This window comes from Mycolicibacterium vulneris, from assembly GCF_002104765.1.
Taxonomy (GTDB): Bacteria; Actinomycetota; Actinomycetes; order Mycobacteriales; family Mycobacteriaceae; genus Mycobacterium; species Mycobacterium vulneris.
Genome location: NZ_NCXM01000001.1, coordinates 171,679 through 227,793, shown reverse-complemented (window position 1 = coordinate 227,793; position 56,115 = coordinate 171,679). Strand labels below are relative to the sequence as shown.

At 67.3% G+C, this 56,115-nt stretch carries 58 protein-coding genes (2 of these 58 cut by a window edge); 38 read left to right on the top strand and 20 right to left on the bottom strand.

Annotated elements, in window-relative coordinates:
* On the bottom strand, positions 1 to 12 hold the beginning of the coding sequence (ramB, locus tag B8W69_RS01065; protein WP_085288109.1) for an acetate metabolism transcriptional regulator RamB. 1,413 nt of this gene lie to the left of the window's left edge; 12 of the gene's 1,425 nt are visible here — the first part of the coding sequence; it begins with the start codon at positions 10 to 12; its stop codon lies off the left edge, out of view.
* Positions 13 to 172: 160 nt separating this feature from the next.
* Between ramB and B8W69_RS01060 the strand changes: the two genes are divergently transcribed.
* The 4 genes from B8W69_RS01060 to B8W69_RS01045 all read left to right on the top strand — a co-directional run bounded on the left by B8W69_RS01060 (position 173) and on the right by B8W69_RS01045 (position 4,456).
* Positions 173 to 970, top strand: coding sequence for an acyl-[acyl-carrier-protein] thioesterase (locus tag B8W69_RS01060; protein WP_085288108.1), 798 nt, complete (start codon positions 173 to 175; stop codon positions 968 to 970).
* Between the two features lie 266 nt (positions 971 to 1,236).
* Positions 1,237 to 2,523, top strand: coding sequence for an isocitrate lyase (aceA, locus tag B8W69_RS01055; RefSeq protein ID WP_085288107.1), 1,287 nt, complete (start codon positions 1,237 to 1,239; stop codon positions 2,521 to 2,523).
* A 114-nt stretch (positions 2,524 to 2,637) separates the two neighbouring features.
* Positions 2,638 to 3,501 carry a 3-hydroxybutyryl-CoA dehydrogenase gene (locus tag B8W69_RS01050; RefSeq protein WP_085288106.1) on the top strand — a complete coding sequence of 288 codons (864 nt, stop codon included), beginning with the start codon at positions 2,638 to 2,640 and terminating at the stop codon, positions 3,499 to 3,501.
* 94 nt (positions 3,502 to 3,595) lie between these two features.
* On the top strand, positions 3,596 to 4,456 hold the full coding sequence (locus B8W69_RS01045) for a cyclopropane mycolic acid synthase family methyltransferase (RefSeq protein WP_085288105.1): 861 nt from the start codon (positions 3,596 to 3,598) through the stop codon (positions 4,454 to 4,456).
* A gap of 61 nt (positions 4,457 to 4,517) precedes the next feature.
* On the opposite strand, the gene pcaA is transcribed toward B8W69_RS01045, so the two are convergent.
* Both pcaA and B8W69_RS01035 read right to left on the bottom strand, forming a co-directional pair.
* Complete coding sequence (gene pcaA, locus B8W69_RS01040) at positions 4,518 to 5,381, bottom strand: cyclopropane mycolic acid synthase PcaA (protein WP_085288104.1); 864 nt, start codon at positions 5,379 to 5,381, stop codon at positions 4,518 to 4,520.
* A gap of 186 nt (positions 5,382 to 5,567) precedes the next feature.
* Positions 5,568 to 6,287, bottom strand: coding sequence for a TetR/AcrR family transcriptional regulator (locus B8W69_RS01035; RefSeq protein ID WP_085288103.1), 720 nt, complete (start codon positions 6,285 to 6,287; stop codon positions 5,568 to 5,570).
* A 135-nt stretch (positions 6,288 to 6,422) separates the two neighbouring features.
* Between B8W69_RS01035 and B8W69_RS01030 the strand changes: the two genes are divergently transcribed.
* The 6 genes from B8W69_RS01030 to deoC all read left to right on the top strand — a co-directional run bounded on the left by B8W69_RS01030 (position 6,423) and on the right by deoC (position 10,678).
* The gene (locus B8W69_RS01030) at positions 6,423 to 7,805 is read left to right on the top strand and encodes a DUF445 domain-containing protein (RefSeq protein ID WP_110881794.1); all 1,383 of its coding nucleotides are present in this window, start codon (positions 6,423 to 6,425) and stop codon (positions 7,803 to 7,805) included.
* Positions 7,806 to 7,898: 93 nt separating this feature from the next.
* The gene (locus B8W69_RS01025; protein WP_085288102.1) at positions 7,899 to 8,315 is read left to right on the top strand and encodes a helix-turn-helix domain-containing protein; all 417 of its coding nucleotides are present in this window, start codon (positions 7,899 to 7,901) and stop codon (positions 8,313 to 8,315) included.
* Between the two features lie 275 nt (positions 8,316 to 8,590).
* A complete protein-coding gene (gene hbhA, locus B8W69_RS01020; RefSeq protein ID WP_085288321.1) occupies positions 8,591 to 9,181 on the top strand; it encodes a heparin-binding hemagglutinin HbhA in 591 nt (196 codons plus the stop codon).
* 87 nt (positions 9,182 to 9,268) lie between these two features.
* Positions 9,269 to 9,556, top strand: a complete 288-nt coding sequence (locus B8W69_RS01015) for a DUF2516 family protein (protein ID WP_040629303.1) — start codon at positions 9,269 to 9,271, stop codon at positions 9,554 to 9,556.
* A gap of 4 nt (positions 9,557 to 9,560) precedes the next feature.
* The gene (locus B8W69_RS01010; RefSeq protein ID WP_085288101.1) at positions 9,561 to 10,001 is read left to right on the top strand and encodes a DUF2599 domain-containing protein; all 441 of its coding nucleotides are present in this window, start codon (positions 9,561 to 9,563) and stop codon (positions 9,999 to 10,001) included.
* Positions 10,001 to 10,678, top strand: a complete 678-nt coding sequence (deoC, locus tag B8W69_RS01005; protein ID WP_085288100.1) for a deoxyribose-phosphate aldolase — start codon at positions 10,001 to 10,003, stop codon at positions 10,676 to 10,678. Before B8W69_RS01010 ends, deoC begins: the two co-directional genes overlap by 1 nt.
* An 18-nt stretch (positions 10,679 to 10,696) precedes the next feature.
* Here the strand turns inward: deoC and B8W69_RS01000 are convergent, their stop codons facing one another.
* The 3 genes from B8W69_RS01000 to B8W69_RS00990 all read right to left on the bottom strand — a co-directional run bounded on the left by B8W69_RS01000 (position 10,697) and on the right by B8W69_RS00990 (position 13,187).
* Complete coding sequence (locus B8W69_RS01000) at positions 10,697 to 11,743, bottom strand: LmeA family phospholipid-binding protein (RefSeq protein ID WP_181447306.1); 1,047 nt, start codon at positions 11,741 to 11,743, stop codon at positions 10,697 to 10,699.
* Entirely contained in the window at positions 11,740 to 12,573 is an 834-nt protein-coding gene (locus B8W69_RS00995) for a carbon-nitrogen hydrolase family protein (protein ID WP_085288098.1), read from the bottom strand. Before B8W69_RS00995 ends, B8W69_RS01000 begins: the two co-directional genes overlap by 4 nt.
* 89 nt (positions 12,574 to 12,662) lie before the next feature.
* Entirely contained in the window at positions 12,663 to 13,187 is a 525-nt protein-coding gene (locus tag B8W69_RS00990) for a DUF2505 domain-containing protein (RefSeq protein WP_085288097.1), read from the bottom strand.
* Positions 13,188 to 13,213: 26 nt separating this feature from the next.
* On the opposite strand from B8W69_RS00990, the gene B8W69_RS00985 reads away from it, so the two are divergent.
* Complete coding sequence (locus tag B8W69_RS00985; protein ID WP_085288096.1) at positions 13,214 to 14,320, top strand: UDP-N-acetylmuramate dehydrogenase; 1,107 nt, start codon at positions 13,214 to 13,216, stop codon at positions 14,318 to 14,320.
* 71 nt (positions 14,321 to 14,391) lie between these two features.
* Positions 14,392 to 15,729 carry a L,D-transpeptidase gene (locus tag B8W69_RS00980; RefSeq protein WP_085288095.1) on the top strand — a complete coding sequence of 446 codons (1,338 nt, stop codon included), beginning with the start codon at positions 14,392 to 14,394 and terminating at the stop codon, positions 15,727 to 15,729.
* Here the strand turns inward: B8W69_RS00980 and B8W69_RS00975 are convergent.
* Entirely contained in the window at positions 15,713 to 16,462 is a 750-nt protein-coding gene (locus B8W69_RS00975; protein WP_085288094.1) for an SDR family NAD(P)-dependent oxidoreductase, read from the bottom strand. The two genes, B8W69_RS00980 and B8W69_RS00975, sit on opposite strands and share 17 nt — an antisense overlap.
* Positions 16,463 to 16,697: 235 nt before the next feature.
* Between B8W69_RS00975 and B8W69_RS00965 the strand changes: the two genes are divergently transcribed.
* The 6 genes from B8W69_RS00965 (at position 16,698) to regX (ending at position 22,764) form a co-directional block, all read left to right on the top strand.
* The gene (locus tag B8W69_RS00965; RefSeq protein WP_220084538.1) at positions 16,698 to 17,975 is read left to right on the top strand and encodes an ROK family protein; all 1,278 of its coding nucleotides are present in this window, start codon (positions 16,698 to 16,700) and stop codon (positions 17,973 to 17,975) included.
* 61 nt (positions 17,976 to 18,036) lie between these two features.
* Positions 18,037 to 19,311, top strand: a complete 1,275-nt coding sequence (mshA, locus tag B8W69_RS00960; RefSeq protein ID WP_085288092.1) for a D-inositol-3-phosphate glycosyltransferase — start codon at positions 18,037 to 18,039, stop codon at positions 19,309 to 19,311.
* Between the two features lie 49 nt (positions 19,312 to 19,360).
* The gene (locus B8W69_RS00955) at positions 19,361 to 19,879 is read left to right on the top strand and encodes a type III secretion system chaperone family protein (RefSeq protein WP_085288091.1); all 519 of its coding nucleotides are present in this window, start codon (positions 19,361 to 19,363) and stop codon (positions 19,877 to 19,879) included.
* Between the two features lie 25 nt (positions 19,880 to 19,904).
* Positions 19,905 to 20,654 carry a phosphoglyceromutase gene (locus tag B8W69_RS00950; protein ID WP_085288090.1) on the top strand — a complete coding sequence of 250 codons (750 nt, stop codon included), beginning with the start codon at positions 19,905 to 19,907 and terminating at the stop codon, positions 20,652 to 20,654.
* A gap of 153 nt (positions 20,655 to 20,807) precedes the next feature.
* Entirely contained in the window at positions 20,808 to 22,031 is a 1,224-nt protein-coding gene (locus tag B8W69_RS00945) for a sensor histidine kinase (protein WP_110881792.1), read from the top strand.
* A 49-nt stretch (positions 22,032 to 22,080) separates the two neighbouring features.
* Positions 22,081 to 22,764 carry a two-component sensory transduction protein RegX gene (gene regX, locus B8W69_RS00940; RefSeq protein ID WP_064952683.1) on the top strand — a complete coding sequence of 228 codons (684 nt, stop codon included), beginning with the start codon at positions 22,081 to 22,083 and terminating at the stop codon, positions 22,762 to 22,764.
* A 212-nt stretch (positions 22,765 to 22,976) separates the two neighbouring features.
* Here regX and B8W69_RS00930 read toward each other — a convergent pair whose 3' ends face one another.
* Positions 22,977 to 23,921, bottom strand: coding sequence for a tocopherol cyclase family protein (locus tag B8W69_RS00930; protein WP_085288088.1), 945 nt, complete (start codon positions 23,919 to 23,921; stop codon positions 22,977 to 22,979).
* Positions 23,922 to 23,974: 53 nt separating this feature from the next.
* Positions 23,975 to 24,769 (bottom strand): DUF3109 family protein, encoded by a 795-nt coding sequence (locus B8W69_RS00925; protein WP_085288087.1) that lies wholly within the window; start codon positions 24,767 to 24,769, stop codon positions 23,975 to 23,977.
* A gap of 119 nt (positions 24,770 to 24,888) precedes the next feature.
* Here B8W69_RS00925 and B8W69_RS00920 point away from each other — a divergent pair, with 119 nt between their 5' ends.
* From B8W69_RS00920 to B8W69_RS00880, 9 genes are all read left to right on the top strand, one after another.
* Positions 24,889 to 25,905 (top strand): Ppx/GppA family phosphatase, encoded by a 1,017-nt coding sequence (locus tag B8W69_RS00920; RefSeq protein ID WP_085288086.1) that lies wholly within the window; start codon positions 24,889 to 24,891, stop codon positions 25,903 to 25,905.
* Positions 25,902 to 26,894 (top strand): Rv0497 family membrane protein, encoded by a 993-nt coding sequence (locus tag B8W69_RS00915; protein ID WP_085288085.1) that lies wholly within the window; start codon positions 25,902 to 25,904, stop codon positions 26,892 to 26,894. Before B8W69_RS00920 ends, B8W69_RS00915 begins: the two co-directional genes overlap by 4 nt.
* A gap of 15 nt (positions 26,895 to 26,909) precedes the next feature.
* Entirely contained in the window at positions 26,910 to 27,752 is an 843-nt protein-coding gene (locus tag B8W69_RS00910; RefSeq protein WP_085288084.1) for a sugar phosphate isomerase/epimerase family protein, read from the top strand.
* Between the two features lie 24 nt (positions 27,753 to 27,776).
* Positions 27,777 to 28,628 carry a thioesterase family protein gene (locus B8W69_RS00905; RefSeq protein WP_085288083.1) on the top strand — a complete coding sequence of 284 codons (852 nt, stop codon included), beginning with the start codon at positions 27,777 to 27,779 and terminating at the stop codon, positions 28,626 to 28,628.
* Between the two features lie 27 nt (positions 28,629 to 28,655).
* Positions 28,656 to 29,531: a pyrroline-5-carboxylate reductase gene (gene proC / locus B8W69_RS00900; RefSeq protein ID WP_181447305.1), complete on the top strand. Its 876-nt coding sequence runs from the start codon at positions 28,656 to 28,658 to the stop codon at positions 29,529 to 29,531.
* Between the two features lie 138 nt (positions 29,532 to 29,669).
* Entirely contained in the window at positions 29,670 to 29,927 is a 258-nt protein-coding gene (locus tag B8W69_RS00895) for a cell division/environmental response transcriptional regulator (protein ID WP_040629292.1), read from the top strand.
* 147 nt (positions 29,928 to 30,074) lie between these two features.
* Entirely contained in the window at positions 30,075 to 30,176 is a 102-nt protein-coding gene (locus B8W69_RS00890; protein ID WP_003402602.1) for a 30S ribosomal protein bS22, read from the top strand.
* Positions 30,177 to 30,227: 51 nt separating this feature from the next.
* Complete coding sequence (locus tag B8W69_RS00885; RefSeq protein WP_085288081.1) at positions 30,228 to 31,355, top strand: SDR family oxidoreductase; 1,128 nt, start codon at positions 30,228 to 30,230, stop codon at positions 31,353 to 31,355.
* Positions 31,337 to 32,425 carry a lysophospholipid acyltransferase family protein gene (locus B8W69_RS00880; RefSeq protein ID WP_181447304.1) on the top strand — a complete coding sequence of 363 codons (1,089 nt, stop codon included), beginning with the start codon at positions 31,337 to 31,339 and terminating at the stop codon, positions 32,423 to 32,425. The genes B8W69_RS00885 and B8W69_RS00880 overlap by 19 nt, the downstream gene beginning before the upstream one ends.
* 71 nt (positions 32,426 to 32,496) lie before the next feature.
* Here the strand turns inward: B8W69_RS00880 and B8W69_RS00875 are convergent, their stop codons facing one another.
* The 7 genes from B8W69_RS00875 to B8W69_RS00845 form a co-directional block, all read right to left on the bottom strand.
* Positions 32,497 to 33,426, bottom strand: a complete 930-nt coding sequence (locus tag B8W69_RS00875; RefSeq protein WP_085288079.1) for a cyclopropane mycolic acid synthase family methyltransferase — start codon at positions 33,424 to 33,426, stop codon at positions 32,497 to 32,499.
* Entirely contained in the window at positions 33,427 to 33,948 is a 522-nt protein-coding gene (locus B8W69_RS00870; protein WP_085288078.1) for an FAS1-like dehydratase domain-containing protein, read from the bottom strand.
* 43 nt (positions 33,949 to 33,991) lie between these two features.
* Positions 33,992 to 34,900 carry an HAD family hydrolase gene (locus tag B8W69_RS00865; protein ID WP_085288077.1) on the bottom strand — a complete coding sequence of 303 codons (909 nt, stop codon included), beginning with the start codon at positions 34,898 to 34,900 and terminating at the stop codon, positions 33,992 to 33,994.
* Between the two features lie 134 nt (positions 34,901 to 35,034).
* Entirely contained in the window at positions 35,035 to 35,823 is a 789-nt protein-coding gene (locus B8W69_RS30235; RefSeq protein ID WP_133057950.1) for a hypothetical protein, read from the bottom strand.
* Positions 35,820 to 38,222: a putative adhesin gene (locus B8W69_RS00855; protein ID WP_085288075.1), complete on the bottom strand. Its 2,403-nt coding sequence runs from the start codon at positions 38,220 to 38,222 to the stop codon at positions 35,820 to 35,822. The genes B8W69_RS30235 and B8W69_RS00855 overlap by 4 nt, the downstream gene beginning before the upstream one ends.
* 4 nt (positions 38,223 to 38,226) lie before the next feature.
* Complete coding sequence (locus B8W69_RS00850; RefSeq protein ID WP_085288074.1) at positions 38,227 to 38,517, bottom strand: WXG100 family type VII secretion target; 291 nt, start codon at positions 38,515 to 38,517, stop codon at positions 38,227 to 38,229.
* Positions 38,510 to 38,818 (bottom strand): WXG100 family type VII secretion target, encoded by a 309-nt coding sequence (locus tag B8W69_RS00845; protein ID WP_085288320.1) that lies wholly within the window; start codon positions 38,816 to 38,818, stop codon positions 38,510 to 38,512. The genes B8W69_RS00850 and B8W69_RS00845 overlap by 8 nt, the downstream gene beginning before the upstream one ends.
* Before the next feature lie 60 nt (positions 38,819 to 38,878).
* On the opposite strand from B8W69_RS00845, the gene B8W69_RS00840 reads away from it, so the two are divergent.
* The 7 genes from B8W69_RS00840 to B8W69_RS00810 all read left to right on the top strand — a co-directional run bounded on the left by B8W69_RS00840 (position 38,879) and on the right by B8W69_RS00810 (position 45,083).
* A complete protein-coding gene (locus tag B8W69_RS00840; protein WP_085288319.1) occupies positions 38,879 to 39,148 on the top strand; it encodes a glutaredoxin family protein in 270 nt (89 codons plus the stop codon).
* A gap of 125 nt (positions 39,149 to 39,273) precedes the next feature.
* Positions 39,274 to 40,644 carry a glutamyl-tRNA reductase gene (locus tag B8W69_RS00835; protein ID WP_085288073.1) on the top strand — a complete coding sequence of 457 codons (1,371 nt, stop codon included), beginning with the start codon at positions 39,274 to 39,276 and terminating at the stop codon, positions 40,642 to 40,644.
* Between the two features lie 13 nt (positions 40,645 to 40,657).
* Positions 40,658 to 41,605 carry a hydroxymethylbilane synthase gene (gene hemC / locus B8W69_RS00830; RefSeq protein ID WP_085288317.1) on the top strand — a complete coding sequence of 316 codons (948 nt, stop codon included), beginning with the start codon at positions 40,658 to 40,660 and terminating at the stop codon, positions 41,603 to 41,605.
* A gap of 23 nt (positions 41,606 to 41,628) precedes the next feature.
* Complete coding sequence (locus B8W69_RS00825; RefSeq protein WP_085288072.1) at positions 41,629 to 43,287, top strand: bifunctional uroporphyrinogen-III C-methyltransferase/uroporphyrinogen-III synthase; 1,659 nt, start codon at positions 41,629 to 41,631, stop codon at positions 43,285 to 43,287.
* Positions 43,287 to 44,267: a porphobilinogen synthase gene (gene hemB, locus B8W69_RS00820; protein WP_085288071.1), complete on the top strand. Its 981-nt coding sequence runs from the start codon at positions 43,287 to 43,289 to the stop codon at positions 44,265 to 44,267. The genes B8W69_RS00825 and hemB overlap by 1 nt, the downstream gene beginning before the upstream one ends.
* A gap of 13 nt (positions 44,268 to 44,280) precedes the next feature.
* Positions 44,281 to 44,826 carry a transport-regulating membrane protein Mce1N gene (gene mce1N, locus B8W69_RS00815; protein WP_085288318.1) on the top strand — a complete coding sequence of 182 codons (546 nt, stop codon included), beginning with the start codon at positions 44,281 to 44,283 and terminating at the stop codon, positions 44,824 to 44,826.
* Positions 44,823 to 45,083 carry a hypothetical protein gene (locus B8W69_RS00810; RefSeq protein ID WP_085288070.1) on the top strand — a complete coding sequence of 87 codons (261 nt, stop codon included), beginning with the start codon at positions 44,823 to 44,825 and terminating at the stop codon, positions 45,081 to 45,083. Before mce1N ends, B8W69_RS00810 begins: the two co-directional genes overlap by 4 nt.
* On the opposite strand, the gene B8W69_RS00805 is transcribed toward B8W69_RS00810, so the two are convergent.
* Positions 45,067 to 45,507, bottom strand: coding sequence for an STAS domain-containing protein (locus tag B8W69_RS00805; protein ID WP_085288069.1), 441 nt, complete (start codon positions 45,505 to 45,507; stop codon positions 45,067 to 45,069). The two genes, B8W69_RS00810 and B8W69_RS00805, sit on opposite strands and share 17 nt — an antisense overlap.
* A 358-nt stretch (positions 45,508 to 45,865) precedes the next feature.
* Between B8W69_RS00805 and B8W69_RS00800 the strand changes: the two genes are divergently transcribed.
* Both B8W69_RS00800 and B8W69_RS00795 read left to right on the top strand, forming a co-directional pair.
* Positions 45,866 to 47,101, top strand: a complete 1,236-nt coding sequence (locus B8W69_RS00800; protein WP_085288068.1) for an acyltransferase family protein — start codon at positions 45,866 to 45,868, stop codon at positions 47,099 to 47,101.
* A gap of 90 nt (positions 47,102 to 47,191) precedes the next feature.
* A complete protein-coding gene (locus B8W69_RS00795) occupies positions 47,192 to 47,878 on the top strand; it encodes an Rv0518 family GDSL lipase (RefSeq protein WP_085288067.1) in 687 nt (228 codons plus the stop codon).
* 1 nt (position 47,879) lies between these two features.
* On the opposite strand, the gene B8W69_RS00790 is transcribed toward B8W69_RS00795, so the two are convergent.
* The 3 genes from B8W69_RS00790 to B8W69_RS00780 form a co-directional block, all read right to left on the bottom strand.
* Positions 47,880 to 51,197: a helix-turn-helix transcriptional regulator gene (locus B8W69_RS00790; protein ID WP_085288066.1), complete on the bottom strand. Its 3,318-nt coding sequence runs from the start codon at positions 51,195 to 51,197 to the stop codon at positions 47,880 to 47,882.
* Between the two features lie 279 nt (positions 51,198 to 51,476).
* Positions 51,477 to 53,600, bottom strand: a complete 2,124-nt coding sequence (locus B8W69_RS00785) for an acyltransferase family protein (protein WP_085288065.1) — start codon at positions 53,598 to 53,600, stop codon at positions 51,477 to 51,479.
* Positions 53,601 to 53,651: 51 nt separating this feature from the next.
* Positions 53,652 to 54,515: an alpha/beta hydrolase gene (locus B8W69_RS00780; RefSeq protein WP_281255191.1), complete on the bottom strand. Its 864-nt coding sequence runs from the start codon at positions 54,513 to 54,515 to the stop codon at positions 53,652 to 53,654.
* Positions 54,516 to 54,961: 446 nt separating this feature from the next.
* Between B8W69_RS00780 and B8W69_RS00775 the strand changes: the two genes are divergently transcribed.
* Together B8W69_RS00775 and B8W69_RS00770 are read left to right on the top strand one after the other, a co-directional pair.
* Positions 54,962 to 56,107: an LLM class flavin-dependent oxidoreductase gene (locus B8W69_RS00775; protein ID WP_085288064.1), complete on the top strand. Its 1,146-nt coding sequence runs from the start codon at positions 54,962 to 54,964 to the stop codon at positions 56,105 to 56,107.
* Positions 56,108 to 56,112: 5 nt separating this feature from the next.
* A protein-coding gene (locus tag B8W69_RS00770) for an MFS transporter (protein ID WP_085288315.1) crosses the window boundary here: on the top strand, positions 56,113 to 56,115 show its beginning. 1,347 nt of this gene lie beyond the right edge of the window; the window shows 3 of its 1,350 coding nt (coding positions 1–3); its start codon is at positions 56,113 to 56,115; the stop codon falls past the right edge of the window.

The following is a 56,115-nucleotide window of genomic DNA, read 5'->3' as shown; positions in this document are numbered from 1 at the left end:
CGTCTTGGACACTTCACCGAGGTTACCGGTTATGTGAAGATATGGTTCGCAGACTTGGCATCGCAGGCGGTCGCGTCGAAATTGGTATTCGGCGCACCTCGTTGGCATGATTCGACCGGGGCCTCAGGCCTTAGCTTGGGGTGACCACAAGGAGGAATCGGGGAGCGACGCCGTGAGCCTGGATAAACAACTGATGCCGGTGCCCGACGGTCACCCTGACGTTTTCGATCGCCAGTGGCCGTTGCGGGTCGGCGACATCGACCGCACGGGCCGGTTGCGGCTGGACGCCTCCGCGCGCCACATCCAGGACATCGGCCAGGACCAGCTGCGCGAGATGGGCTTCGAGGAGACCCACCCGCTGTGGATCGTCCGGCGCACCATGCTCGACCTGATCCGGCCGATCGAGTTCAACGACATGCTGCGCCTGCGCAGATGGTGTTCGGGCACCTCGAACCGCTGGTGTGAGATGCGGGTTCGCATCGATGGGAAGCGCAGCGAGGGGCTGATCGAGTCCGAGGCGTTCTGGATCAACATCAACCGCGAGACCCAGATGCCCTCGCGCATCGCCGACGACTTCCTGGCCGGCCTGCACAAGACGACCTCCGTGGACCGGCTGCGCTGGAAGCCCTATCTGAAGCCGGCGCGCCGCGACGACGCGGTCGAGATCCACGAGTTCCCGGTCCGGGTCACCGACATCGACCTGTTCGACCACATGAACAACTCCGTGTACTGGAGCGTGATCGAGGACTACCTGGCGTCGCACCCGGAAGTGATGCAGCCGCCGCTGCGCATCACGATCGAGCACGAGGCGCCGGTGGCGCTGGGCGACAAGCTGGAGATCATCTCGCACGTTCACCCGGCCGGATCCACCGAACAATTCGGCCCCGAGCTGGCCGATCGCACTGTTACAACGCTCACATACGCCGTCGGCGACGAGGCGAAAGCCGTCGCCGCGATCTTTGCTCGTTAAATCGGACAAGCGTCCCGTTAACCGCCGTTGACCTGCGCGTTCTTGTTACCGGCGGGTAGCTTCTGAAACGGTTAAGTTAGTTAGCAACTTAGCAAGCTTCGCAAATTCCCGCGTTCCCGTTGCTTAAATTGGCAACTGAAACGGGTGGACCGGCCCATATGAGCTGTGTCATCTTCGAGTTAGCACACCAGTGAAGTTGAACCCCTAGCTACCGCCGGTGAGGCGTCCAGCAACTCAGTAGTGAAGATCGTGAAGGAGCATGCCCAATGTCTGTCGTTGGCACCCCCAAGAGCGCCGAACAGATCCAGAAGGACTGGGACACCAACCCGCGTTGGAAGGATGTCACCCGGACCTACACCGCCAAGGACGTCGTCGCCCTGCAGGGCACCGTCGTCGAGGAGGCCACCCTGGCCCGTCGCGGCGCCGAGGTGCTGTGGGAGCAGCTCCACGACCTGGAGTACATCAACGCGCTCGGCGCCCTGACCGGCAACATGGCCGTGCAGCAGGTGCGCGCCGGCCTGAAGGCCATCTACCTGTCCGGTTGGCAGGTCGCCGGTGACGCCAACCTGTCCGGCCACACCTACCCCGACCAGAGCCTGTACCCGGCCAACTCGGTGCCGCAGGTGGTGCGCCGGATCAACAACGCGCTGCTGCGCGCCGACGAGATCGCCGCGGTCGAGGGTGACACCTCGGTGGCGAACTGGCTGGCGCCGATCGTCGCCGACGGTGAGGCCGGCTTCGGTGGTGCGCTCAACGTCTACGAGCTGCAGAAGGCCATGATCGCCGCCGGTGTGGCGGGATCGCACTGGGAGGACCAGCTGGCCTCGGAGAAGAAGTGTGGCCACCTGGGTGGCAAGGTGCTGATCCCGACCCAGCAGCACATCCGCACCCTGACCTCGGCCCGCCTGGCCGCCGACGTGTGCGACGTTCCGACCGTCGTCATCGCCCGGACCGACGCCGAGGCCGCCACGCTGATCACCTCCGACGTCGACGAGCGCGACCAGCCGTTCATCACCGGTGAGCGCACCAAGGAGGGCTTCTACCGGGTCCGCAACGGCCTCGAGCCCTGCATCGCCCGGGCCAAGGCCTACGCGCCCTTCTCCGACCTGATCTGGATGGAGACCGGCACTCCGGACCTCGAGCTCGCCGCCAAGTTCGCCGAGGGCGTCAAGTCCGAGTTCCCGGACCAGATGCTGGCGTACAACTGCTCGCCGTCGTTCAACTGGCGCAAGCACCTGGACGACTCCACCATCGCGAAGTTCCAAAAGGAGCTCGCGGCAATGGGATTCAAGTTCCAGTTCATCACGCTGGCCGGCTTCCACGCCTTGAACTACTCGATGTTCGATCTGGCCTACGGCTACGCCCGCAACCAGATGAGCGCTTACGTCGAGCTGCAGGAGCGCGAGTTCGCCGCCGAGGAGCGTGGCTACACCGCCACCAAGCATCAGCGTGAGGTCGGTGCCGGTTACTTCGACCGCATCGCCACCACGGTGGACCCGACCTCGTCTACCACCGCGCTGACCGGCTCCACCGAAGAGGGCCAGTTTCACTGAGTCCGCGGCGCAAGCCGCGCCTTGAAAATCAGATGAAGTAGCGTAGGCCCCGCCCAGCTAAACCTGGGCGGGGCCTATTGCGGTGCAAGACGATACGACACCGGAGAGAAATCAGTGAGTGACGCAACGATCCAGCGGGTAGGAGTTGTCGGCGCCGGCCAGATGGGGTCCGGCATCGCCGAGGTCTCGGTCCGCGCCGGGGTCGACGTGACCGTGTTCGAGACCACCGAGGCCCTCATCACGGCCGGACGCAACCGCATCGTGAAGTCGCTGGAGCGCGGCGTCAGCGCCGGCAAGGTGACCGAGCGGGAACGCGACCGGGCGCTGAGCAAGCTCACCTTCACCACCGACCTGAAGGACCTCGCCGATCGCCAACTGGTCATCGAGGCGATCATCGAAGACGACGCCGTCAAGGCGCAGGTCTTCGCCGAACTCGACAAGGTCATCACGGACCCCGACGCGGTTCTCGCGTCCAACACCTCCAGCATCCCGATCATGAAGATCGCCGCGGCCACCAAGAACCCGCAACGCGTGCTGGGGCTGCACTTCTTCAACCCCGTGCCGGTGCTGCCGCTGGTCGAGCTGGTCAGCACACTGGTCACCGACGCCGCCGCCGCCGCGCGCACCGAGGAATTCGCGAGCGCGGTGCTGGGCAAGCAGGTCGTCCGCTGCTCCGACCGGTCCGGCTTCGTGGTGAATGCGCTGCTGGTCCCGTACTTGCTATCGGCGATCCGCATGGTGGAAGCCGGTTTCGCCACCGTCGAGGACGTCGACAAGGCCGTGGTAGCCGGGCTGTCGCACCCGATGGGTCCGCTGCGGCTGTCCGACCTGGTCGGTCTGGACACCTTGAAGCTGATCGCGGACAAGATGTTCGAGGAGTTCAAGGAACCGCAGTACGGCCCGCCGCCGCTGCTGCTGCGCATGGTGGAGGCCGGCCGGCTGGGCAAGAAGACGGGCCAGGGCTTTTATACCTACTGAGTAACAACTGATGACGCACCGTGCCGGGATGGCCGCCTATTGACGAATCGGTTAGTATGCTCGCGTTAAATAGGACGAAAGGTTAGTACCGCGCATGACGGGATTGGAACCCTATTACGAGGAGTCGCAGTCCATCTACGACGTCTCGGATGAATTTTTCGCGCTATTTCTAGACGACACGATGGGCTACACGTGCGCTTATTTCGAGCGCGACGACATGACGCTTGAAGAAGCGCAGATCGCGAAGTTCGACCTGGCGCTGGGCAAGCTGAACCTCGAGCCCGGGATGACGCTGCTGGACATCGGCTGCGGCTGGGGCGGTGCGCTGAAGCGGGCTGTCGAGAAGTATGACGTCAACGTCATCGGAATTACCCTGAGCCGCAACCAGTTCGAGTACAGCAAGAAGAAGCTGGCCGGATTGCCGACGAACCGCAACATCGAGGTGCGCCTGCAGGGCTGGGAAGAGTTCGAAGACAAGGTCGACCGGATCGTCTCCATCGGCGCCTTCGAGGCATTCAAGATGGAGCGCTATGCCGCATTTTTCGAACGCGCCTACGACATTCTTCCCGATGACGGCCGCATGCTTTTGCACACGATTTTGGCGTATTCGCAGAAGCAGCAGCATGAGCGTGGCGTTACGATCACGATGAGCGATCTGCGCTTTATGCGATTTATCGGTAAAGAAATCTTCCCGGGCGGGCAGCTGCCGGCACAGGAAGACATCTTCAGGTTCGGTGAGGCGGCCGGGTTCTCGATCGAGCGGGTGCAGCTGCTGCAGAAGCACTACGAGCGGACCCTGAACATTTGGGCGGCCAACCTGGAAGCCAATAAGGAGCAGGCGATCGCGATTCAGTCCCAAGAGGTCTACGACCGTTACATGCACTATCTGACGGGGTGCGAGAACTTCTTCCGCAAGGGCATCAGCAATGTGGGGCAATTCACGATGGTGAAGTAGCCAAAGCAATTCGGCCCCGAACGGAACACCGTTCGGGGCCGAATTGCTTTCAGCGAGCCGGTTACTTCTCCAGCGTGAACTGATTGACGTCGGTATAGCCCTCGCGGAACAGCTTCGCGCAGCCGGTGAGGTACTTCACGTAACGGTCGTAGACCTCTTGGGACTGCATGGCCAGGGCCTGCTCGCGATTCGCCCCGAGGGCCTCGGCCCACAGGTCCAGTGTCCTGGCGTAGTGCAGCTGCAGCGACTGCACGCGGGTCAACTCGAAGCCCACCGTGACTCCGTATTCGCCGACGGTCTGGGGCGTCGGCAGCCAGCCACCGGGGAAAATCTCGGACAGGATGAATTGCGAAAACTGGACGATCTCACGTGTCAGCGTCATGCCCTTGGCCCGGGCCTCCTTGAACGAGGGCCGAACGATGGTGTGCAGCAACATGACTCCGCCGGGCGGCAGCACGTTGTAGGCCATCTTGAAGAAGCGGCCGTAGCGCTGGCGGCCGAAGTGCTCGAACGCGCCGATCGACACGATGCGGTCCACCGGCTCGTGGAATCGCTCCCAGCCTTCAAGCAGCACCCGCCTGGTGCGGGTGGTGTCCATCTGGTCGAAGGACTTCTGCACGTGTTCGGCCTGGTTCTCCGAGAGCGTCAGGCCGACGACGTTGACGTCGTAGTTCTCGATGGCGCGCCGCAGGGTGGCTCCCCAGCCGCAGCCGATGTCCAGCAGCGTCATCCCGGGCTCGAGCTTCAGCTTTCCCAGCGCCAGGTCGATTTTGGCGATCTGCGCCTGCTCGAGGGTCATGTCGTCACGCTCGAAGTAGGCGCAGCTATAGGTCTGGGTGGGATCCAGGAACAGCCGGAAGAAGTCGTCGGACAAGTCGTAATGGGCTTGCACATTTCCGAAATGCGGCGTGAGCTGCACAGACATGTCGACAAGAGCCTTCCTATATGCGGGGGACAGGGGTATACGGCCGAACGGCAACCCCGCAATATCCCCCGATACCCCCTGCATGCTAGTCCCGGTAACGGGCCTAGTCGCCCTCCCGAGGGGCGTCCCCAGCCTCACACGGGGCGCGCGTGATCCTCAGAACCGGTGCAGTGGGACGAGCCCTCTTCAGACTCCGAAGTCGTCCTGACGCGCGGGGGGCGGCACGGTCGGTGCAGGATGAGGCTCCTCGCGGAATTTCTCCAGCGACCCGCCGACCTCGACGATCCCCTTGAGGGCATTCCAGCTCAGCATGGTCAGGTAGTCGATCAGTTCATCGCGACTCATTCGCGGGTACGACATCCAGGAGTGGGTGGCCAGTTGCACGCCGCCGACGATCAAATACGCCCACGGTTCCGCGCCACCGGTGTCCATTCCGGCGTGTTGCATGCGTCGGCGCATCAGCACCGCGAGCATGCGCGCGATGATCCGCTCGGAATCGGCGATGACTTTGCTTTTGCTGGCCGAGTTGTTGGACATCACGAACCGGTATGGCTCGGGCTCGTTCGCGACGGTCTCGACGTACACGCGGATGACCTCGCGGGTCAGGTCGAAGCCGTCGAGGTTAGAGGTAAGCGCCCCAGCCATATTGGGAATCAGGGTGGTCTGAGTGAACCGCATCATCACGGCCGTCGTCAGGTCGTTCTTGTCGACGAAATAGCGGTAGAGCACCGTCTTGGAGACCCCGATCTCGGCGGCGATCTCGTCCATGCTCAGCGTGCCACCCAGCCGGCGAATCGCGTCAATCGTGCCGTCGACCAGCTCGTTACGACGCTCCACTTTGTGTTGATGCCAGCGCCGCTTGCGCCCATCCATTTTGACGCTCACAGCCGTGATTTGCTCTGCCACAGTCGCCGAATTCCCATTCCCTAGACGCCCTTGATCTTACGGCGTGGGGGGGTCGGATTCTTGTCGTGGCCGGGCGTGGGTGAGACGTCGCGAACAGTGTCGTCACACCAATTCGCGGGAAAGATAGATGATGGAGTGGTGGCACATCGAGCCTCGGTGAGAGGCGAAGCGTCGGGCCCGCCGGGGGCGAGGCCGGATTCGGCGACGGCGGCGGCCGCCGCCCGACCTGCTCGCGCGTCTTTTGCCGAATCCTTCGCCGGCGCCGATCCCGAGGCCGATGCGCAGCGCCGGGTGGCGTTGCGCCGGATGAAGATGGTGGCACTGAGCTTTCTGATCGGTGCCACCGGCGTGTTCCTCGCCTGCCGGTGGGCCCAGGCGCATGCCAGCCTGGGCGCCTGGGTGGGATATGTCGGCGCGGCCGCCGAGGCCGGGATGGTTGGCGCTCTGGCGGACTGGTTCGCGGTGACCGCGCTCTTCCGGCACCCGCTGGGCATTCCCATCCCGCACACCGCGATCATCAAGCGGAAGAAAGACCAGCTGGGCGAGGGTCTGGGCACGTTCGTCCGGGAGAACTTCCTATCGCCGGAGGTCGTCGAAACCAAGCTGCGCGACGCCCAGGTGTCCGGCCGGCTCGGCAAGTGGCTGTCGGAGGCCGTCCACGCCGAGCGCGTGGCGAGCGAGACGGCCACGGTGCTGCGGGTGCTGGTCGAACTCCTGCGCGACGAGGACGTCCAGCAGGTGATCGACCGGATGATCGTGCGCCGGATCGCCGAACCGCAGTGGGGGCCGCCGGTCGGGCGGGTGCTGGCCACCCTGCTGGCCGAGCATCGGCAGGAGGCGCTGATCCAATTGCTGGCCGACCGGGCCTTTCAGTGGTCGCTGAAGGCCGGCGAGGTCATTCAGCGGGTGGTCGAGCGTGACTCACCGACCTGGTCGCCGCGCTTCGTCGACCATCTGGTCGGCGACCGCATCCACCGCGAGCTGATGGACTTCACCGACAAGGTGCGCCGCAATCCGGACCACGAACTGCGCCGGTCGGCCACCCGCTTCCTGTTCGACTTCGCCGACGACCTGCAGCACGACCCGGACACCATCGCGCGCGCCGACGCGATCAAGGAGCAGCTGATGGCGCGCGACGAGATCGCCAACGCCGCGGCGACGGCGTGGAAGACGCTGAAACGGCTGGTGCTCGAGGGCGTGGACGATCCGTCCAGCACCCTGCGCACCCGGATCGCCGATACCGTCGTCCGGATCGGGGAATCGCTGCGCGACGACGCCGACCTGCGGGACAAGGTGGACAACTGGCTGGTCCGGGCGGCCCAGCACCTGGTCTCGCAATATGGGGTGGAGATCACAGCGATCATCACCGACACGATCGAGCGCTGGGATGCCGAGGAGGCCAGCCGGCGCATCGAGTTGCACGTGGGCCGTGACCTGCAATTTATCCGGATCAACGGGACCGTGGTCGGTTCGCTGGCGGGTCTGGTGATCTACGCCGTCGCGCAGTTGCTGGTCTAGCGCATTTCGAGCAGTGCTAACAAGTGCTTGCAATAGCAAGCACTTGTAGTAGTCTGGGCGCGTCCCGATCAGCCGCCCGACCAGGAGCACGCCATGACGCCCGAGGAGAAACTCTCCGCCAAGGTGTCCAACGCTGCCTCCGAAGTGGCGTCTGACATCGGCAGTTTCATCCGTAGCCAGCGTGAACTCGCGCAGGTGTCGGTGCGCCAACTCGCCGAAAAGTCCGGGGTCAGCAATCCATATTTGAGCCAGGTGGAGCGTGGATTGCGTAAGCCCTCCGCCGATGTCTTGAACCAGATCGCGAAGGCCCTCCGGGTCTCCGCCGAGGTTCTCTATGTGCGCGCCGGGATCCTCGAACCCAGTGACAAGAGTCAGGTGCGGGACGCCATCGTCACCGACACTGCGATCACCGAGCGCCAAAAGCAAATTCTGCTCGACATCTACTCATCGTTCACCCAGCAAAACGAATCGATCCAAGAGGAGTGTCCGACCGAATCCGACAGCGAGTGATCGGCCCGTTTCGCCCGGCACCGTAACCATCTGTGCTGGGAGTTTGCGCCACAAAGCGGGCTTCCCACATCGCGGTAGCGAGTTGGTGATGTATAGACGACCGGCCGTCGCGGTTACCCAACGGGGAGGACCTACCGGTTCCAGCTGAATTGCTGACCGAACAACCCCGGCACTGGCGGCCCCAGTTGCGAAGGAGACGTTTGAACCTAACTTCTCGACCAGACAGCTAATAACACCGAATAACGCCGATAGCGAAAGCAATGAAAGGAAAGACCATGGCGGAAAACACGAACATCGAAGACTTGCGGGCCCCACTGCTCGCGGCGCTGGGCGCGGCCGACCTGGCCCTGGCCACCGTCAACGACCTGATCGCGGGCCTGCGGGAGCGCGCCGAGGAGACCCGCGCCGAGACCCGCACCCGGGTCGAGGAGCGCCGCGCTCGCCTGACCAAGCTGCAGGAGGACCTGCCCGAGCAGTTCACCGAGCTGCGCGACAAGTTCACCACCGAGGAGTTGCGCAGGGCGGCCGAGGGCTACCTGGAGGCGGCGACCAGCCGGTACAACGAGCTCGTCGAGCGCGGTGAGGCGGCCCTGCAGCGGCTGCGTAACCAGACCGCGTTCGAGGACGCGTCCGCGCGCGCCGAGGGCTACGTCGACCAGGCCGTCGAGCTGACTCAGGAAGCTCTGGGCACCGTCGCGTCGCAGACCCGCGCGGTCGGCGAGCGCGCCGCCAAGCTGGTCGGCATCGAGCTGCCCGGCAAGACCGAAGCGACCACCAAGAAGGCCCAGAAGGCCGTCGCCAAGAAGGCTCCGGCCAAGAAGGCTCCGGCCAAGAAGGCTCCGGCCAAGAAGGTCACCCAGAAGTAAGCACGACCCAGCACGACGTTCGGCTCCGAGTCGCCTTCGGGTGACTCGGAGTCGACGTTTTGGAGGGTGCCCGCATACCCTTGAGGCGTGAACCACCTCGTGGGAACCGTCATGCTGGTCTTGCAGATCGCCGTCTTGGTCACGGCCATCTACGCGTTCGTGCATGCCGCGCTGCAACGACCCGACGCCTACACCGCCGCCGAGAAGCTGACCAAGCCGGTGTGGTTGCTGATCCTGGGAGGCGCCGTCGCGCTGACATCCATCTTGGGTTTCGTTTTCGGCGTGCTCGGTATGGCGATCGCGGCCTGTGCCGCGGGCGTGTATCTGGTCGATGTTCGGCCCAAACTGCTTGAGATTCAAGGTAAGTCGCGCTAGCGGAATGAAGGCCCTGCTGACGGCGCCGGTCGCGGCGCTCGTCGCCTTGTCGTGCCCGGTACCGCACGCCCTTGCCGCCCCCGACCCGGGCAGCGGCGCGGCGAATCCGCCCGCCCCGGCCCCGCCGTACGTCGACCACACCCAGTGGGCGCAGTGGCAGGGCCGAAGCAGCCTGCGGGTCTTCCCGTCGGCCGCCGGCCGGGCCGCCTCGAGAATGCCCGGCGCCACGGCGCTGGCCGACGAGGCCTGGTCCGAGGTAATCGCCTTATCGCCGGACGCCGACACCGCCGGCATGCGCGCGCAGTTCGTCTGCCATTGGCAGTTCGCCGAACTCGCCCAGCCCGGCAAGGTCAGCTGGAACCTGGAGCCCTGGCGACCGGTCGTCGACGACACCGACATGGTGGCCTCCGGCTGCAATCCGGGCGGTCCGGAAGAATCCTTCTGATGGCAACCCAACCCAGCCGAGCGCAATTGGCGGCGTTCGTCGACCACACCCTGCTCAAACCCGAAGCGACCGACGCCGACGTGGCCGCGCTGGTCGCCGAAGCGGCCGACCTTGGCGTCTACGCGGTGTGCGTCTCGCCGTCGATGGTTCCCGTCGCGGTGCGAGCCGGCGCCGGCCTGCGGGTGGCCAGTGTGGCGGGTTTCCCGTCCGGCAAGCACCTATCGGCGGTGAAGGCACATGAAGCGGCCCTGGCCGTCGCGTCCGGTGCCTGCGAGATCGACATGGTCATCGATGTCGGGGCGGCGCTGGCCGGCGACCTCGACGCGGTGCGCGCCGATATCCACGCCGTGCGCAGCGCGATCGGCGGCGCTGTGCTCAAGGTGATCGTCGAGTCGGCCGCGCTGCTCGCGCTGGCCGACGAACCCACGCTGGCGCAGGTATGCCGCGCCGCCGAAGACGCCGGCGCCGACTTCGTGAAGACCTCAACCGGTTTTCATCCGGCCGGCGGCGCGTCCGTGCGCGCGGTGGCGCTGATGGCCGAAACCGTCGGTGGGCGCCTCGGGGTGAAGGCCAGCGGTGGCATCCGCACCGCCGAGGACGCGCTCGCGATGCTGGATGCCGGCGCCACCCGGCTGGGGTTGTCGGGCACCCGGAGAGTGCTCGACGGCCTCGGTTGACGGACTAGATGCTGGCCGTCAGACGTTGGCGAAGCAGGGGTCGTTGTCGTTGCCGTTCGGAATGGTGGCGTTCCGTGTCGAGAAGTGGCTTGTCACACCCTTATCCGTGACCTGCACGCTGTCTGCGTGGATACCCAGCGGGTAGTTCTTGGTCAGGTTCGAGGTGAAGTCGTCCAGCGTCGACTGCACGGACTCCTTGGGCATGGTGAAGCCGAGCGCGTTGAAGCTGACGATCTGCAGCTGCAACCCGGTACCCGACACCACCGGCTTGGCGGTGATGTTGTCCAACATGCCCTTCAACTCGATGGTGCCGTCGGCGGGATGCGTGGTCACTGTGTTGGTGACGAACGGGCCCAGCACCGGGATCGCGTTCTGCACCGACTGCTTGATGCCGTCACTGGTCCAGTCGATCGTGGCGTCCAGCGAGCCGAGGGTGCCCTTCGAGTTGCCCGTGTCCTTGAGCCGGACGTCGTTGATGTTGATCGAGAGCTTCATGCCCTTGGCGTCGCGGATGTTGTTGCCGGCCGTCTGCACGGAGATGTTGGTGTAGTGCTTGGTCGCCTGCTGCCACAGCATCAGGGGCGTCACCCCGAAGGACGCGGTGGCCTGGTCCTTGACCTCACACGCCACCGCCTGGGCGACCTTGCTGTCCGCGACGTGGCGCACGTACAGCTCGGCCCCGATGAGCCCGGCGATGAGCAGCGCGATCACGATGACGAAGATCAGCAGGACGGACACCGGGTCACGGCCGAAGCGGCGTTTCTTCTTCGCCGGCGTCGCGTCGTCGTGCGGGGGAGTGGCCAGGCGCTCCGTCGGACCCGCGGGCGGGGTCGGCGGCGGCGGGTAGCCCGGCTGCTGCATGTTCGGCTGGGGCGTCCCGAATCGCTCGGTCTGCCCCGGTGGGGGACCGTGAGCGGGAGGCGGCGGCGGGGGTACGTGACCCGGGCCGCCGGTGCTCATCCGCTCGGTCGGCCGCTCGGTTGGCGGCTGGCCGAAGGCTCCCTGGTTGGAGGGACGGCCCCACTGCGACGGGTCCGGGTTGGGTGGTCCTTGTGGGTTCGTCACCCGACCGATTCTGCCCTATCAACCTGAGCAAAGTTCGAGTGGTTGCTAAGGACTGCGATGCTCTTGCGGGCCTGTGCCACTCGGTCGACGTCGATATCGGCCACCACGAGCTGCGGTTGCGAGCCGGCCGACGCGACGACCTCGCCCAGCGGCGAGACCACCAGGCTGCCTCCGACCCCGGTCGGCGCCCCCGACGCGGATCCGTGCGCGTCACCGGGATCGGCCTGACCGGCCGCCGCGACGTAGCTCATCGAATCGAGCGCGCGGGCGCGGGCCAGCAGCGTCCACTGATCGAGTTTGCCGGGACCCGAACCCCAGGACGCGCACACCGCGATCACCTCGGCGCCGCGGCGGGCCAGTTCGGTGTAGAGCGCCGGAAAACGAATGTCGTAGCAAACCGTCAGCCCCACCCGGACGCCGTCGACTGTGATCACCACCGGGTCGTGTCCCGGCGCGACCGTGCGCGATTCGGTGAAGCCGAATGCGTCGTAGAGGTGGATCTTGTCGTAGTGGGCGTGCGACTCGGCGGAGTCGGTCGGACCCGCCGCGATCAGCGTGTTCTTCACTCGCCCGTCGCCCGAGGGGGTGAACATACCGGCGACGACGGTGATGTTGGCATCAGCCGCCACGCGGCGCACCCCGTCGGCCCAGGGGCCGTCGACCGGCTCGGCCACCGGACCCAGCGGCACACCGAACCGGCACATCGTCGCCTCGGGGAACACCACCAGCGTCGCGCCCGCATCGGCGGCCCGGCGGCTGTACTCGTCCACCAGCCGCAGGTTTGCTGCCGGGTCGGTGCCGCTGAGGATCTGCGCCAAGGCGATTCGCATGAGCGCCAGCTTAGGCCCGGCGACGATGCGCGCCGCTATGGCGGCGGGCCGAGGAGCTGGGCAAAGCAGCGTGGGTCGGGGTCAAAGCCTCAGGCCGATTTGGCGATCCACTCCGTGGTGAAGCGCTGTTCCGCGGCGATCAGTTCGGCCAGCCGGGCGCCGATGATGTTCTCCAACTTGCCGCCGATGATCGGGACGCGCACCTGGACGGTGGCGCGGAAAGTCAGCCGGCTGCCGCCGGTCGCTTCGATGGGCTCGAGGGCGGCCGCGCCGGTCAGGTTCACCGGCGCATCCACGATCGAACCCGCGACCGACCCCGACGCGGCGCCGCCGGTGACCGGCCCCCACGTCTCCTCGCGCCGGATACACAGGTCACCGCTGTGCAGCTGGGTGACCATCCCGGGGAGCTTGTCACTGCGGATCACCTGCAGCGTGACGACCTCGACGGTGTCGTCGTCTCCCGAGTCGCCGCCGACCCGCATCGACTCCAGCGTGGCGACGTCGACGCCGGACCCGGCCAGCCTGGCCCGCCAGTAATTTGCATCGGTGAAGGCGCGGTGCACCTCGTCAACACTGCCGTCGTAATCGGCCGACAAGTCGAATGAACGCGGCATAGCAGGTCAGGCTACCGTTACGGGCCATGAATTCCAGCGGAGCCGGTTCGGATTTCGCCGGTGCGCGGGTAGCCGACGCGGCGCCACTGGCGCCACTGACCACGCTGCGGGTCGGACCGACCGCCCGCCGCCTGATCACCTGCACGACCAGCGAACAGGTGATCGCCACCCTGCGCCAGCTGGACGCCGAACCGCCCGACGGGCAACGCGACTCTGTGCTGATCTTCGCCGGCGGCTCCAACCTGGTGATTTCCGACGCCCTGACCGGCCTGACCGCGGTGCGGCTGGCCAATGCCGGGATCGCCGTCGACGGCAACCTGATCCGCGCCCAGGCGGGCGCGATATGGGACGACGTCGTGGTGACCGCCATCGAGCACGGTCTCGGCGGACTGGAATGCCTGTCCGGCATCCCCGGTTCGGCCGGGGCCACCCCGGTGCAGAACGTCGGGGCCTACGGCGCCGAAGTCTCCGACACCATCACCCGGGTGCGGGTGCTCGAGCGCGGCAGCGGCGAGGTGCGCTGGGTGCCGGGCAGCGAGCTGGGCTTCGGCTACCGCACCAGCCTGTTCAAGCGCGGCGGCGTCGGTGGGCTCGAAATCCCTTCTGTCGTCTTGGAAGTGGAGTTTGCGCTGGACGCTTCCGGGCGCAGCGCGCCGTTGCGCTACGGCGAGCTGGCGGCCGCGCTGAACGTGGCCGCCGGCGAGCGCGCCGACCCGCGAGCCGTCCGCGACGCCGTGCTGGCCCTGCGGGCGCGCAAGGGCATGGTGCTCGACCCGGCCGACCACGACACCTGGAGCGTGGGCTCGTTCTTCACCAACCCGGTGGTCCCCCCGGACGTCTACGAGCGGCTGGCCGCATCCGTGGACGAGCCGGTCCCGAACTACCCGGCGCCGGACGGGGTCAAGCTGGCCGCAGGCTGGCTGGTGGAGCGGGCCGGCTTCGGCAAGGGTTATCCGGACGACGCGACCGCCCGGTGCCGGTTGTCGACCAAGCACGCACTGGCTTTGACCAACCGCGGCGGCGCCGGCTCCGAAGACGTGATTGCGCTGGCCCGCACAATCCGCGACGGGGTGCGGGCTGTGTTTGGCATCACACTGGTCCCCGAACCCGTCTTGCTCGGCTGCAGGCTGTAGCCGCAAAATTCGCCGACGCGCCCGCGGCGCCGGTTTGTGGTGGCCGGACTGCCCGATTTTCCCCGGTATCTTTGATTTTCGTGACCCCGTCCAGCGCCCCGCGGCCGTTAAACCGGCGTGCGGCTTTGGCGACCCTCGGACTGGGTGTGCTTGCCCCCAACGTGCTGGCCGCCTGCGGCGGCACGACAGCGAAGCAGGCCGAGAAGAAAGAGCAACCCGCACCGCAGCTCAAGTACCAGCCGGCCAATGCGACCGAGAACGTGGTGCCGATCGCCCCGGTCAGCGTCGAGGTGAACAACGGCTGGTTCCAGCACGTCGCGCTGTCGAACTCGTCGGGCAAGCCCGTCGCGGGCGCCTTCAACTCCGACCGCACCGTCTACACGACCTCCGAGCCGCTGGGCTACGACCAGACCTACACGTGGAGCGGCTCGGCCGTTGGGCACGACGGCAAGGCGGTCCCAGTGGCGGGCAAGTTCACCACGGTGTCGCCGACCAAGAAGATCAGCGGGGCGTTCCAGCTCGCCGACGGCCAGACCGTCGGGGTCGCGGCGCCGATCATCATCCAGTTCGACGCGCCGATCAGCGACAAGGCCGCCGTCGAAAAGGCGCTCACCGTCACCACGAATCCGCCCGTCGAGGGCAGCTGGGCCTGGCTGCCCGACGAGGCGGCCGGCGCCCGCGCCCACTGGCGCACCCGCGAGTACTACCCGGCGGGTACCACGGTCAACGTCGAGGCCAAGCTCTACGGCCTGCCGTTCGGCGACAGCTCTTACGGCGCCGAGGACATCTCGCTGAACATCCAGATCGGCCGCCGGCAGGTGGTCAAGGCCGAGGTCTCGTCGCACCGCATCCAGGTGATCCGGGACGAGGGCGTCATCATGGACTTCCCGTGCAGCTACGGCGAGGCCGATAAGGCGCGCAACGTCACCCGCAACGGCATCCACGTGGTCAGCGAGAAGTACGCCGACTTCTACATGTCCAACCCGGCCGCCGGCTACAGCCACGTCCACGAACGCTGGGCGGTGCGGATCTCCAACAACGGTGAGTTCATCCACGCCAACCCGGCGAGCTCCGGTGCCCAGGGCAACACCAACGTCACCAACGGTTGCATCAACCTGTCGACAGGCGACGCCGAGCAGTACTTCCAGTCGGCGATGTACGGCGACCCGGTCGAGGTGACCGGCAGTACGATCCAGCTGTCCTACTCCGACGGCGACATCTGGGACTGGGCGGTGGACTGGGACACCTGGGTGGCCATGTCCGCGCTGCCGCCGCCGACCGCGCGCCCGCCCTCAACGCAGATCCCGGTCACCGCGCCGGTCACGCCGTCCAACGCGCCGACTTTGTCGGGCACTCCGACCACATCGACGACACCGGCCGGCACCGGCCCGGTTACCCCTGGCGGTTAAACCGCGAGGCCGTGGCCTGGTCGCGCGGCTTCATCACGATCAAGTCCAGATCGACGTGCGAGGGCCGCGAGGCGACAAACCCGATCACCTCGGCCACGTCGTCGGCCACCAGCGGCGTGATGCCGGTGTAAACGGCGTCCGCGCGTTGTTGGTCGCCATCGAAGCGGACCAACGAGAATTCCGTTTCGACCGCGCCCGGGGCGATCTCGGTCAGCCGGACCGGCTTGCCCAGTAGCTCGCCGCGCAGCGTGCGGTGCATCGCTCCCTGGGCGTGTTTGGCCGCCGTGTATCCTGCGCCGCCGTCGTAAACCTCAAGTGCCGCAACGGAAGTGACGGTGACGATCAGCCCGTCGCCGGAGTCGATCAGCTTCGGCAGCAACGCGCGGGTGACCCGCAGCGTGCCGATCACGTTGGTCTCCCACATCCACTGCCAGTGCTCGAGCTCGGCCTCGGCTACCGGCGCCAGGCCCCGGGCCCCGCCGGCGTTGTTGACCAGTACATCGACGCGCTGCAATTTGCTCGCCAATGCTTCGACCGACGCACTATCTGTGATATCGGCCACAATGGCGGTACCCCCGATTTCACTGGCCAGGGCCTCAATCCGGTCCGCCCGGCGCGCCACCGCGACGACGTGAAAGCCCTGTGCAGCCAGGTTGCGGGCGGTTGCTGCGCCGATGCCCGAGCTGGCCCCGGTGATTACTGCGACTCGTTTATTCCTGCCAGTTTTAACCATCGAAACAACCTTAATGAACGTGCTAGATTTTGCGTGTGCTCCTTAGCGCCCTGTCCAACACCACCTCCACCGCGTGTCTGTGCGCGGCGGGTGCGTGTTGTTGCTGCGCACTTTGCCGCTCCTGACCCCAGCCAGGTGTGGCCAAGACGGCCAGCAAAAATCGGACAAAAGGACGCTCGTGCGCACCAATACCCTCACCCATACCCATCATTCGCCCAGCCGTGCCGTCGGGCACCTGCCTGGTCAAAAGGGCCACCGCTCGGTGCGCCGGCAGATCGTGCCGCCGGCGCTGAACATCCCCGACTCGGCGGCGGCCTCGGTCTTCCGGGCCGTGCGGCTGCGCGGCCCCGTCGGCCGTGATGTCATCGCCGGCGTCACCTCGCTGAGCATCGCCACGGTCAACCGCCAGGTCATCGCGCTGCTGGAAGCCGGCCTGCTGCGCGAGCGCGCCGACCTGGCCGTCTCCGGCGCGATCGGCCGCCCGCGCGTGCCGGTGGAGGTCAACCACGAGCCCTTCGTGGCGCTGGGCATCCACATCGGCGCGCGAACCACCAGCATCGTGGCCACCGACCTGTTCGGCCGCACCCTCGACACGGTCGAGACCCCGACACCGCGCAGTCCGGCCGGCCCAGCCCTGGCGACGCTGGCCGACAGCGCCCGCCGCTACCTGCGGCGTTGGCATCGTCGGCGGCCGCTGTGGGTGGGTGTCGCCATCGGTGGCACCGTCGACGGCGCCACCGGCCAGGTGGACCACCCGCGGCTGGGCTGGCGGCAAGCGCCGGTCGGACCGGTGCTGGCCGACGCGCTGGGCCTGCCGGTGTCGGTGGCCTCGCACGTCGACGCCATGGCCGGCGCGGAGCTGCTGCTGGGCATGCGGCGCTTCCTGCCCAGCTCGCCGACCAGCTTGTACGTCTACGCCCGCGAGACCGTGGGCTACGCGCTGGTGATCGGCGGGCGGGTGCATGTCCCGGCCAGTGGTCCGGGCACCATCGCGACCCTGCCGGCCCACTCCGAGCTGCTCGGGGGCACCGGTCAGCTGGAGTCGACCGTGAGTGACGAGGCCGTCGTGGCCGTCGCCCGCCAGCAACGCATCCTGCCGTTCGCACCGGCGAACCGCGCCAATGGCTCCGCCACCGGCATCTCCGAGCTGCTGCGGGTGGCGCGGGCCGGCAACCAGCAGGCCAAAGACCTGCTCGCCGAGCGGGGCCGCGTGCTCGGCGAGGCGGTCGCGTTGCTGCGCGACATGCTCAACCCCGACGAGCTGGTGGTCGGCGGCCAGGCTTTCACCGAGTACCCCGAGGCGATGGAGCAGGTGGAGGCGGCCTTCGCCGAACGCTCCGTGCTGGGGCCCCGCGACATCCGCCTCACCGCGTTCGGCAACCGCGTGCAGGAGGCCGGCGCGGGGACCGTCTCGCTGTCCGGGCTGTATGCCGACCCGCTGGGTGCGATGCGGCGCGCCGGGGCGCTGGATGCCCGGCTGCACGACATGGCTCGCGACGAGTCGTCCGCCTGACGCGACTGTAGTGTCCAGCGCGCTTGGGCTGGCCGGCGAACCATCCTGTAAAGATGACAGGGTGCGCCACGATGACGTTTTCCGGCTGAATGAACCGCGCCGGGTCGCCGTGTTGGCGGTCCACACCTCACCACTGGCCCAGCCCGGCACCGGCGACGCGGGCGGCATGAACGTCTACGTGCTGCAAACCGCGCTGCACCTGGCGCGGCGCGGCATCGAGGTGGAGATCTTCACGCGCGCGACCGCCTCGGCCGACCCGCCGGTCGAGCGGGTGGCGCCCGGGGTGCTGGTCCGCAACGTCGTGGCGGGCCCGTTCGAGGGCCTGGACAAATACGACCTACCCACCCAGCTGTGCGCATTCGCGGCCAGCGTGTTGCGTGCCGAGGCGTCGCACGAGCCGGGCTACTACGACATCGTGCACTCGCACTATTGGCTGTCCGGACAGGTCGGCTGGCTGGCGCGGGACCGCTGGGCGGTGCCGTTGGTGCACACCGCGCACACGCTCGCCGCGGTCAAGAACGCCGCGCTGGCCGAAGGGGATTCGCCCGAGCCGCCGCTGCGCACGGTCGGCGAGCAGCAGGTCGTCGACGAGGCGGACCGGCTGATCGTCAACACCGACGACGAAGCCAGGCAACTGATCTCGATTCACCATGCCGACCCGGCGAGGATCGACGTCGTCCACCCCGGAGTGGATCTCGACGTGTTCCGCCCCGGCGACCGCAGCGCCGCGCGGGCCGCACTGGGGCTGCCGCCCGACGAAGACATCGTGGCGTTCGTCGGGCGGATCCAGCCGCTGAAGGCGCCCGACATCGTGCTGCGCGCCGCCGCGCAACTGCCCGGCGTGCGCATCGTGGTGGCCGGCGGGCCGTCGGGCAGCGGACTGGCCTCCCCGGACGGATTGGTGCGGCTGGCCGACGAACTCGGTATCGCCGAGCGCGTGACGTTCCTGCCCCCGCAGTCGCGCCCGAACCTGGCCACGCTGTTCCAGGCCGCCAATCTGGTTGCGGTGCCCAGCTATTCGGAGTCGTTCGGTCTGGTCGCCCTCGAGGCGCAGGCGTGCGGGACGCCGGTGGCCGCGGCCGCGGTCGGCGGGCTGCCGGTGGCCGTGCGGGATGGGGTGACCGGCACGCTGGTGGCCGGCCACGATGTCGGGCAGTGGGCGGACGCGCTGGGCGGGCTGCTGCGGTTGCCCGCGACGCAAGCCGAGGAGATGGGCCGCGCGGCCGCCGCGCATGCCGCCACGTTCTCCTGGGACCACACCACCGACGCGCTGCTGGCGAGCTATCGGCGCGCGATCCGCGAATACACTGCCGAGCGCCGGGGCGTGGGCGCATGACCCGCGCCGGCGACGATTCAGAGCGAAGCGATGAGGAGGAGCGGCGCTCATGAGCCCAGCGGTGGAGCGCTTGATCGAGGATGCCCTGCAGGCCAGCGGGCTGAACTACTCGAAACACGCTGGCGCGCATGGTGGTCTGTCCGGGCTGGTGGTCGAACTGCCCGGCGAACGCAAGCTCAAGACCAACACCATCCTGAGCGTCGGCGAGCATTCGGTGCGGGTCGAGGCCTTCGTCTGCCGCAAGCCCGACGAGAACCATGAAGGGGTCTACCGCTTCCTGCTCAAACGCAACCGCCGCCTCTACGGCGTGGCCTACACCCTGGACAACGTCGGGGACATCTATCTGGTGGGCCGCATGTCGCTCGCCTCGGTGGACGCCGACGAACTCGACCGGGTGCTCGGGCAGGTGCTCGAAGCGGTGGATTCGGACTTCAATACGTTGCTGGAGTTGGGTTTTCGTTCGTCGATCCAGAAAGAGTGGGAGTGGCGGGTGTCTCGCGGTGAGTCGTTGAAAAATTTGGAGGCCTTCGCCCACCTGATCGACGACGATGACGCTGACGACCGCTGAATGAGTGCGTGAGAGACTAACCGGCATGGGTGACACCGCCACGCTGGTACTGCTTCGCCACGGCGAAAGCGAATGGAACTCGCTGAACCTCTTCACCGGTTGGGTCGATGTCGGCCTCACCGAAAAGGGCCGGACCGAGGCCGTGCGCAGCGGTGAGTTGCTGACCGAGAACAACCTGCTGCCCGACATCCTCTACACCTCGCTGCTGCGCCGGGCCATCTCCACCGCGCACCTGGCGCTGGACGCCGCTGACCGGCTGTGGATTCCGGTGCGGCGCACCTGGCGGCTCAACGAGCGGCATTACGGGGCGCTGCAGGGCCTGGACAAGGCCGAGACGAAGGCCCGCTACGGCGAGGACCAGTTCATGGCCTGGCGGCGCAGCTACGACACGCCGCCCCCGCCCATCGAGAAGGGCAGCGCCTACAGCCAGGACACCGATCCCCGGTACGCCGACATCGGCGGCGGCCCGCTGACCGAGTGCCTGGCAGACGTGGTCGTGCGCTTCCTGCCGTATTTCACCGACGTCATCGTCCCGGACCTGCGCAGCGGCAAGACGGTGCTGATCGTGGCGCACGGCAACTCGCTGCGGGCCCTGGTCAAGCACCTCGACCAGGTGTCCGACGACGAGATCGCCGGATTGAACATCCCGACCGGCATCCCGCTGCGCTACGACCTGGACGCTGACCTGCGGCCTGTGGTGCCCGGGGGCACCTATCTGGACCCGGAGGCGGCCGCCGCCGGCGCCGCCGCGGTTGCCAGCCAGGGCCGCGGCTGACGCCGCGCACCCGGCCCGTTTGGCGAGATAAAGGCCATTTGGCCAAACATCGCGTGAACGGGAGCGGAACACCTGTGGCGCAAGGTGTGACTTGTCCGATTTTGGCCTCGTTCCGCTAGGGCAGCGTTCAGGAAGATTTGTAGGATTTGCTATGTGACTGTGTTCTCGGCGCTGTTGCTGGCCGGGGTTTTGTCCGCGCTGGCGCTGGCCGCAGGTGTACTGGTCGGAATCCGGCTGTCACCGCGGGCGGTGCAGCGCCGCCAGCGGGTCGAGTGGACCGGGATCACCGTCGCGCAGATGCTGCAACGCATCGTGGCGCTGATGCCGCTGGGCGTGGCGGTGGTGGACGCTCATCGCGACGTCGTCTACCTCAATGACCGGGCCAAGGAGTTGGGCCTGGTGCGCGACCGTCAGCTCGACGACCAGGCCTGGCAGGCGGCGCAGCAGGCCCTGACGGGCGTCGACGTCGAATTCGACCTGCAGCCGACGAAACGGTCGGGCGGCCGGTCCGGGCTCTCGGTGCACGGGCAGGCCCGGTTGCTCAGCGAAGAAGACCGCCGGTTCGCCGTGGTCTTCGCCCACGATCAGTCCGACTACGCGCGGATGGAAGCGACCCGGCGCGACTTCGTGGCCAACGTCAGCCACGAACTCAAGACCCCGGTCGGCGCCATGACGCTGCTCGCCGAGGCCCTGCTGGCCTCATCCGATGACTCCGAAACCGTGCGGCGGTTCGCCGAGAAGGTGCTCGTCGAAGCCAACCGGCTGGGCGACATGGTCGCCGAGCTGATCGAGCTGTCCCGGCTCCAGGGCGCCGAACGGCTGCCCACCGTCATCGAGGTCGAGGTCGATCAGGTTGTGGGCGAAGCGATTTCGCGCCACAAGGTGGCGGCCGACAACGCCGATATCGAGGTCCGCACTGATGCGCCCAGCGGGCTGCGGGTACTGGGCGACGAGACGCTACTGGTCACCGCCCTGGCCAACCTGGTGTCCAACGCCATCGCTTATTCGCCGCCGGGTTCGCCGGTGTCGATCAGCCGCCGCCGCCGCGGCGAGAACATCGAGATCGCGGTGACCGACCGCGGCATCGGAATCGCCCTGGAAGACCAGGCGCGGGTTTTCGAGCGGTTCTTCCGGGGGGACAAGGCGCGCTCGCGCGCCACCGGCGGCAGTGGGCTGGGCCTGGCCATCGTCAAGCACGTCGCGGCCAACCACAACGGCAGCATCGGCGTGTGGAGCAAACCCGGAACCGGATCGACATTCACCCTTTCCATTCCGGCTGCCATGGCGTCTGATCAAGACCATGGCGAATCCGAGCAGGCACCGGGTCGCGACGTGCGGCCCAACCGCTCACAACGAGAGGAAGAACTGAGTCGATGACCCGCGCGTATGACGATGCAGAGCGCAGCCATGAGGAGGAATCGCGCCGATGACCAGTGTGCTGATCGTGGAGGACGAGGAGTCGCTGGCCGACCCGCTGGCCTTCCTGCTCCGCAAGGAGGGGTTCGAGGCCACCGTGGTGACCGACGGTTCGGCCGCCCTGGCCGAGTTTGATCGGGGCGGCGCCGACATCGTGCTGCTCGACCTGATGCTGCCCGGAATGTCAGGCACCGACGTCTGCAAGCAGCTGCGTGCGCGTTCCAGCGTGCCGGTGATCATGGTCACCGCCCGGGACAGCGAGATCGACAAGGTCGTGGGCCTCGAGCTCGGTGCCGACGACTATGTGACCAAGCCGTATTCGGCGCGCGAGTTGATCGCGCGGATCCGGGCGGTGTTGCGCCGCGGCGGTGACGACGATTCCGAGATCAGCGATGGCGTGCTCGAATCCGGACCCGTGCGGATGGACGTGGAACGCCACGTCGTCTCGGTCAATGGCGACACGATCACCCTGCCGCTCAAGGAATTTGACCTTCTCGAGTATCTCATGCGCAACAGCGGCCGGGTGCTGACCCGCGGACAGTTGATCGACCGGGTGTGGGGTGCCGACTACGTGGGTGACACCAAGACACTCGACGTGCACGTCAAACGGCTGCGGTCCAAAATCGAATCCGACCCGGCCAACCCGGTGCACCTGGTGACGGTGCGGGGGCTGGGCTACAAGCTCGAAGGCTAGCCCGACGGCTCCGCCGGCGACGTGATGTCAAAGGCGGTCCGGTCATCGTCGTTGGCGCTCAACGCGATACGCCGACGCATGTCCGCCGTCATCGGCGGAAGGTCGGCAAGGTCGCGAACCACGCGGCCGCGGTGCTCTCGTCGTCGGCCGCATAGGGCTCCCCGAAACAGCCAGTCCATCCGGAACGCGTGGTCCAGCCCGGATCGAGAAGCTCAGCTCGGGGTTCTTTCGTTGATCTCGGGCGCTTCGGTCCCACGCAGGCCCACCTCGGCGTGGCCGAGCACCGACCAACGCCGGTGATCGATCTCGATGTGGATGTCGGCCTGTTCGGTGTTGGTGCACACCGCGGTGCCGCCGTCGGGATCGGTGTAGCCCAGGCTCACGCATCGGTCCGGCGGCTGGTCGACCCGGATGAGCACCCGGCGACCGCCGATGCGTCCGGCCAGCTGCCAGTGTCGCGGGTCGAGCCGCGTCCGCATCCGCACCGATGGCAAAGTGCTTGCCGGCCAATCCTTTCCGTCAAGCCGGAAGCGCACGAAAGCCAGCGGTGTGAGCCGGCGCAGTCCCGGCTTGTGCGACACGGCGGTGACCACCTCGAGGACGTCACCGCCGCCGAGGTCGGCGTGGACCCATCCCCAGCGTCGGGCGTTGCCGTGTCCGTAGATATGGGCGACGCCGCCGCGCCATCCTGCGATGGGCGTGACGGCGTCTTGGTCGGTCAATGAGCCGGTGAAGCCGGCGGTGGGGGCGAGGGCGACCTGCGCGCCGGGCAGCAGCTCGCGCTCCCACGCCAGGCGGGGGAATGTCCACAGCGGGCGGGCGGTGTCCGTCCACGACAACTCCCAGGCCAGCGATCCGGCCCGCCCGGCCAGCTGCCCATCGGCCACTCGAACCCCCGCGGCGTTGAACCAGTGCGCGCCGGCCGCGGGCCGGACGGGTTCGGGGCCGAACCGTTCCGTGCGGGGTGACCCGTCGGACGGAAACCGGGTGACCCAGCCGTGTGCATAGGGTGCGCCCTGCACGGGAGCCACCGTCTCGCAATGGATCCACAGCCCGGCGCGTGTGCTCGGGTCGGACAGGGTGGCGTACCAGACTTCGAGGCGCCCTGCCGTGCCGCGCCACCGTGGGGCGGCGGCCGAGCGTTTTTCGTCGTCCATCGCTTGCTCCCGTCGGCCCGCGGCTTACCGGGGTATCAGCCTGACGTGTGCGGCTACTCGGCGGCGCGAGTCGCCGGGTGCACCGCGATAAGCCCTAACTTGCTGCGGCGCTTGCACATTGCGGCCAACTCCGAATACGCCTTCGCGCCCAGCAGCTCGGTGAGTTCGTCGGCCAGGCTTTCCCACACCTGCTTGGCGCCGACATGAGCGGCCGGATCGCCGGTGCAGTACCAGTGCAGGTCCGCTCCGCCGGAACCCCAACCGCGGCGGTCGTATTCGGTGACCCAGGTCTTGAGGATCTCGGTGCCGTCGGGCCGCGTCACCCACTCCTGGCTGCGACGGATCGGCAACTGCCAGCAGACATCCGGCTTCATGGTCAGCGGCGGCACACCCAGCTTGAGGGCCTTGCTGTGCAGCGCGCAGCCGACGCCGCCCGCGAAGCCCGGCCGGTTCAGGAAGATGCACGCGTCCTTGTGCTTGCGGGTGCGGTACTGCGGTTCGCCGTCGTGCTCGTCGAGTTCCAGATAACCCTTGCGGCCCAACCCTTTTTCGCGAAATTGCCAGTCGGCGTCCGTCAGCTTTTTCACCGCGTCGTCCAGGCGGGCGCGGTCGTCGTCGTCGGACAGGAACGCACCGTGCGAGCAGCACCCGTCGTCCGGGCGGCCCTCCACGGTGCCCCGGCAAGCCGGGGTGCCGAACACACACGTCCACCGGGAGAGCAGCCAGGTCAGGTCCGCCGCGATCAGGTGCTCGGGGTTGTCGGGGTCGTAGAACTCCACCCATTCGCGGGCGAAGTCCAGCTCGACCTCTTGTCCCGGTTCCGGGTGCGAATTCGCCACGCAGTCCACGTTAGACCACTGTTCGGGCCAGTTGAGCCGCTGACACTCGGGGTCCGTATGGCAGCGCTCACGGCGGGTTAACCGGGTCGCGCAACGCACCGCCCCCGGGGCTTCGTTAGTTTGTTTACGTGCGATTGGGCGTTCTCGACGTGGGCAGCAACACGGTGCATCTGCTGGTGGTGGATGCCCACCGCGGCGGTCATCCGACGCCGATGAGTTCGACGAAGGCCACCCTGCGGCTGGCCGAGGCCACCGACAGTGCCGGCAAGATCACCAAACGCGGTGCCGAGAAGCTGATCTCCACGATCGACGAATTCGCCAAGATCGCCGACAGTTCGGGATGCGCGGAGCTGATGGCCTTCGCCACATCCGCCGTCCGCGACGCCGGCAACTCCGAGGACGTGCTGAGCCGGGTCCGCAAGGAGACCGGCGTCGAACTGCGGGTGCTGACCGGCGTCGACGAGTCGCGGCTGACCTTCCTGGCGGTGCGCCGGTGGTACGGGTGGAGCGCGGGCCGCATCATCAACCTGGACATCGGCGGCGGCTCGCTGGAGATGTCCAGCGGCGTGGACGAGGAGCCCGAGGTCGCGTTGTCACTGCCGCTGGGCGCCGGACGGCTCACCCGCGAGTGGCTGCCCGACGATCCGCCCGGCCGGCGCCGGGTGGCGATGCTGCGGGACTGGCTGGACGCCGAGCTCTCCGAAGCCAGCGTGAACATCCTGGAGGCGGGTAATCCCGACCTGACCGTGGCGACGTCGAAGACATTCCGCTCGCTGGCCCGGCTCACCGGTGCGGCGCCGTCGGGCGCTGGACCGCGGGTCAAGAGGACGCTTACAGCAAACGGCCTCAGACAACTCATATCTTTCATCTCTAGGATGACGACCGCTGACCGGGCAGAACTGGAAGGAGTGAGCGCCGAGCGGGCACCGCAGATCGTTGCGGGTGCTCTGGTGGCGGAGGCAAGTATGCGAGCGCTGTCGATCGAATCGGTGGATATTTGCCCGTGGGCATTACGGGAAGGTCTCATCTTGCGCAAACTCGACAGCGAAGCCGACGGATCGGCCCTCATGGAGCCTTCGGTGCGCAATGCTGGAGGTCAGGTAGTTGATCGGAATCAGAACCGATCGAGAGGCGACAAACCATGACCGGACCGCACTCCGAGACCGAGAGCCCCGGCACCCGGCCCATCTCGGTTGCCGAATTGCTGGCGAGAAACGGAACCATCGGCGCCCCGGCGGTCACCCGGCGGCGTCGCCGCAGGCGCGGCGACAGCGACTCGGTGACCGTCGCCGAACTGACCGGCGACCTCCCGGTGATCCGCGATGACGACGACGAACCCGCGCGCAACGCCAACGAAGCCACCGACACGATGGACGCGGTCGATGCGGCCCCGCCCGCCGAGCCTGCCGCCCGGCAGGCCGCCGCCGAGCCGGTGACCAAGGCCGAGCCCAAAGCGCCCTACTGGTCCGAGCCCGAGCCGCGCTGGCCCAAGTCACCGCCGCTGCCCAAGCGCGCGCCGGGGCCCGAGCGCAGCGAATACCCGCGGCCGTTGCCCGAAGCCGGCCCCCCCGGCTCGTCCGCCAATGGCACCGGCCAGGCCGGCTCGGGAGCCGAGGACATGAGCTTCGACCCGCTGGACCATTACGCCGACGTCCCGGTGGACGTCATGGACTCCGAAGTGCGCGAGGCCGAGCCGGCGCTGGAGGACTCCGCCTACGTGCGTTCCTTCCTGCGATCCGGGGAGGACGAGGACGACGAGGACGGCTCGGGGCCGCTGCCGGCCGGAGTGCTCCGCGACGACGAGCACCTCGATCTCGAGGACCGGCACGCGGACGCCGCCGCGGATGCTCACCTGGAGCACGGCAGGTTCGACGCGGTGTGGCACGGCGGCGTGGTCGTGTTGCAGTCGATGCTGGCCGTCGCGTTCGGCGGCGGGCTGTTCGTGGCCTTCGACCAGCTGTGGCGCTGGAACAGCCTGGTGGCGCTGGTGCTATCGGTGCTGGTCATCCTGGGCCTGGTGGCCGGGGTGCGGGTGGTCCGCAAGACCGAGGACATCGCCAGCACGTTGATCGCGGTCGCGGTGGGTGCGCTGATCACCCTGGGACCCTTGGCGCTGTCGTTGCAATCGGGCTAAGCGGCACCGTAAACAGTGCGCCCCGCCATCAAAGTCGGCCTTTCCACGGCTTCGGTGTACCCGTTGCGGGCCGAGGCGGCCTTCGAGTACGCGGCCCGGCTCGGCTACGACGGCGTCGAGCTGATGGTGTGGGCCGAGTCGGTCAGCCAGGACGTCGCCGCCGTCGAGAAGCTGTCGCGGCACTACAGCGTCCCGGTGTTGTCCGTGCACGCGCCCTGCCTGCTGATCTCGCAGCGGGTGTGGGGTGCCAACCCGGTCCCCAAGCTGGATCGCAGCGTGCGCGCCGCCGAACAGCTGGGCGCGCAGACCGTGGTGGTGCACCCGCCGTTTCGCTGGCAGCGGCGCTACGCCGAGGGTTTCTCCGAACAGGTGGCGAAGCTGGAAGCGTCCAGCGACGTGATGGTCGCGGTGGAGAACATGTTCCCGTTCCGGGCCGACCGGTTCTTCGGAGCGGGCCAGTCGCTGGAACGGATGCGCAAGCGCGGTGGCGGGCCCGGCCCGGCGATCTCCGCGTTCGCGCCCTCCTACGACCCGCTCGACGGCAACCATGCGCACTACACGCTGGACCTGTCCCACACCGCGACCGCGGGCACCGACTCACTCGACATGGCGCAGCGGATGGGGGCGGGGCTGGTGCACCTGCACCTGTGCGACGGCAACGGCCTGCCCGCCGACGAGCACCTGGTGCCTGGTCGCGGCACGCAACCCACCGCCGAGGTGTGCCAGATGCTGGCCGGCAGCCACTTCGCCGGGCACGTCATCCTGGAGGTGTCGACGTCCAGCGCGCGTTCCGCCAACGAGCGCGAGGACATGCTCGCCGAATCGCTGCAGTTTGCCCGCACGCATCTGCTGCGCTGAACAAGCCGGGGGAAATCCAGACACATGAGTGCGTTATTCACCACCGCAATGACGTTGCGGGAGGTCGGTTCAGGCATCTTTGAGGGCGAGCTCGACAAGCGCTGGACCATCGGTCCCAAGGTGCACGGCGGTGCGATGCTGGCGCTGTGCGCCAACGCCGCCCGCACCGCCTGCGGCGGCCAGTCCGGCGGCCTCGAGCCGGCCCAGCAGCCGGTCGCCGTGTCGGCGAGCTTCCTGTGGGCGCCCGACCCCGGTCAGGTGCAGTTGGTGACCTCGATTCGCAAGCGGGGCCGCCGGATCAGCGTCGTCGACGTCGAGCTCAACCAGGGCGACCGCACCGCGGTGCACGCGGTGGTGAACCTCGGCGAGCCCGAGCACTGGCATCGGGACGGCTCGGAAGGGGTAGCAAACCCGCTGCTGTCGGCCAACCCGGTGCTGGACCTGATGGCGCCCGAGCCGCCCGACGACATCGAGCCGATCGGGCCGGGTCATCCGCTGGCCGGCCTCGTGCACCTGGGGGAGGGCTGCGACGTGCGGCCGGTGCTGTCGACGATGGCTCCGCGCAGCGACGGGCGCCCGCCGGTGATCCAGATGTGGGCGCGCCCCCGAGGGGTGGCCCCGGACGCGCTGTTCGCGCTCATGTGCGGCGATCTGTCGGCGCCGGTGACCTTCGCCGTGGACCGTACCGGCTGGGCTCCCACGATCCAGCTCACGGCGTTTCTGCGGGGCCTGCCGGCCGACGGCTGGCTGCGCATCATCGCGACCTGCACCGAGATCGGGCAGGACTGGTTCGACGAGGACCACACCGTCGTCGACAGCCTGGGCCGCCTGGTGGTCCAGGCCCGCCAACTGGCATTGGTCCCTGCCGCTCGCTAGGACGCGGTGTCTGCGATGCTGTCCGGCATGGCAAGAATCGCGATCATCGGTGGCGGCAGCATCGGGGAGGCACTGCTGTCGGGTCTGTTGCGGGCGGGCCGGCAGGTCAAGGACCTGGTGGTGGTCGAGCGGGTTCCCGAGCGCGCCAAGTATCTGGCCGATACGTATTCGGTGCTGATCAGCTCGGTGTCCGATGCGGTGGAGAACGCGTCGTTCGTAGTGGTCGCGGTCAAGCCGGCCGACGTCGAGTCGGTGATGGCGGAGATCACCCGCGCGGCGGCCGCCGCCGAGAGCGACACCGCCGAGCAGGTCTTTGTCACGGTCGCGGCCGGGATCACCATCACCTACTTCGAGTCGAAGCTTCCGGCCGGGACGCCGGTGGTGCGGGCCATGCCGAACGCGGCGGCCCTGGTCGGTGCCGGGGTCACGGCGCTGGCCAAGGGCAGGTTCGTCACCGCGCCGCAGCTCGAAGGCGTCTCGGCGCTGTTCGACTCGGTCGGCGGCGTGCTGAGCGTCCCGGAGGGCCAGATGGACGCCGTAACCGCGCTGTCGGGCTCCGGACCCGCGTATTTCTTCCTGCTGGTCGAGGCCTTGGTCGACGCCGGCGTCGCCGCGGGTCTCAGCCGTGAGGTGGCCGCCGACCTGACCGCGCAGACCATGGCGGGCTCGGCCGCGATGCTGCTCGAGCGCATGGACGCCGATCGGCAGCTGGGCGAGGCCGAGACCCCGGGACTGCGGGTGGACGCCACGGCGACGCAGCTGAGGGCGACGGTGACCTCGCCCGGCGGTACCACCGCGGCGGGCCTGCGTGAGCTGGAACGGGGGGGCCTGCGAGCGGCGGTCGACGCGGCCGTTCAGGCCGCCAAAATGCGCTCTGAGCAGCTAAGAATTACATCAGAGTAATCCAAGTTTTTTGAATTGATTGTCCCCCACCAGTACCAGTAACCCCATTAGTCCCGCTATTCTCCTTGTGTAAGCACGTGTGGGTGCCAGCGGAGGGGAAGCCGCTGGCATGCGCGTGCCTGACATGATTGGGTTGCGATGACGTCTAGTAACGGGCCATCAGCGCGAGATGCTGCAGGTAAGCCACGGGACGCCAGTTCCGTTGACAGCCAGCAGGGCAGGACGCAGTTTCTCACCGTCGCCGAGGTGGCCGCATTGATGCGGGTCTCCAAGATGACGGTGTACCGGCTGGTGCATAACGGCGAGCTGCCTGCGGTCCGGGTGGGCCGGTCCTTCCGGGTGCACGCCAAGGCTGTCCACGACATGCTGGAGACGTCCTACTTCGACGCCGGCTGACCTGAAACGGTGCCGCTCGCCGGCGGCACCCCAGGCTCCGCGGTTGCGCGGCGATCGGCCGACGCCGGTTTGGTGTTCGGTGCGTTCCGCCGGGTAAAGTGTCCGGGTCCAATCTTTGAAGCAGGTCACGGTCAGATAGCGGAGTTCATGGGTTCAGTAATTAAGAAGCGGCGCAAGCGTATGTCGAAGAAGAAGCACCGCAAGCTGCTGCGTCGTACCCGGGTGCAGCGCAGAAAACTCGGTAAGTAACCCCGCCCGCGGCATGGTGCCGCCATCTCGCCTGGCCGATAGGCTGTCCGGGTGGATCCGTCGAATGGGGACAACGCAGGGCCGGGTGACACCGCAGGCAACACGGTGCACTACCCCAAGGTCGTGCTGGTCACTGGTGCCTGCCGGTTTCTGGGTGGCTACCTGACGGCTCGGCTCGCGCAGAACCCGATGATCAATGGGGTCATCGCGGTCGATGCGATAGCACCGAGCAAGGACATGCTGCGCCGGATGGGACGCGCCGAGTTCGTCCGGGCCGACATCCGTAATCCCTTCATAGCCAAGGTGATTCGCAACGGCGACGTCGACACGGTGGTGCATGCTGCGGCGGCGTCGTACGCGCCGCGATCCGGTGGCACCGCGGCGTTGAAAGAGATCAACGTGATGGGCGCGATGCAGCTTTTCGCGGCCTGCCAGAAGGCTCCCTCGGTGCGCCGGGTGGTGCTCAAATCGACGTCCGAGGTCTACGGCTCGAGCGCACACGATCCGGTGATGTTCACCGAGGACAGCACCAGCCGCCGACCGTTCCGCAACGGTTTCGCCAAGGACAGCCTCGACATCGAGGCCTACGCGCGCGGTTTGGGACGGCGCCGGCCGGACATCGCGGTGACGATCCTGCGGCTGGGCAACATGATCGGCCCGGCGATGGACACCACGCTGTCGCGTTATCTGGCAGGACCTTTGGTGCCCACCATGTTCGGCCGCGACGCACGACTGCAACTGCTGCACGAGCAGGATGCGCTGGGTGCGCTGGAGCGCGCGGCGATGGCGGGCAAGGCGGGAACGTTCAACATCGCCGCCGAGGGCATCATCATGCTGTCGCAGGCGATCCGGCGGGCCGGCCGGATTCCTTTGCCGGTACCGGGTTTCGGCGTATGGGCCCTCGATTCGTTACGGCGCGCAAACCGTTACAACGAGATCAGTCGTGATCAGTTTGATTACTTGAGTTATGGCCGTGTCATGGATACCAGTCGGATGCGATCAGAACTTGGCTATCAGCCGAAATGGTCGACGGCGGAGGCCTTTGACGACTACGTTCGCGGCCGCAGCCTGACTCCCATAATCGACCCACATCGGGTACGCTCCTGGGAAGGTCGCGCCATATCTCTAGCTCAGCGCTGGGGTAGCCGAAATCCAATTCCGTGGGGTGGTGTCAGGTAGGTATCGTGGCGGGTGAAACCAGAGCGAATGTCATTCCACTGCACAGTAATCGGGGTCGGGTAGCGGCTCGTCGGAGAGCCGATCAAAGAGCAGAGTCATCTCGCCAGCATCCTTCGTTACTGTCCGATCCGAACGGCCGTGCGTCGGCCGAGCAGATAGCCGCGGTGGTCCGCGAAATCGACGAGCACCGCCGCGCCGCGGGGTCATCGTCCGCCGACGCACCGCTGAACGACCTCGCACAGCGCGTCGCCTCGGTCGCCGGATTCCTCCGTCAGCGACTCACCGGCGACTACAGCGTCGACGAGTTCGGATTCGACCCGCACTTCAACAGCGCGATCGTTCGGCCGTTGCTGCGGCCGTTCTTCCGGTCCTGGTTCCGGGTCGAGGTGAGCGGGATCGAGAACCTGCCGGATGACGGCGCCGCGCTGGTGGTCGCCAACCACGCCGGCGTGCTGCCGTTCGACGGGTTGATGCTGTCGGTGGCCGTCCACGACGAGCACCCCGCGCACCGGGACATGCGGCTGCTGGCCGCCGACATGGTGTTCGATCTGCCCGTCGTGGGTGAGGCGGCCCGCAAGGCCGGCCACACCATGGCCTGCACGACGGACGCGCACCGGTTGCTCGCCGCCGGCGAGCTCACTGCCGTGTTCCCGGAGGGCTACAAGGGGCTGGGCAAGCGGTTCGAGGACCGCTACCGGCTGCAGCGGTTCGGCCGTGGCGGATTCGTCACCGCGGCGCTGCGGACCAAGGCGCCGATCATTCCCTGCTCGATCATCGGGTCCGAGGAGATATACCCGATGCTGACCGACGTGAAGCTGCTGGCGCGGCTGTTCGGACTGCCGTACTTCCCGATCACGCCGCTGTTCCCGCTGGCCGGGCCCGTGGGTCTGGTGCCGCTGCCGTCGAAATGGCACATCGCGTTCGGTGAGCCGATCTACACCGACGACTACGCGGCCTCCGACGCCGACGACCCGATGGTCACCTTCGAGCTGACCGACCAGGTGCGCGAGACCATCCAGCAGACGCTGTACCGGCTGCTCGCCGGCCGCCGCAACATCTTCTTCGGCTGATCCGGCCGAGCCGCGCAAAAGGAAACGCCACCGCGGAAATCCGCGGTGGCGTTGACCTTTGAAGAGGCCGACTACTTGACCATCGTGAACTGGCAGACGTTGGTGTAGCCGTCGCGGAACAGGTCGGAGCAGCCCCGCAAGTACTTCAAGTAGATGTCGTAGGTCTCCTGCCCCTTGAGGGCGATCGCCTCGTCCTTGTGCGCCTCGAGGGCATCCCCCCAAGCGGTCAACGTCGGAACATAGTTCTTGCCGATGAAGTGGTGGCGTTCGATCTTGAAACCCGCGTCGGTTGAGTACTTATCGACCAGGTCGACCTGGGGCAACTTCCCGCCGGGGTAGATCTCCTTCAAGATGAAACTGATGAACCGCAGCAGGGTCATGTTCACCTGCAAGCCCATCGCTCTGCCCTCCTCGGCGGTGGGCACCACGATGGTGTGCAGCAGCATCCGGCCATCGTCGGGCAGCAGGTCGTAGTACTTTTTGAAGAAGGTGGCGTAACGCTCGTATCCGGCGTCACCGGCGCCGTCGGCGAAGTGCTCGAAGGCGCCCAGTGACACGATGCGGTCGATCGGTTCGTCGCCGGGGAATTCCTCCCAGCCCTGGATCCGCACCTCCTTGCGGCGGGGGCTGTCCATCTTTTCGAATTCCGCCACGCAGTGGGCGTGCTGGTTCTCGCTGAGCGTCAGACCGATGACGTTGACGTCGTACTCGGCGACGGCATGCCGCATGGTCGAGCCCCAGCCGCTGCCGATGTCCAGCAGCGTCATGCCGGGCTCGAGGTTCAGCTTGTCCAGCGCGAGCTTGCGCTTCGCGTACTGCGCCTCTTCCAGCGTCTTGGTCAGATTCTGCGGGTCCGGGTTTTCGTCGAAGTAACCGCAGCTGTAAGTCATCGACGGGTCAAGCCAGAGCTTGAAGAACTCGTTCGATTTGTCGTAGTGCGACCGGACCTTCTCGACCGGCGGCTTCAGTTGCGTGCTTCCCGTGTCCCCGTGTGCAGACATTTACTGCGCCCCTAACTTCCCAGCGGATATGGATGCCACTGCCGCGGCGGTAGCTTCGACGTCCTCTTGGTTTGAAGACTCTCCCAGCATCGTGACGACACTCGTGACGATCGGCTTTCCATCGGCGTCGGTCACTTCGCTGCGGATCTCCGCCAGCACGGTGCCGTGGGACTCAATCACCGAGTCGAGATAGGTGTCGAAGTACAGCCTATCGTGGGCCAGGATCGGCCGGTGGAACTTGAATTTCTGATCGCGGTGGATGACCCGAGCGATGTTGATCGGAATGCTGAACTTGGTGAAAATTTCCAGCTGCACTCGGCGCCCGGCGATCGCGAGGAACGTCAGCGGCGCCACCATGTCCGTGTACCCGGCATTTTCGGATTCACTCTCGTCGAAGTGGGCCGGGTGGTCGTCCTTGATCGCCAGCGCGAACTCACGAATCTTCTCGCGACCGACCTCGAAGTAGTCCGGTGCGCGGTAATGGCTGCCGATGAGTCCTTCGGCTTCCTTGGGGACTGTCATGGCGTATGCCCTCCGCTCGATTATGTCTGCGCGGCGCAGCCTATCAGCGTGATTGCCGCCGAGAGGCCAGCGCAGCAAGGGCGCCACCGGCCGCGCCCAGCGCCAACGCCGACGGCACCCCGATCCGGGCCGCTTTGCGAGCGGTGCGGAAATCGCGAATCTCCCAGCCGCGCTCGCGGGCCAGGGCGCGCAGGCGGGCGTCGGGATTGATGGCGACGGCCGTGCCCACCAGCGACAGCATGGGGACGTCGTTGAAGCTGTCCGAGTATGCGGTGCAGCGTTTCAGGTTGAGCCCCTCGCGAATCGCCAGCGATCGCACCGCGTGCGCCTTGCCGGTGCCGTGCAGGATGTCGCCGACCAGCCTGCCGGTGAAGACGCCGTCGACCGATTCCGCGACCGTGCCCAGCGCGCCGGTCAGGCCGAGCCGCCGCGCGATGGTCGCGGCGAGCTCGTAGGGCGTGGCGGTGATCAGCCACACCTGCTGGCCGGCGTCCAGATGCATCTGCGTGAGCTCGCGGGTGCCGGGCCAGATCTTGTCGGCAATGATCTCGTCGTAGATCTCCTCGCCCAGTGCGACCAGTTGTTCGACCGATCGACCCTCGATGAACGCGAGCGCCTTGCGCCGGCCAGCGGCCACGTCGTTGCTGTTTTCCGTCCCGAGAATCTGGAACTTGGCCTGCGCGTAGATGAATCCGACCACATCGCGATAGGTGAAGTAGTTGCGTGTGGCCAGTCCGCGTCCGAAATGCACCGCCGACGAGCCCTGCACGAGCGTGTTGTCCACGTCGAAGAAGGCGGCCGCGGTCAGGTCGATGGGGGGCTGCGGGCGATCTTCCGAGGCGGCGGCTTCCTGCATGCCCTCGATCGCGCGGGCGGCGCTGGCGTTCGCGGCCAGCGCCTCCAAGTCAACCCAACCGGTGTGGTCTGCGTTGACCGGGTCTGAGGAAGTCATCGCCTAACCTCCTGATCGCTGTGCTGCCTGGCGACCCAGTGGGTGCCCGATCTCCAACCCTATCGGGCAGATGGCGTGGGGGCGCTGACGTGTCCCGGGCTGGTGGAGCGGGCTGCCGGCGTCACGCTCGACGCTTATGCTTCGCCCGCTTCGCCAGCGGTCAATGATTCACGATCGAAGATCACCCAGTCGTCCGCGTTGTTGACGATCTGGACACCGTCGAGCTGAGTTGTGGTTCTAATCATATTTTTGAGCGCCTCCCACTGCATGCCCCCGTACCTGATCCCCGGACGCGATCGCGTGGTGTACGCGCGTATCACGCGGGGCATGTGTCGAACGGCGAAAGTCTTCATGACCGGTTGCTCGTCTTCGCTTTGCCCCTTCGCCAATTCGATAAATAATTCACGGCCTCGAAGCGCAGATCCGATCGGCGGCGAAAGTTCTTCAGGGGGCGTGTCGACAGCACGTGTTATTAGGTCCTCAAGAATTTTTTCGTTATCCATTGAAATCTCAGAAGGGTCATTTATGCGAGTGTCTCGGTCCTGTGGATCGTTTATAATTGCAGATATTTGTTGTTTGTTGAGTGCTACCCACTGGGATGTTCTATTGCAGACGATCACCCAGTCGAGCTCGGGCATGGAGAGCGCGGCGGCAAGCGTATCTTCAAAAGCGCCACCTGCAAATGTTTTCGGCAGATCTGGATGGTCTTTCGAGGTGTAGAGCATCATGGCGTTGGTCCCGTCTGGCAGTCGGAGCAACGGGGTTGCATTCACCTGTTTCCCCTCGTGTTCGACGGTTGTTCGAGGGAAGAACAGTTCGACAGCACGAAGCGCCGAGAAAAGCCGCTGATCGGCCTCCGCTGACTTTTGTTCTGCAGCGAAATCGATCAGCTCATCAATTTCAAAATTGTGCGGTGCTGTCAAGGTTCAGACCTCTCGTACGGTGTGAACTTATCGTTAAATTTATCATATATTCCAGTCACGTGGTACACCTTGCCCGTCGGAGAAGTCGGATCGAATGTGCATACAGCGAGATCAACAAGGCCCATGTTTTCATGTATAAGTTTACTAATAAGCGTAGGGCTTGTAACAGTCTGTGGTGAACCTAAAATATCCAATCCATCCGGAGGGTAAATTGTGTAATCCGGGATAAGCTCACCGGTTCGAAAAGTCTCCGAATAAACCCCAGACGTGTCACCGCCGGTCTCGATAAGGTTGCCGAGCGAGTCAGTAATAGTCGAGCCATGTTCGGCGAAGGTCGTGATACTCGAGCCGCTCGGCACGGTAAAGAAGCCGTTCTCGGGGTCATAACTCCCGTGGCCGCTTATCGTGTGCCTCTCGCCTTGCAGGATGTCGTCGTACGGAATCGCTTGATCGAGCGATTCGCCTGGTTGATGGCCGTCCTGTCCCGCTGGTGGGGTATCGCCGGGCGGCGCCTCCCGCGGGGTCTCCTTGGGAACAGGGTCCGACGGCGGAACCCCGTCGCCGTCGCTCGGGGGATGGTGACCATTGCCGTCGCCGGGAGGGTAGGGGCCCCCGCCGTGCGGCGCATCTCCGGGATGGGCGGGCGGTTCACCGCCGTGGGGAACCTCTCCCAGGCTGGGAGGCGCTTCGGAGGGAATCCCGCCACCGGCGTGGGGAGCCGGAGGTTCAACGGGAGACGCCGGCGCGTGGGCGGGGACGGGCTCGGGCGGTTTCGAATGGGGGAGCGGTGTGTCTCCGGGAGGCGCTGGCACCGGCGCCCTACCGCCAGGCTCGGCAGGAGCCGCGGCCGGCTTGGGCGGCTCCGCGGCGGGGGGTTTCTCGACGGGTGGTGGCTTGGATTCCGTTGGGCTGTGCGGCAGCGGACCGTCGGCCGGGCCCGGCGCAGGCTTGCCCGACGGGCCTGGCTTGCCCGCGGGTGCGGGCGCCGGTTGGCCCGATTCCGGCGGCTTGGGGGCGGCCGGCGGTGCTTCCACCGGAGGCTTGACCGACGGAGGCTTGGGGAATTCTGGCGGCTTCTTCAAACCTTTGAGAGCGTCGGCAGCACCGTGCCCGACCTTTCCCAGCTTGGAGAGCGGCCCTCCGGGCAGCGCCAGGGTTGCCACGTCGAAGATGGATTTTCCGAGGGCTTCGGCGGGGTTTTTGCCCCACTCGTCCCAGTGGGTGCCGTCTTTACCCAGCGCTTTCCACGAATCGGCGACTCCGGGCCCTCCGTCGGGCCCCAAGCCGACGAGCGTCCCGGCCCCGGTGACCATGCCGCTCATGGTCTCGCCGTAACCCTTCGGGTCGAGCACGGCGTGGAATTGGCTGATCTCGTACAGACCTTTGAGGAAATCCCACCCTTCGACGCCAACGCCTTTGAACGTCTGGCCCACCTGATTGAGCGCCTTGCCCACAGGGGTGCCGTGCAAGAAGTGGTCCCACTCTTTATCCGCCCAGTGCGCCATATCCTTTGCGGCGGTGGCGGCTTCGGACATGGTGGCCGTGATTTGGCCCCCGAGCGTTTCGGCTTCTTGGGCGAAGTTGTCGACCACCGTTTTAATGTCGTCGGCGATCCTTTTGATCTCGTCTTCGTCTTCGTCGGTCAGCAGGTCCCAGACCTCTTTAATCCCGGTCAGCGGATCGCAGATGCGCGACAACAGATCCAGGATCGCCGCGTGGACCTTGTCGATCTTGGTTGCGTAGGCATTGAGTTGCGCGGCGATCGTCTGGCACTGCCGCGCAACGCCGGTGGTGGCGCCGGTCGCATCAGCCAACGCTTTGTTGATCGCCACGGCCTCGGGAATCTGCTGCGCCGAAATGGCAGCCATCGAGCCGCCGCCCGCCGCGATCTCGGTCGTCATGAAGTTAACGCCTGCGGTCGTCCACGCCGCAGCGGCGGCACGCAGCTTCGCCGAGTCGCCAGTGGGCCAAATCATTCCGATATACGGCGCGACCCATCCCCAGCCCGCCGGGGCGCCGCTGCCTTCACCCACCGCCGACGGCGGGGCGGCTCCCACAGTCAACGGCCCCGTGACCGGCGGTGTCGGCAGACTCTCGGCCCGCCCCGCGAGATCCGACATCGCCTCGGCCAGCGCATAGTTGTGTGCCGACATCCGCACGCCGTCGCCGATGCTGCACAGCCCATTGCGGGTGCTGGTCATCGCCTCGATCAGGTTGGCCGCCGCGCCGTCGTATGCGCGACCCAACGCCGCGCCAATCGGATCGTCACCGGCCATGCCCGCGCTGCCGGCCAGCGCCGTGGTCAAGGCCGAGATCACCGATCCCAACGAAACACCGGTGGCCAGTAGGGTGCCACCGGCGCGGTCTAGGGCTGTCGGGTCACACGCCAGCGGCGCCATGTATTCACGACCACATACCGAGATTCGTGGACATCGCGCCGGTGTAGTTGCCGTGCGCGGTCGTGGCCACCTTCTCCAGTTGCGCCAGCGCTTCGCGCATCATCGCCTCGCCGCGCACCCAGTGTTGATGCGCCTCGGCGTGAGCCGCTGCGGCATCACCCGTCCACGATGTGTGCAAACGCATTACGCGAGAATCGATTTCAGTGATCATGTCTTCGGCATAGCGTTGAAACGCCGCCATCCGCTGCACCGCGTCGGCCAACGCCTGTGGGTCGACCCGAAACGCTTCAGCCACCGCGCACCGCCCGCTCCGCCTCGGCTGACGCGGCCTCGTTGCTTTGATACGCCCCGCCGGCCTGGCCCACCAGATGTGCCAGCATCGACAACCCGAGCTCGACCTCGCGGGCGCCCCGGTGCCACAGCTCCCACGCCGACCCGTACGCCGTGCCCGCCGCACCCTGCCAACCACCCAGCATCTGGCCCACCTGATCGTCGAGCTGGGAAAGCTGGGCCGAAAGCTGCTCGGCCGCACCGCTGAGCGAGACGGCAGCGCCCTGCATCACGATGGGATCGACCCGCAGCGTTTCGTCGGCCATAGTTCGGAACATAACGCCTGGTAGATGGCCCCACAAGTCACCGATGACACACTGGTGCCCATGACTGACGCGACCGGCCGGCGGCAGGTGAAGCTGTTGACCCGCGACGGGTGCACCATCTGCGAGCGCGTCCATGCCCGGTTGGTCGAATTGGCCGGTGAGTTGGGCTTCGAGTTGTCGATGACCGACGTCGACGCGGCGGCCGCGGCGGGCAATACCGCGCTGCGGGCCGAGTTCGGCGACCGGTTGCCGGTGATCCTGCTCGACGGCAGCGAACACAGCTACTGGGAAATCGATGAGCCCCGACTGCGGGCCGATCTCGGCGGCTGACCCGTCGCGCGCCGCCAGGTCGGCCAGCGCGGGGCAATTATTTGGTAGCCCAGCTGATAAACGTTTACCGTGGACAGCAGTTCAGTTACTGGAGGAAGCAAGGGAGCTGGCCAGGTGATGCTGCCGTGAGCGTCTTGCTCTTCGGGGTTTCGCACCGTAGTGCGCCGGTCTCCGTCCTGGAACAACTCAGCATCGACGAGGCCGATCAGGGCAAGATCGTCGACCGGGTGTTGCAGTCGCCGCTGGTGACCGAGGCCATGGTGCTCTCCACATGCAACCGGGTCGAGGTCTACGCCGTGGTGGACGCGTTCCACGGCGGATTAGCGGTGATCGGGCAGGTGCTGTCGGAACAGTCCGGCATGTCGATGGCCGACCTCACCAAGTACGCGTACGTCCGGTACAGCGAGGCCGCGGTCGAGCACCTCTTCGCGGTCGCCAGCGGGCTGGATTCCGCGGTGATCGGCGAGCAGCAGGTGCTCGGGCAGGTGCGTCGCGCCTATGCCAGCGCCGAGACCAACCGCACCGTCGGCCGGATTCTGCACGAACTGGCCCAGCGGGCCCTGTCGGTGGGCAAGCGGGTGCATTCCGAAACCGCCATCGACGCCGCCGGCGCCTCGGTGGTGTCCGTCGCCCTGAACATGGCCGAGCGCCGCCTCGATGAGTTGTCGGGCAAAACCGCCGTCCTGGTCGGCGCCGGCGCGATGGGCGCCCTGGCCGCGGCGCACCTTTCTCGTGCCGGCATCGGGCAGGTCCACGTGGTCAACCGGTCGCTGTCCCGGGGCCAGCGCCTGGTCCGCAAGATCCGCGACACCGGCGTGCGGGCCGATGCCGTGCCCCTGGAACGCCTGGCCGACACCCTGGCGGGCGCCGACGTCGTCGTCAGCTGTACCGGCGCGGTGACCCCGGTGGTCTCGCTGGCCGATGTGCACCACGCGCTGGCCGCCGCGCACCGCGACGAAGAGGCGAATCCACTGGTGATCTGCGACCTGGGCATGCCGCGCGACGTCGACCCGGCGGTGGCCGGTCTGCCCGGCGTCTGGGTCGTCGATGTGGACCGCGTGCAGCACGAGCCCTCGGCTCATGCCGCGGCCGCGGACGTCGACGCCGCGCGCACCATCGTCGCCACCGAAGTTGCTGCCTATCTGGCCGGACAGCGGATGGCCGAAGTCACGCCGACGGTCACCGCGCTGCGCCAGCGCGCCGCCGATGTTGTCGAGGCGGAACTGCTGCGCCTCGACAACCGGCTGCCCGGGCTCGAGAGCGCCCAGCGCGAAGAGGTGGCCCGCACCGTGCGACGGGTGGTGGACAAGCTGCTGCACGCGCCGACCGTGCGGATCAAACAGCTGGCCAGCGCGCCCGGCGGCGACAGCTACGCCGAGGCGTTGCGCGAACTCTTCGAACTCGATCAGACGGCCGTCGATGCCGTGGCCGCGGGCGAATTGCCGGTCATTGCAAACGGATTCGACGCGGGCACCCCGCAGCAGACCGCCGAGTAGGCGATTGGCGAACGTGATCCGGATAGGAACCCGGGGCAGCCTGCTGGCCACCACCCAGGCCGGGGTCGTCAGAGACGCTTTGATCGCGCTGGGACACCCGGCGGAGCTGGTGACCATCAGCACGGAGGGGGACCGCTCGTCGGCGCCAATCGAGTCGCTCGGGGTGGGTGTCTTCACCACCGCACTGCGCGAGGCCATGGAGGAGGGCCGTGTCGACGCCGCGGTGCACTCCCACAAGGACCTGCCCACCGCCGACGACCCGAGGTTTGCTGTGGCAGCCATACCGCTGCGCAACGATCCGCGCGACGCGGTGGTCGCGCGCGATGGACTGGTGCTCGCGGAGTTGCCGGCCGGTTCGCTGGTGGGCACTTCGTCGCCGCGGCGGGCCGCGCAGCTTAGAGCATTGGGTCTCGGTTTGGAAATCCGCCCCCTACGAGGCAACCTAGATACCAGGTTGAACAAGGTAAGCAGTGGTGATCTCGACGCGATCGTGGTAGCCCGGGCGGGACTCGCCCGGATCGGTCGCCTCGACGATGTCACCGAGACGCTAGAGCCGGTGCAAATGTTGCCAGCACCGGCTCAGGGCGCGCTCGCCGTCGAATGCCGTGCCGGTGACAACCGGTTAGCGGCAGTGCTGGCGGAACTGGACGACGCCGATACGCGTGCGTCGGTCACCGCGGAGCGAGCCCTGCTGGCCGAACTGGAGGCCGGTTGCTCCGCACCGGTGGGCGCGATCGCCGAAGTGGTCGAGTCCATCGACGAGGAAGGCCGGATCTTCGAAGAGCTGTCGCTGCGCGGTTGCGTGGCGGCGCTGGACGGGTCCGACGTGATCCGCGCGTCCGGTATCGGCAGTCCCGGTCGGGCACGAGAGCTTGGGCTTTCGGTGGCCGCGGAGCTGTTCGAGCTGGGCGCTCGAGAGCTGATGAGCGAAGCGCGGCAAGACCCCGCGCGAGGAAATTAAATGCGAATTACCTGGGAGCGACAATGACGACGCGAGGGCGTAAGCCGACACCCGGCCGCATCACGTACGTGGGCTCCGGCCCGGGTGACCCGGGACTGCTGACGACCCGGGCCGCGACGGTGCTGGCGAACGCGGCTTTGGTGTTCACCGACCCTGACGTGCCTGAGCCGGTGCTGGCCCTGATCGGCAAAGACCTGCCACCGGTCTCCGGCCCGGCCCCGGCCGAGCCGGCCGCCACCAACGGCGACGGCGGTTCCGACCAGGGCAAGGCGCAGCCGGCGGTGATCTCCGGCGGTCCCGATATCCGCCCGGCGCTGGGTGACCCCGCCGAGGTGGCCAAGACACTGACCACCGAGGCGCGGACGGGCGTCGACGTGGTGCGGCTGGTGGCCGGCGACCCGCTGACGGTCGACGCGGTCATCACCGAGGTCAACGCCGTCGCGCGGAGCCACCTGCACATCGAGATCGTGCCCGGGCTGGCTCCCAGCGATGCCGTCCCGACGTATGCGGGGCTGCCGCTGGGCTCCTCGCACACGGTCGCCGACGTGCGCGGCGACGTCGACTGGGAGGCGCTGGCCGCCGCGCCCGGCCCGCTGATTCTGCAGGCCACGTCGTCGCATCTGGCCGACGCGGCGCGCACCCTGATCGAGCACGAGCTCGCCGAGAACACCCCTTGCGTGGTGACCGCGCAGGGCACCACCTGTCAGCAGCGTTCCGTCGAGACCACACTGCACGGGTTGACCGACTCGGCGGTGCTCGGCGCTACCGACCCCGCCGGCCCGTTGACCGGTCCGCTGGTGGTGACCATCGGCAAGACAGTGGCCAGCCGGGCGAAGCTGAACTGGTGGGAGAACCGCGCGCTGTACGGCTGGACCGTGCTGGTGCCCCGCACCAAGGACCAGGCCGGCGAGATGAGCGAGCGGCTGACCTCCTACGGCGCGCTGCCGATCGAGGTGCCGACCATCGCGGTCGAGCCGCCGCGCAGCCCCGCCCAGATGGAAAGGGCCGTCAAGGGTTTGGTCGACGGCCGCTTCCAGTGGGTGGTGTTCACCTCCACCAACGCGGTGCGCGCGGTGTGGGAGAAGTTCGGCGAGTTCGGTCTGGACGCGCGCGCGTTCTCCGGAGTGAAGATCGCGTGTGTGGGCGAGTCGACCGCCGACCGGGTCCGGGCGTTCGGGATCAGCCCCGAACTGGTGCCGGCCGGCGAGCAGTCCTCGCTGGGTCTGCTCGACGACTTCCCGGACTACGACAGCATTTTCGACCCGGTCAACCGGGTGCTGCTGCCGCGCGCCGACATCGCCACCGAGACGCTGGCCGAGGGCCTGCGCGAACGTGGTTGGGAGATCGAGGATGTCACCGCCTACCGGACGGTGCGGGCCGCCCCGCCGCCGGCCGAGACGCGGGAGATGATCAAGACCGGTGGGTTCGACGCGGTGTGCTTCACCTCCAGCTCCACGGTGCGAAACCTGGTCGGCATCGCCGGCAAGCCGCACGCTCGGACGATCATCGCCTGCATCGGTCCCAAGACCGCGGAGACCGCGGCCGAATTCGGTTTGCGGGTGGATGTCCAGCCCGAGACCGCCGCGGTTGGCCCGCTGGTCGACGCGCTGGCCGAACACGCCGCGCGGTTGCGCGCCGAGGGTGCGCTGCCGCCGCCGCGCAAAAAGAGCCGCAGGCGCTAGTGGTCTACCCGCGGCACCGTCCGCGCCGGCTTCGCACCACCCCGGCTTTACGCCGTTTGGTGGCCCAAACGTCCTTGGAACCAAGGCATTTGGTGTTGCCGATGTTCGTCGCCGACGGCATCGACGAACCGCGGCCGATCACGTCCATGCCGGGCGTGGTGCAGCACACCCGTGATTCGTTGCGCAGCGCGGCCGCCAGTGCCGTCGCCGTGGGCGTGGGCGGACTGATGCTGTTCGGTGTGCCCCGTGATGAGGACAAGGACTCGATCGGGTCGGCCGGGACCGACCCCGATGGCATCCTCAATGTCGCGCTGCGGGACTTGGCCAAGGACCTCGGCGAGGCCACCGTGTTGATGGCCGACACCTGCCTGGACGAGTTCACCGACCACGGACACTGCGGCGTCCTCGATGACCGGGGACGGGTCGACAATGACGCCACCGTGGCCCGGTATGTGGATCTGGCTGTGGCGCAAGCTGAATCGGGCGCCCACGTGGTGGGGCCGAGCGGCATGATGGACGGACAGGTGGGCGCGATCCGCGACGGGTTGGACGCCGCGGGCTTCACCGACGTGGCGATTCTTGCCTACGCCGCCAAGTTCGCCTCGGTCTTCTACGGCCCGTTTCGTGAGGCGGTCGGTTCCAGCCTCTCCGGAGACCGGCGCACCTATCAGCAGGAGGCGGGCAACGCCCGCGAGGCGCTGCGCGAGATCGAGCTCGACCTGGACGAAGGCGCCGACATCGTGATGATCAAGCCGGCGATGAGTTACCTCGACGTGGTCGCGGCCGCGGCGGACGTGTCGCCCGTTCCGGTCGCCGCGTATCAGGTGTCGGGAGAGTACGCGATGATTTGCGCTGCAGCCGCGAACAATTGGATCGACGAGCGCGCCGCGGCGCTGGAGTCGCTGACCAGCATCCGGCGCGCCGGAGCCGATATCGTCCTCACCTATTGGGCCGCGGATGCGGCAGGGTGGCTCTCGTGAGATGGGGCCTGCGATGACTACCGACCGCGACACCGAACCCAAGCGGTTGTTCTACGAACCCGGCGCCAGCTGGTGGTGGCTGGCGTGCGGCCCGGCCGCGGCGGTGGCGATGGTGCTGATCGAGATCTGGAGCGGTGCCCCCGTGTCGCTGGTGGTGCCCGCGATCTTCCTGGTGCTCGTATCGGCGTTCCTCGGGATACAGGTGAAGGCCGCACGCATCCACGTCTCGGTCGAACTCACCGAGGAAGCCCTGCGCCAGGGCGCCGAAACAATCCTGGTCCGCGAAATCCTCAAGGTGTATCCCGAGCCCGAGAATCACGAAGCCTCCGGAAAAGACCTGGCGCGGTGGCAGTCGTCGCGGGCGCTCGGCGAACTGGTCGGCGTGCCGCGTAAGCGCGTCGGCATCGGTCTCAAGCTCACCGGCCGGCGCACGGCCCAGGCGTGGGCGCGTCGCCATCGTCAGCTGCGCGCCGCTCTGACCCCACTGGTCCAGGAGCGGGTGGAGCCCACCGGATCGATCGACGGGGACTGGGACGACGACGCCGGGACGGCACAATGAACACCCGCTTCCGCGCGCTGCTCGAGCTCGGCCTGGCCTGCCTTGCGCTGGTGTGCTCGGGGCTGACCTGGTGGCACTCGCATCACACGGTGATCGTGGCACCGATCGCCGACGGGCAGCCCTCCACCACGTCGCTGTTGTACGACCCGCAGCTGCTGCTGCTGACGCTGGTGCTGCTGACGAGCGCCGGGGTCCTGGCGATCGTCGGAACTGCCAGGCTGCGACGCGCGCGCTCGCGCGCTAAGGCGTCTTCCTGACGAACGGTAACGCCATCCGGCGGCGCAGGACGATGGCGTCGGCCCGATCCTGCAGCGCCTCGTGAACCGAGCGCATGATCGGAAAACTAGCGTCATGACCGGTGTCATCCAGCACCTGGGTCACCGCTGAGCTGGCGACCAGTGTCCAATCCACCCCGGCGGCACGACAATCGTCATCGAACGCGCAGAGCAGCGAGATGCCCGCCTCAGCAAATTCGTTGACATCGGCCACGTCGAGCACCACGGGATTGTCTCCGAGCGTGAAGCGCGCAATGTGGTCGCGGATGCGATCGACATTTTCCTCGTCGATTTCGCCGCGAATGTGCACCACTGTAGCCAGGTGGCGGTGGTGCGCCCGGACCTGTGCGCCGTCGAAGGCAAACACGCAGTTGTCGTGGCCAGCTCGGCCGCCTGCGACCGTCATGAGGAACCCTCACTCTCCGCGGCGTTCGCGCCGCCTTCGGGGGGCGCCGCCACGCTCACCAAAGGATGGTCATGACGTTAGGCCGCAAGCCTAAGGAGACCGGAAGCCGTGTCTAACGCTTTGCTAAGAAGCTATTAAGGGCGTATCGCTAATCGGCGGTCGAGCAAACGCCCAGCGGGCTTTCGGGTCATACGATTACCCCGGAAGTCGGTATGCCACACCACAACCGTCCACGCATGCCGCCGATTGCGCTGCTAGGCTGCCTAGGCTGCCGGTTGGGCTTGTGAAAAGGCGAGATTTGGCGCTCGGCCGAAGTAGCAGCAGGACGAAGCGGCAGGATTCGGACGGGAAGAGCAGCGTGCGGGGCGGAGAGATCAAGGGCGAGATCACCGCCCTGACGGGGCTCCGTATCGTCGCCGCGCTGTGGGTGGTGCTGTTCCACTTCCGGCCGATGCTCGGCGACGTGTCGCCCGACGTCCGCGACGCCCTCGCGCCGGTGCTCAACTGCGGCGCTCAAGGTGTCGACCTCTTCTTCATCCTCAGCGGGTTCGTGCTGACGTACAACTATCTCGACCGCATGGGCCGGTCCTGGTCGACCCGCGCGACCCTGCATTTCCTGTGGCTGCGGCTGGCCCGGGTGTGGCCGGTGTACCTGGTCACCCTGCACCTCGCCGCCCTGTGGGTGATCTTCACCCTGCACGTCGGTCATGTGCCGTCGCCGGACGCCGCTTCGCTCACCGCGATCAGCTACGTGCGCCAGATCCTGTTGGTGCAGTTGTGGTTTGTGCCGTTCTTTGACGACTCGAGTTGGGACGGGCCGGCCTGGTCGATCAGTGCGGAATGGCTGGCCTATGTGCTTTTCGCCGTCCTGGTGCTGGTCCTGTTACGGATGAAACAGGCGACCAGGGCGCGCAGCCTCATGGTCCTGGCCTTCGCGGCATCGCTGCCGCCCGTGGTGATGCTGCTCGCCAGCGGCCACTTCTACACGCCGTGGAGCTGGTTGCCCCGCATTGTCACGCAATTCACAGCGGGCGCGCTGGCCTGTGCCGCGGTGCGCAGGCTCCGGCTGAGCGATCGTGGCCGCCGCGTCGCCGGATACGTCTCCCTGTTGCTCCTGGCCGGTATGGTCGGCGTGCTGTATTGGTTTGGCGCGCACCCGATATCGGGTGTGGTGGAGAACGACAGCGGCGGCGTCGTCGACGTGTTGTTCGTGCCGCTGGTGATATCGCTGGCCATCGGGCTCGGCAGCCTGCCACGGGTGTTGTCGGCGCGGGTGATGGTATACGGCGGCAAGATCTCGTTCTGCCTGTACATGGTGCATGAGCTGGTGCACACCGCCTGGGGCTGGGCCGTGGAGCAATTCGAGCTGCCGACCCTGGACAACCCGTGGAAATGGAACGTCATCGGCCTGCTCGCGGTTGCCCTGGCCTTTTCGGTGCTGCTGTATCACGGTGTCGAAGAGCCGGCCCGCCGTTGGATGCGCAGGATGGTCGACGTCAGGGCCGTCAGCGCGCGAAGCGATCCCGGCGATTCAAACAGTAAGCTGCATCCGATCGACCGTCCGCTGGAAGCGGTTTCGGCCCGCGCGGTGTGATGGCCGCCTCAGCGGCCGGCCGCGACTCACGGGGAATACTTGATGAGGACGCGGCGGCACCCGACGATGCCGTTGACAGTGGAGGTGAGAGTGAGTCGTCTGGCCACCTTTCTCATTGGGTTGAGTTTTCTGGCGGGCGTAGGTATCGCATACCCGGCGCAGGTGCGCACCTACGAGACACTGACGCTCGACTTCCGGTTGAATCATGTCGCAGTGGTGGGGGATTCGTATACCACCGGAACCAATGAGGGTGGCCTGGGATCCAGATCGTGGCCGGTGCGCGCCTGGCAGGTGCTCGGTTCGCGGGGTTCGCGGATTTCGGGCAGCGTGGCGGCCGAAGGCAGAGCCGGTTATGCCACGCCCGGTGACCACGGCAGTATCTTCGAGGACCTGACCGCCAGGGCGGTCCAGCCCGACGATGCGCTGGTGGTGTTCTTCGGCTCCCGCAACGACCAGGGCGTCGATCCCGCGACCCTGACAGTAAAGACCAACGCCGCTTTGGATGTGGCGCGCCAGCTCGCGCCGGCGGCGCGGTTGCTGGTGATCGGACCGCCATGGCCGACCGCCGATGTGCCGCCGTCGATGTTTATGATTCGCGACGTCCTCGCCGGCGCTGCCGGGGCCGCGGGGGCGACGTTCATCGACCCGATCGCCGAACACTGGTTCGTCGGCCGCCCCGACCTGATCGGTGCCGACGGGGTGCATCCGAATGACGCGGGGCATCAATATATGGCTGACAAGATCGCGCCGCTCATCCGCACGCAGCTGTCGACCTGACTCAGCTGTGGCGGGCGGCTTCCCGGGCGAGCCGAACCCGTGATGACACAGCGAGTTTGGCGTAGACGTGGGTCAAATGGGTCTGCACGGTGCGCGGCGAGACGAACAGCCGCGTCGCGATGTCCTTATTGGGCAACCCCTCACTGACGAGCCGAACGACCTCGAGTTCGGTAGGCGTGAGCGATTCCCATCCGCTGGCCGGGCGCCCGCGCGCACCGCGGCCTCGCCGCGCGTAGCCGATGGCCTCTTCGGTGGACAGTGCCATGCCTTCGGACCATGCGGCGTCGAAGGCATCGTGGCCCAACGCTTCTCGGGCCTTTTCCAACGACTCGTCATGGGCGGCTTGAAAGGCCGTGAACCGGACCTTGCCGTAGTGCCGCCGCATGCGCTCGGCCGCACCCATCAGACGCGCGGCATGTTCGGGATTGGTTTCGCCGGCGATCGCGGCGAGGCATTCGAAGGCCTCGGGCAGGTGCAGATGCCCGCCGGTGTGTTCGGCGACGGCGACCGCCTCGTGCAGGTCGCATTCGGCCTGCTGGGGTTCGCCCTGGGCGACGGCAACTCTGGCGCGCGCGGTGAGCGCCGCCACCTGATGGGAACCCGGAACGGCCGCGACGGAGTCGTCGGCCCAGCGCCGCGCACCGAGCACATCGCCGCACGCCAGTGCCGCCTCGGCCATCGGCAGGACGCTTCGCACGAAGAGTTCCTTGAGTGGGGACGTGTACCGCCAGGCCGCCTCGCACGCCTCCTTGGCGGCCGCGGCGTTGCCCTGCGCGAGTTCGGCGTTGGCCACCGCAACGTAAGCGGTGTCCTCATGGAAACCGCCCATTGCAGAGCCGATTTCGAGGGCGGCTTGGCCGGCGGCGCGGGCCGCCCCGGCATAGCCGCCGAACGCGAGCGCTTGTGCGACGGTCATCAGCCCGAATGCCTCCATCGAGTGATCGCCGGCGGCTCGCGCTTCCTCGATCAGCGCCTGGGCCACCGCGCGGCCCTCCGCCAGGCTGCCCCGTAACACCAGCGAACCGCTCAGAAACGTTCGGCTGTATCGGGACATAAAGCTGTCGCCGAGCGCGTCGGCGGTGTCTCGCCCCTCCACACCGGCAGCAACGGACGCGGCGGTGTCGCCGGCGACGCTCGCGATGAAGCACTGGTAGCTGCGCACGTGGTACAGCGCGACGGGATCGCCCGCGGCGCGGGCTAATTCAACCGCCTCGTTGATGTACGGACCGGCCAACTCCGGGGTGCTGATGGCGAGCATGCCGCAGGCCGTCAGTGCCTGGACGACGAGTGCGTGATCGTCGAGGCGGCGCGCGGCGGCGAGGGCTTCCTCCGCTCGTTCCCGACTGCTTGGGACCGAGCACCACACCGCAAGCAGCACACGCTCGGCCACCGCACGTATCCACACCTGCGGAGCGACGTCCTCATCACGGTATCGCTCGTCGGTGAGCACGGCGTCGAACCCGGCCACGCCTTCGCGAAAACGCCCGCGTGTCACCCACAGTCGCCGTAACGCCGACACCAGCCGCAACGCCGAATCGAAATCGGCGGCGTCGCAACTCCACGCATGCGCCGCCCGCAGGTTGTCCATCTCGACCTCGGCCCAGGGGACCACCGGTGTCCCGTCGCCGCCCGTCCGGGATTCCAGCGTCACCGCGGCGGCGGTGTAGTGGTCCCGATGACGGGTCCACACCTGCTCGGCTTCACCCGACTCGGCCAGCTTCTCCAGGCCGTACTGGCGGACGGTCTCCAGCAGTCGGTACCGCATTGTGCCGTCGATTTCGTCGGTGACGACCAGTGACTTGTCGACGAGCAGCCCGAGGAGATCGATGAGCTGAAAGTGCTCCGCATCGGTGTCGGCGCCCACGGCGTGCGCGGCGTCCAGGTCGAAACCGCCCATGAATACCGCGAGCCGGCGAAACAGAACGCGTTCCGGCTCGGTGAGCATGGCGTGCGACCAGTCGATGGACGCGCGCAGCGTCTGCTGACGGCGAACCGCGGTGCGCGCGCCCCCGGCCAGCAGGCGGAAGTTGTGGTGCAGGCTGTCGACGATCTGGCTCAGGGACAGCGTGCGGGTCCGGGCCGCGGCGAGCTCGATCGCCAGCGGCATACCGTCGAGTCGCCGGCAGATCTCGGCGACCACGGACGAATTAGCTTCGGTGAGGCGGAAATCCGGCCGTGTGCGTCGCGCGCGGTCGACGAACAGTTCGGCGGCTTCACCGTCCACCGACAGCGACGGCACCCGCCAGGTCAGCTCTCCGGCGATGCCGATCGGCTCCCGGCTGGTGGCCAGCACGGTGACATCGGAACCCGCGTCCAGCAGAGCCACCGTCAGGTCCGCGCTGGCGTCCAGCAGGTGCTCGCAATTGTCGAGGATCAGCAACATCTTTCGGTGATCGACGAACCGGCACAGGGTCTCCATGGTGGAGCGGCCCGGCTGGTCGGTAAGGCCCAGCGTGCGTGCCACGGTGACGGGGACGACGAGCGGGTTGGTGACCGGCGCCAGGTCGACGAACCAGATGCCGCCCGTGAATTCGCCCGTCAATTGGCCGGCGACCCGCACCGCCAACCGTGTCTTTCCCACCCCGCCTGCGCCGGTGAGGGTGACGAATCTGTTCTCTTTCAACAACTGTGCGATGTCGTCGATTTGGTTGCAGCGGCCGATAAAGCTGGTCAACTGGTTCGGAAGATGCGCGCCCGCAACGTCATTGGCGGTGCGCAACGGCGGGAAGTCGTTGTGCAGGCCCGGATGATTGAGTTGTACGACCCGTTCCGGGCGCGGCAGATCCCTCAATCGATGTTCGCCCAGCTCGGTCAGCCACGCCTCGTCCGGTAACCGGTCGATGACCAACGGTTCGGTCGCGCCGGAGAGCACGGTCTGCCCGCCGTGGGCGAGGTCGCGCAGGCGTGCGGTCCGATTGATGGTGGTGCCGGCGTAGTTGCCGGCGTCGCGCAGCTGGATCTCACCGGTGTGCAGACCGATGCGGATCCGGATCGGTGGCCGCACGGTTAGCTGTAGCCGCAGTGCGCAGGCGACGGCGTCGCTGGCGCGGGCGAACGCCGCGACGAAGCTGTCGCCCTCGCCCTGTTCGACGGGCCGCACGCCACCGTGGCCGGCGACCAGGTCGTTGACGGTCCGATTGAGCTGGTCGAGCGCGGTTGTCATGGTCTCGGACTGCGTTTCCCACAGGCGCGTCGAGCCTTCGACGTCGGCGAGCAGCAGCGTCACGGTCCCAGTGGGCAGCTCGCTCACGCTCTGCTCGCTCCATGTCAGCAGTGGCATATCCGCCGGCGGATCAATTTTGATCATGTTAGCCAGCATGGGGGCGCGGCGAGGCGAAAACATCAGCACAATGGCGTACAAACCGGCCGGCGCTGCGCCGACTTACGAAAGCGAAGCTTCTGCCACGACCGGTCTCAGTCGTTGGCGTGCCGCTCGTAGTCCCAGCGCTCCAAGCGGTCCTGCACGTGCAGGAAGGCGATCCCGGCGAAGGGCGCGGCTACTGCGATGCAGACCAGCAACAGCGGAGACATGACCCTAGAACCTCCAAAAACCCTTCACTGATCTGACGTTGGTCAACCTTGAGAAGTTCATCCCCGCTCACCCGTTCGCCAGGGCGCGGTCCGCGAGCGCACCCATCAGCGGTGCCACCAACTGCGCGTATTCGGTTGTCACATGGTTGTCGTCGCGGAACACCAGGGTGTTGCCGACGACGATGGGGCAGCGGTCGGGGGTGCAGAACATGTCGGTCAAATCGGCGTAGTGGCCGCCGCTGCGGGCCGTCGCCGCCTGCTCGGCGGCGATCCCGTCGCCGTCTACCGCCGCGGGTTTGGTTGGCGTACAAGCGTTCACGTCATCGAGGTGGGCGGATAGGCACGTCGGCGCGGACGAATGCGGGTCGGGGGCGGGCCCCAGTACCAGGACGGTCGCTCCGGTGGCGCGCACCTGCGCCACGGTGCGTCCCAGGGAGTCGATCCACGCCGGGTCGTAGGAGGTGAAGCCGAAGTCCCCGCCGTAGCGCCGACTCATGTCCAGCACGATCAGCCGCGGGTGTTCGGCGTTCATCCGGCCCATGATCTGGGTGCGCCACTGTTCGCACTCGACGTACTCGCGGCCCAGATACGGGCTGGTGATGTGCAGGTCCTGCAGCGGGCAGGTCACTTTGGCCAGCGTCTCCAGCCGCCAGTGCCGCTGCTCGGCGAGCTGCTCGAAGGCCGGATTCCACATGGCGGCGTGCGAGTCGCCGATCAGGGCGACGGTGGTCGGCGAGGCGGTGTCGCCCGTCGCGCACTCGCTTTGTCCGACGTCGCGCCAGGAGCGTACGCAGCCGTTGACGAACACGGTGGCCTTGTCGGCGGGCGCCTTGTCCAGCGGTGGGTCCAGGTTCGACGGGACGGCTCGCAGGCCGACGGCCGCCGCGAGCGCCACGCGCGCCTGGTCGAACGCCTGACGCACCGCCGCCTCCTGCGGGGTGACGGCGGGGACGTTGGCCGGGGGCGTCGTAATGATGTTGGCGCGCGGGGCGGCCACCCCGTGGCCGACCGGGGCCGGGATCACGTTGAGCAGCAGCATGCATGCGCACGCGGTGGCGGCACTGGCGCCGCCCGCCACGGCCAGGCTGACTTTCGCCGACCGGCGCAGCGCCGCGGCGAAGCGGCCCGGGTTCTCCACCAGGTGCAGGGTGATGACGGCGAACCCGGCGGAGACGGCCGTGGCGCTGAGCCTGGCCGGCAGCCCCGCGGGCTCGCCGAGCAGCGCGGGCATCAGCAGCAGCACCGGCCAGTGCCACAGGTACCACGAATACGAGATCCGGCCGATGGCGCGCATCCCCGGCCGGCACAGCAGGCGACCGGGCCCGAGCCCGCCGGTGACCGCGCCGCCGCCGATGATCAGCGCGGTGCCCAGCACCGGCAGCAGCGCCTCGGTGCCGGGATACGGGGTGTGGGAGTTGAGTTGGGTGCAGGTCAGCAGGATCAACGCGAGGCCACCCCAGCCGGCGATCGACGCGGTTCGCAGCGACAGCCGGCGCCACTGCTGCAGCGACAGGGCCACCAGGCCACCGGCAGCCAGTTCCCAGGCGCGGGTCGGCAGCGAGAAGAACGCCCACGACGGCGAGGTTCGGGTCCACAGTGCGCCGGCCGTCAACGACGCCGCGGCGACCACCGCGAGTACCACCGCATGCGGGGTCGCGCGCGTCGCGGCCCCGCGAAGGTGGGGGATGCGCCGGACCGACCAGGCGACGGCGATGATCAGCACCGGCCACACCAGGTAGAACTGTTCTTCCACCCCCAGCGACCAGTAGTGCTGGAACGGCGACGGGGCGTCGGAAGCCAGGTAGTCGGTGCCCCGCTGCGCGAACCGGTAGTTGCCGACGTAGAGCGCGCTGGCGATGCCGTCGAGGAACACGCTGCGCGCCTGCAGCGGGGGCAGCACCGCGGCCGCACCGATCGCGGTAATGGTGCCGACGATGGCCGCGGCCGGCAGCAGCCGCCGGGCGCGGGCACCGTAAAACCGGCCCAGCCGAACGGTATTCGTGGTGCTCGCCTCGCGAAAGAGCAGCCCGGTGATGAGGAAGCCGGAGATGACGAAAAAGACGTCCACGCCGATGTAGCCGCCGGTGATTCCGGGGATGCCCGCGTGGTAGAGCACGACCGCGATCACCGCAACGGCACGCAGCCCCTCGATGTCGGGCCGGAATCCGCTTCGGGAAGTCCGCCGCTCCACGACGTTTGGGCTGCCGGCGACTGATTCCTCCCGAAGTGTCATCTGCGTGGGCTAGGTCGCCATCCAGGCCAGTTCACCGGGCAGTTGGCTGCGCCAGTAGGCGACGTCGTGTCCGCCGAGAGAGAAGCTGCCCGCCGGTTGGGTCTTCAGCTGGTAGACGAATTGCTTTGTGGCGAAATAGAAACGGTCGAAGTTGCCGCAGTCCACGCGCAGCGGAATCGCATTCAGCGCCGGCAGGCCCAGCACGCTGTTCTGCACGAAGTCGTCGTTGCTGTCGAAAGCACCCGGCGCACTCAGCGGATAGGAGGTGTACAGCGCCGGGCTGATCGCGCAGATGCCGGCGGTCCGTGCCGGCCCCAGCTTGGCGCCCAGGCGAAGCGCCCCGTATCCGCCCATCGACCACCCCATGAAACCGACCCGGGAGGTGTCGAAGCCCATGGTGGACAGCATCGGCAGCAGCTCGTCGAGCACCATGGCACCGGAGTCCTCGCCGGAAGTCCTTTTGTGCCAGTACGTGTTGCCGCCGTCGACGCCGACCACCGCGAACGGCGGCTTGCCCTCCTTGGCCAGTTGGGCCAGCCCGTCCGGGACGCCCATGTCGAGCATCTGGTTGGCATCCCCGTCCACGCCGTGCAGTGCGATCACCGGACGCAGCGAGCCGGTCTGGCCCGGCGGCATGGCGATCACGTAGTTGGTCTTGATCCCCCCGCGGGCCGCCGACACGAACGACCCGGTGAGCCGGGTCGGCAGGGCCTTGCCCGCCGTCGGCGGTTCGAACGGCGCGGGCGCCTGCGGCAGCGTCGCGGCGCGCGAGGCGGCCGGAGCCAGCAGGGAGCTGAAGGTGAGCACGCCGGCGGCTCCGAGGCTGGCACCGGCGCCCATCCGGAGCACCGCTCGGCGTGTGAGGTCAGGCATGATCGCAATAATGCCGCGCTGAGCGGGGATTACCCGCCGAGCCACGCCGTATTGGAAGCATTGTGTGATCTGACGTGATCTTCCGGTGCCGAAGCGGTGATCTTTTCGGCCGTCCGGCCCGTCGCCCAGTGCGGCCGGCGCCGGCGCCGAGTTGCGGTATCGCACGAGATCGTGATCATCGTAGCGCCGAATCCGCCGGTTGCCGCCGCCCGAATTATTGCGATCGTATTGCCTTCTGGGACAGCGGGAGACGCGGTGCTGCCAGCCGCCCGCCCGTCGCCTCGCCGTTGCGGCCCGGCGCGCGCGGCCGGCGGCTCCGGCGGTGCAGGCGGTGTCCGGCCGGGGATGCAATCTCGCAGGTTTCAACCCTCCCTCGCCGGCGCCGACTTCAGCAGGATGGAGTCCCTGTGCACAGGGGCGAAAGCGGAGCGAAAGAGGATTGTGAATTGAGTCTCGCGTTTCATTGGTTTCTGCCGACCTACGGCGATTCGCGGAATCTGGTCGCGGGCGGACACGGTACCGCCATGTCCGGCGACCGGCCGGCCACGCTGAAGTATCTGCACCAGATCTGCACGGCCGCCGAGGACAACGGTTTCGAAGCCGTCCTCACGCCCACCGGATTGTGGTGTGAGGACGCGTGGTTGACGACGGCGATGCTGGTCGAATCGACCGAGACGCTGAAGTTCTTGGTTGCGTTTCGTCCCGGGATGCTGAGTCCGACCCTGGCCGCGCAGATGGCCGGCACGTTCCAGCGGCACTCGGAGGGGCGGCTGCTGCTCAATGTCGTCACCGGCGGCGAACCGCACGAGCAACGGGCCTACGGGGACTTCCTGGACAAGGAGGCGCGCTACGCCCGCACCGCCGAATTCTTGCACGTGGTGCGCCAGCTGTGGACCTCTAGGGAGCCGGTTAGCTTTGCGGGAGAACACATTCAAGTTGAGGGCGCCCAGCTGAATAACCCGCCCGACCCGATCCCGGCGGTGTTCTTCGGCGGGTCGTCGGCAGCCGCCGGACCGGTGGCGGCCAAGCACTCCGACGTGTATCTCACCTGGGGCGAGCCGCCGACCGCGGTCGCCAAGAAGCTCGACTGGGTCCGCGGACTGGCCGTCGATGCCGGCCGCATCCTGCAGTACGGCTTGCGGATTCACGTGATCAGCCGCGACACGGCCGCCGAGGCGTGGGCCGAGGCCGACCGGTTGCTGGCCGCGATCGACCCGGCCGACGTCGAGCGGGTGCAGGCCAGCCTGGCGCGCAGCGAATCCGAAGGCCAGCGCCGCATGCTGGACCTGCACGGCGGCAACAGCAGTAAACTGCTGGTCGCGCCCAACCTGTGGGCCGGGGTGGGCCTGGTTCGCGGGGGAGCGGGCACGGCCCTCGTCGGCTCGCACGCCGAGGTCGCCGAGCGGCTGGCCGAATACGCCAAACTGGGCATCAGCCACTTCATCTTGTCGGGATATCCGCATCTGGAAGAGGCCTACTGGTTCGGTGAGGGCGTCCTGCCGCTGCTCGAACGGATGGGCTTGTGGCGGCACCCCAACCGCCAATCGCACCCGGCAGCGGCGACGCCGTTCGCGGTCGCCTCGGCGCACTGACGGCCATG

Bases quoted from the DNA above. Each gene is read 5' to 3' on its own strand.
- aceA (WP_085288107.1), top strand. From the start codon at position 1,237: ATGTCTGTCGTTGGCACCCCCAAGAGCGCCGAACAGATCCAGAAGGAC.
- B8W69_RS01045 (WP_085288105.1), top strand. From the start codon at position 3,596: ATGACGGGATTGGAACCCTATTACGAGGAGTCGCAGTCCATCTACGAC.
- pcaA (WP_085288104.1), bottom strand. From the start codon at position 5,381: ATGTCTGTGCAGCTCACGCCGCATTTCGGAAATGTGCAAGCCCATTAC.
- B8W69_RS01025 (WP_085288102.1), top strand. From the start codon at position 7,899: ATGACGCCCGAGGAGAAACTCTCCGCCAAGGTGTCCAACGCTGCCTCC.
- hbhA (WP_085288321.1), top strand. From the start codon at position 8,591: ATGGCGGAAAACACGAACATCGAAGACTTGCGGGCCCCACTGCTCGCG.
- B8W69_RS01010 (WP_085288101.1), top strand. From the start codon at position 9,561: ATGAAGGCCCTGCTGACGGCGCCGGTCGCGGCGCTCGTCGCCTTGTCG.
- deoC (WP_085288100.1), top strand. From the start codon at position 10,001: ATGGCAACCCAACCCAGCCGAGCGCAATTGGCGGCGTTCGTCGACCAC.
- B8W69_RS00995 (WP_085288098.1), bottom strand. From the start codon at position 12,573: ATGCGAATCGCCTTGGCGCAGATCCTCAGCGGCACCGACCCGGCAGCA.
- B8W69_RS00990 (WP_085288097.1), bottom strand. From the start codon at position 13,187: ATGCCGCGTTCATTCGACTTGTCGGCCGATTACGACGGCAGTGTTGAC.
- B8W69_RS00985 (WP_085288096.1), top strand. From the start codon at position 13,214: ATGAATTCCAGCGGAGCCGGTTCGGATTTCGCCGGTGCGCGGGTAGCC.
- B8W69_RS00975 (WP_085288094.1), bottom strand. From the start codon at position 16,462: ATGGTTAAAACTGGCAGGAATAAACGAGTCGCAGTAATCACCGGGGCC.
- B8W69_RS00955 (WP_085288091.1), top strand. From the start codon at position 19,361: ATGAGCCCAGCGGTGGAGCGCTTGATCGAGGATGCCCTGCAGGCCAGC.
- B8W69_RS00950 (WP_085288090.1), top strand. From the start codon at position 19,905: ATGGGTGACACCGCCACGCTGGTACTGCTTCGCCACGGCGAAAGCGAA.
- regX (WP_064952683.1), top strand. From the start codon at position 22,081: ATGACCAGTGTGCTGATCGTGGAGGACGAGGAGTCGCTGGCCGACCCG.
- B8W69_RS00930 (WP_085288088.1), bottom strand. From the start codon at position 23,921: ATGGACGACGAAAAACGCTCGGCCGCCGCCCCACGGTGGCGCGGCACG.
- B8W69_RS00915 (WP_085288085.1), top strand. From the start codon at position 25,902: ATGACCGGACCGCACTCCGAGACCGAGAGCCCCGGCACCCGGCCCATC.
- B8W69_RS00905 (WP_085288083.1), top strand. From the start codon at position 27,777: ATGAGTGCGTTATTCACCACCGCAATGACGTTGCGGGAGGTCGGTTCA.
- proC (WP_181447305.1), top strand. From the start codon at position 28,656: ATGGCAAGAATCGCGATCATCGGTGGCGGCAGCATCGGGGAGGCACTG.
- B8W69_RS00895 (WP_040629292.1), top strand. From the start codon at position 29,670: ATGACGTCTAGTAACGGGCCATCAGCGCGAGATGCTGCAGGTAAGCCA.
- B8W69_RS00890 (WP_003402602.1), top strand. From the start codon at position 30,075: ATGGGTTCAGTAATTAAGAAGCGGCGCAAGCGTATGTCGAAGAAGAAG.
- B8W69_RS00875 (WP_085288079.1), bottom strand. From the start codon at position 33,426: ATGTCTGCACACGGGGACACGGGAAGCACGCAACTGAAGCCGCCGGTC.
- B8W69_RS00870 (WP_085288078.1), bottom strand. From the start codon at position 33,948: ATGACAGTCCCCAAGGAAGCCGAAGGACTCATCGGCAGCCATTACCGC.
- B8W69_RS00865 (WP_085288077.1), bottom strand. From the start codon at position 34,900: ATGACTTCCTCAGACCCGGTCAACGCAGACCACACCGGTTGGGTTGAC.
- B8W69_RS00855 (WP_085288075.1), bottom strand. From the start codon at position 38,222: ATGGCGCCGCTGGCGTGTGACCCGACAGCCCTAGACCGCGCCGGTGGC.
- B8W69_RS00845 (WP_085288320.1), bottom strand. From the start codon at position 38,818: ATGGCCGACGAAACGCTGCGGGTCGATCCCATCGTGATGCAGGGCGCT.
- B8W69_RS00840 (WP_085288319.1), top strand. From the start codon at position 38,879: ATGACTGACGCGACCGGCCGGCGGCAGGTGAAGCTGTTGACCCGCGAC.
- B8W69_RS00825 (WP_085288072.1), top strand. From the start codon at position 41,629: ATGACGACGCGAGGGCGTAAGCCGACACCCGGCCGCATCACGTACGTG.
- mce1N (WP_085288318.1), top strand. From the start codon at position 44,281: ATGACTACCGACCGCGACACCGAACCCAAGCGGTTGTTCTACGAACCC.
- B8W69_RS00810 (WP_085288070.1), top strand. From the start codon at position 44,823: ATGAACACCCGCTTCCGCGCGCTGCTCGAGCTCGGCCTGGCCTGCCTT.
- B8W69_RS00805 (WP_085288069.1), bottom strand. From the start codon at position 45,507: ATGACGGTCGCAGGCGGCCGAGCTGGCCACGACAACTGCGTGTTTGCC.
- B8W69_RS00790 (WP_085288066.1), bottom strand. From the start codon at position 51,197: ATGCTGGCTAACATGATCAAAATTGATCCGCCGGCGGATATGCCACTG.
- B8W69_RS00780 (WP_281255191.1), bottom strand. From the start codon at position 54,515: ATGCCTGACCTCACACGCCGAGCGGTGCTCCGGATGGGCGCCGGTGCC.